The 57,497-nt window shown below is 73.6% G+C and carries 49 protein-coding genes (2 of these 49 cut by a window edge); 16 read left to right on the forward strand and 33 right to left on the reverse strand.

Going from position 1 to position 57,497, the window contains the following annotated elements:
- The 5 genes from ftsX to pruA all read right to left on the reverse strand — a co-directional run.
- A protein-coding gene (gene ftsX, locus GA0070558_RS24625; RefSeq protein WP_091284023.1) for a permease-like cell division protein FtsX crosses the window boundary here: on the reverse strand, positions 1-108 show its 5' end (the start). It extends 768 nt beyond the left edge of the window; only the first 108 of its 876 coding nucleotides appear in the window; the start codon lies at positions 106-108; its stop codon lies off the left edge, out of view.
- A 67-nt stretch (positions 109-175) separates the two neighbouring features.
- Positions 176-856 carry a cell division ATP-binding protein FtsE gene (gene ftsE / locus GA0070558_RS24630; RefSeq protein WP_043962078.1) on the reverse strand — a complete coding sequence of 227 codons (681 nt, stop codon included), beginning with the start codon at positions 854-856 and terminating at the stop codon, positions 176-178.
- A gap of 118 nt (positions 857-974) precedes the next feature.
- On the reverse strand, positions 975-2,096 hold the full coding sequence (gene prfB, locus GA0070558_RS24635; RefSeq protein ID WP_077936388.1) for a peptide chain release factor 2: 1,122 nt from the start codon (positions 2,094-2,096) through the stop codon (positions 975-977).
- 146 nt (positions 2,097-2,242) lie between these two features.
- Positions 2,243-2,758 (reverse strand): PadR family transcriptional regulator, encoded by a 516-nt coding sequence (locus tag GA0070558_RS24640; protein ID WP_091284107.1) that lies wholly within the window; start codon positions 2,756-2,758, stop codon positions 2,243-2,245.
- A gap of 220 nt (positions 2,759-2,978) precedes the next feature.
- On the reverse strand, positions 2,979-4,607 hold the full coding sequence (gene pruA / locus GA0070558_RS24645) for an L-glutamate gamma-semialdehyde dehydrogenase (protein WP_091284024.1): 1,629 nt from the start codon (positions 4,605-4,607) through the stop codon (positions 2,979-2,981).
- Between the two features lie 377 nt (positions 4,608-4,984).
- Between pruA and GA0070558_RS24650 the strand changes: the two genes are divergently transcribed.
- Entirely contained in the window at positions 4,985-6,043 is a 1,059-nt protein-coding gene (locus GA0070558_RS24650; protein WP_091284026.1) for a hypothetical protein, read from the forward strand.
- Positions 6,044-6,094: 51 nt separating this feature from the next.
- On the opposite strand, the gene GA0070558_RS24655 is transcribed toward GA0070558_RS24650, so the two are convergent.
- Positions 6,095-6,604: a DUF6912 family protein gene (locus GA0070558_RS24655; RefSeq protein WP_077936385.1), complete on the reverse strand. Its 510-nt coding sequence runs from the start codon at positions 6,602-6,604 to the stop codon at positions 6,095-6,097.
- A 203-nt stretch (positions 6,605-6,807) separates the two neighbouring features.
- Here GA0070558_RS24655 and GA0070558_RS24660 point away from each other — a divergent pair, with 203 nt between their 5' ends.
- The gene (locus GA0070558_RS24660; RefSeq protein WP_007074927.1) at positions 6,808-7,035 is read left to right on the forward strand and encodes a helix-turn-helix domain-containing protein; all 228 of its coding nucleotides are present in this window, start codon (positions 6,808-6,810) and stop codon (positions 7,033-7,035) included.
- A 98-nt stretch (positions 7,036-7,133) separates the two neighbouring features.
- Positions 7,134-7,736: an Rv3235 family protein gene (locus GA0070558_RS24665; RefSeq protein ID WP_091284028.1), complete on the forward strand. Its 603-nt coding sequence runs from the start codon at positions 7,134-7,136 to the stop codon at positions 7,734-7,736.
- 188 nt (positions 7,737-7,924) lie between these two features.
- Here the strand turns inward: GA0070558_RS24665 and secA are convergent, their stop codons facing one another.
- Entirely contained in the window at positions 7,925-10,843 is a 2,919-nt protein-coding gene (secA, locus tag GA0070558_RS24670; protein WP_077936384.1) for a preprotein translocase subunit SecA, read from the reverse strand.
- A 162-nt stretch (positions 10,844-11,005) separates the two neighbouring features.
- Here secA and GA0070558_RS24675 point away from each other — a divergent pair, with 162 nt between their 5' ends.
- Positions 11,006-12,202: a GNAT family N-acetyltransferase gene (locus tag GA0070558_RS24675; RefSeq protein ID WP_176734366.1), complete on the forward strand. Its 1,197-nt coding sequence runs from the start codon at positions 11,006-11,008 to the stop codon at positions 12,200-12,202.
- Positions 12,199-13,323, forward strand: a complete 1,125-nt coding sequence (locus GA0070558_RS24680) for a GNAT family N-acetyltransferase (RefSeq protein WP_091284031.1) — start codon at positions 12,199-12,201, stop codon at positions 13,321-13,323. Before GA0070558_RS24675 ends, GA0070558_RS24680 begins: the two co-directional genes overlap by 4 nt.
- Before the next feature lie 58 nt (positions 13,324-13,381).
- On the opposite strand, the gene hpf is transcribed toward GA0070558_RS24680, so the two are convergent.
- The 16 genes from hpf to nfi form a co-directional block, all read right to left on the reverse strand.
- Entirely contained in the window at positions 13,382-14,011 is a 630-nt protein-coding gene (gene hpf / locus GA0070558_RS24685; RefSeq protein ID WP_043962069.1) for a ribosome hibernation-promoting factor, HPF/YfiA family, read from the reverse strand.
- Between the two features lie 252 nt (positions 14,012-14,263).
- Complete coding sequence (locus GA0070558_RS24690) at positions 14,264-14,968, reverse strand: ComF family protein (RefSeq protein WP_091284033.1); 705 nt, start codon at positions 14,966-14,968, stop codon at positions 14,264-14,266.
- Positions 14,968-16,782 (reverse strand): LpqB family beta-propeller domain-containing protein, encoded by a 1,815-nt coding sequence (locus GA0070558_RS24695; RefSeq protein ID WP_091284035.1) that lies wholly within the window; start codon positions 16,780-16,782, stop codon positions 14,968-14,970. Before GA0070558_RS24695 ends, GA0070558_RS24690 begins: the two co-directional genes overlap by 1 nt.
- Positions 16,779-18,533 carry an MtrAB system histidine kinase MtrB gene (mtrB, locus tag GA0070558_RS24700; protein WP_077936377.1) on the reverse strand — a complete coding sequence of 585 codons (1,755 nt, stop codon included), beginning with the start codon at positions 18,531-18,533 and terminating at the stop codon, positions 16,779-16,781. The genes GA0070558_RS24695 and mtrB overlap by 4 nt, the downstream gene beginning before the upstream one ends.
- Before the next feature lie 13 nt (positions 18,534-18,546).
- Positions 18,547-19,236 (reverse strand): MtrAB system response regulator MtrA, encoded by a 690-nt coding sequence (gene mtrA, locus GA0070558_RS24705; protein ID WP_043962066.1) that lies wholly within the window; start codon positions 19,234-19,236, stop codon positions 18,547-18,549.
- 74 nt (positions 19,237-19,310) lie between these two features.
- The gene (gene efeB / locus GA0070558_RS24710; protein ID WP_091284037.1) at positions 19,311-20,591 is read right to left on the reverse strand and encodes an iron uptake transporter deferrochelatase/peroxidase subunit; all 1,281 of its coding nucleotides are present in this window, start codon (positions 20,589-20,591) and stop codon (positions 19,311-19,313) included.
- 46 nt (positions 20,592-20,637) lie between these two features.
- Positions 20,638-21,771 carry an iron uptake system protein EfeO gene (efeO, locus tag GA0070558_RS24715; RefSeq protein ID WP_077936375.1) on the reverse strand — a complete coding sequence of 378 codons (1,134 nt, stop codon included), beginning with the start codon at positions 21,769-21,771 and terminating at the stop codon, positions 20,638-20,640.
- 21 nt (positions 21,772-21,792) lie between these two features.
- Entirely contained in the window at positions 21,793-22,686 is an 894-nt protein-coding gene (efeU, locus tag GA0070558_RS24720) for an iron uptake transporter permease EfeU (RefSeq protein WP_091284039.1), read from the reverse strand.
- Positions 22,687-22,886: 200 nt separating this feature from the next.
- On the reverse strand, positions 22,887-24,386 hold the full coding sequence (gene ahcY / locus GA0070558_RS24725) for an adenosylhomocysteinase (protein WP_091284042.1): 1,500 nt from the start codon (positions 24,384-24,386) through the stop codon (positions 22,887-22,889).
- Positions 24,387-24,738: 352 nt separating this feature from the next.
- Positions 24,739-25,917 carry a mannose-6-phosphate isomerase, class I gene (gene manA / locus GA0070558_RS24730; RefSeq protein WP_091284044.1) on the reverse strand — a complete coding sequence of 393 codons (1,179 nt, stop codon included), beginning with the start codon at positions 25,915-25,917 and terminating at the stop codon, positions 24,739-24,741.
- 2 nt (positions 25,918-25,919) lie between these two features.
- Complete coding sequence (locus GA0070558_RS24735) at positions 25,920-26,945, reverse strand: cation diffusion facilitator family transporter (RefSeq protein ID WP_091284046.1); 1,026 nt, start codon at positions 26,943-26,945, stop codon at positions 25,920-25,922.
- A gap of 28 nt (positions 26,946-26,973) precedes the next feature.
- Entirely contained in the window at positions 26,974-28,170 is a 1,197-nt protein-coding gene (locus tag GA0070558_RS24740; RefSeq protein ID WP_043962059.1) for an SIS domain-containing protein, read from the reverse strand.
- A complete protein-coding gene (locus GA0070558_RS24745) occupies positions 28,167-28,352 on the reverse strand; it encodes a Trm112 family protein (RefSeq protein ID WP_043962058.1) in 186 nt (61 codons plus the stop codon). The genes GA0070558_RS24740 and GA0070558_RS24745 overlap by 4 nt, the downstream gene beginning before the upstream one ends.
- Before the next feature lie 62 nt (positions 28,353-28,414).
- Positions 28,415-29,800 carry a phosphomannomutase/phosphoglucomutase gene (locus GA0070558_RS24750; protein ID WP_091284048.1) on the reverse strand — a complete coding sequence of 462 codons (1,386 nt, stop codon included), beginning with the start codon at positions 29,798-29,800 and terminating at the stop codon, positions 28,415-28,417.
- Positions 29,801-29,868: 68 nt separating this feature from the next.
- Entirely contained in the window at positions 29,869-30,951 is a 1,083-nt protein-coding gene (locus GA0070558_RS24755; protein WP_256092113.1) for a hypothetical protein, read from the reverse strand.
- A 120-nt stretch (positions 30,952-31,071) separates the two neighbouring features.
- Positions 31,072-31,758, reverse strand: a complete 687-nt coding sequence (gene nfi, locus GA0070558_RS24760; protein WP_091284050.1) for a deoxyribonuclease V — start codon at positions 31,756-31,758, stop codon at positions 31,072-31,074.
- A 157-nt stretch (positions 31,759-31,915) separates the two neighbouring features.
- Here nfi and GA0070558_RS24765 point away from each other — a divergent pair, with 157 nt between their 5' ends.
- Positions 31,916-32,434, forward strand: coding sequence for a hypothetical protein (locus GA0070558_RS24765; RefSeq protein ID WP_091284052.1), 519 nt, complete (start codon positions 31,916-31,918; stop codon positions 32,432-32,434).
- Between the two features lie 50 nt (positions 32,435-32,484).
- Here the strand turns inward: GA0070558_RS24765 and GA0070558_RS24770 are convergent, their stop codons facing one another.
- The 3 genes from GA0070558_RS24770 to GA0070558_RS32990 are packed head-to-tail and all read right to left on the reverse strand — an operon-like array spanning position 32,485 to position 38,077.
- Positions 32,485-33,216 (reverse strand): Clp protease N-terminal domain-containing protein, encoded by a 732-nt coding sequence (locus tag GA0070558_RS24770; protein ID WP_091284054.1) that lies wholly within the window; start codon positions 33,214-33,216, stop codon positions 32,485-32,487.
- Between the two features lie 50 nt (positions 33,217-33,266).
- A complete protein-coding gene (gene eccCb / locus GA0070558_RS24775) occupies positions 33,267-37,610 on the reverse strand; it encodes a type VII secretion protein EccCb (protein WP_091284056.1) in 4,344 nt (1,447 codons plus the stop codon).
- 2 nt (positions 37,611-37,612) lie between these two features.
- Complete coding sequence (locus GA0070558_RS32990) at positions 37,613-38,077, reverse strand: hypothetical protein (RefSeq protein WP_141722312.1); 465 nt, start codon at positions 38,075-38,077, stop codon at positions 37,613-37,615.
- 116 nt (positions 38,078-38,193) lie between these two features.
- Between GA0070558_RS32990 and GA0070558_RS24785 the strand changes: the two genes are divergently transcribed.
- Positions 38,194-39,045, forward strand: a complete 852-nt coding sequence (locus GA0070558_RS24785; RefSeq protein WP_091284060.1) for a DUF72 domain-containing protein — start codon at positions 38,194-38,196, stop codon at positions 39,043-39,045.
- Between the two features lie 48 nt (positions 39,046-39,093).
- Here GA0070558_RS24785 and GA0070558_RS24790 read toward each other — a convergent pair whose 3' ends face one another.
- From GA0070558_RS24790 to GA0070558_RS24815, 6 genes are all read right to left on the reverse strand, one after another.
- Positions 39,094-40,911 carry a hypothetical protein gene (locus tag GA0070558_RS24790; RefSeq protein ID WP_256092111.1) on the reverse strand — a complete coding sequence of 606 codons (1,818 nt, stop codon included), beginning with the start codon at positions 40,909-40,911 and terminating at the stop codon, positions 39,094-39,096.
- A 401-nt stretch (positions 40,912-41,312) separates the two neighbouring features.
- Positions 41,313-42,548, reverse strand: coding sequence for an RCC1 domain-containing protein (locus GA0070558_RS24795; RefSeq protein WP_091284063.1), 1,236 nt, complete (start codon positions 42,546-42,548; stop codon positions 41,313-41,315).
- A 423-nt stretch (positions 42,549-42,971) separates the two neighbouring features.
- Positions 42,972-44,213, reverse strand: a complete 1,242-nt coding sequence (locus GA0070558_RS24800) for an AMP-binding protein (protein ID WP_091284064.1) — start codon at positions 44,211-44,213, stop codon at positions 42,972-42,974.
- 156 nt (positions 44,214-44,369) lie between these two features.
- Positions 44,370-45,053, reverse strand: coding sequence for a response regulator (locus GA0070558_RS24805; RefSeq protein WP_256092112.1), 684 nt, complete (start codon positions 45,051-45,053; stop codon positions 44,370-44,372).
- A complete protein-coding gene (locus GA0070558_RS34585; RefSeq protein ID WP_091284068.1) occupies positions 45,050-46,132 on the reverse strand; it encodes a sensor histidine kinase in 1,083 nt (360 codons plus the stop codon). Before GA0070558_RS34585 ends, GA0070558_RS24805 begins: the two co-directional genes overlap by 4 nt.
- A 128-nt stretch (positions 46,133-46,260) precedes the next feature.
- The gene (locus tag GA0070558_RS24815) at positions 46,261-47,211 is read right to left on the reverse strand and encodes a UbiA family prenyltransferase (RefSeq protein ID WP_091284072.1); all 951 of its coding nucleotides are present in this window, start codon (positions 47,209-47,211) and stop codon (positions 46,261-46,263) included.
- 201 nt (positions 47,212-47,412) lie between these two features.
- Between GA0070558_RS24815 and GA0070558_RS24820 the strand changes: the two genes are divergently transcribed.
- From GA0070558_RS24820 to GA0070558_RS24860, 9 genes are all read left to right on the forward strand, one after another.
- On the forward strand, positions 47,413-48,123 hold the full coding sequence (locus tag GA0070558_RS24820; RefSeq protein ID WP_091284074.1) for an AfsR/SARP family transcriptional regulator: 711 nt from the start codon (positions 47,413-47,415) through the stop codon (positions 48,121-48,123).
- 40 nt (positions 48,124-48,163) lie between these two features.
- Positions 48,164-48,391 carry a hypothetical protein gene (locus GA0070558_RS24825; protein ID WP_043962046.1) on the forward strand — a complete coding sequence of 76 codons (228 nt, stop codon included), beginning with the start codon at positions 48,164-48,166 and terminating at the stop codon, positions 48,389-48,391.
- A gap of 256 nt (positions 48,392-48,647) precedes the next feature.
- On the forward strand, positions 48,648-49,655 hold the full coding sequence (locus GA0070558_RS24830) for a glycosyltransferase family 2 protein (protein ID WP_091284076.1): 1,008 nt from the start codon (positions 48,648-48,650) through the stop codon (positions 49,653-49,655).
- On the forward strand, positions 49,655-50,638 hold the full coding sequence (locus GA0070558_RS24835; RefSeq protein ID WP_091284078.1) for a lysylphosphatidylglycerol synthase domain-containing protein: 984 nt from the start codon (positions 49,655-49,657) through the stop codon (positions 50,636-50,638). The genes GA0070558_RS24830 and GA0070558_RS24835 overlap by 1 nt, the downstream gene beginning before the upstream one ends.
- 203 nt (positions 50,639-50,841) lie before the next feature.
- Entirely contained in the window at positions 50,842-52,170 is a 1,329-nt protein-coding gene (locus GA0070558_RS24840) for an aspartate aminotransferase family protein (protein ID WP_198956460.1), read from the forward strand.
- A complete protein-coding gene (locus GA0070558_RS24845; protein WP_082106380.1) occupies positions 52,167-53,216 on the forward strand; it encodes an NAD-dependent epimerase/dehydratase family protein in 1,050 nt (349 codons plus the stop codon). The genes GA0070558_RS24840 and GA0070558_RS24845 overlap by 4 nt, the downstream gene beginning before the upstream one ends.
- An 18-nt stretch (positions 53,217-53,234) precedes the next feature.
- Complete coding sequence (locus tag GA0070558_RS24850) at positions 53,235-54,221, forward strand: UbiA prenyltransferase family protein (protein WP_218107085.1); 987 nt, start codon at positions 53,235-53,237, stop codon at positions 54,219-54,221.
- Positions 54,222-54,266: 45 nt separating this feature from the next.
- A complete protein-coding gene (locus tag GA0070558_RS24855; protein WP_091284080.1) occupies positions 54,267-55,325 on the forward strand; it encodes a glycosyltransferase family 2 protein in 1,059 nt (352 codons plus the stop codon).
- A complete protein-coding gene (locus GA0070558_RS24860; protein WP_091284082.1) occupies positions 55,322-56,503 on the forward strand; it encodes an endonuclease/exonuclease/phosphatase family protein in 1,182 nt (393 codons plus the stop codon). Before GA0070558_RS24855 ends, GA0070558_RS24860 begins: the two co-directional genes overlap by 4 nt.
- A gap of 126 nt (positions 56,504-56,629) precedes the next feature.
- On the opposite strand, the gene GA0070558_RS24865 is transcribed toward GA0070558_RS24860, so the two are convergent.
- A protein-coding gene (locus GA0070558_RS24865; RefSeq protein WP_091284084.1) for an aldo/keto reductase crosses the window boundary here: on the reverse strand, positions 56,630-57,497 show its 3' portion. Its footprint extends 86 nt past the window's final position; the window shows 868 of its 954 coding nt (coding positions 87-954); its start codon lies off the right edge, out of view — the gene reads right to left on this strand; the stop codon is at positions 56,630-56,632.

The following is a 57,497-nucleotide window of genomic DNA, read 5'->3' on the forward strand; positions in this document are numbered from 1 at the left end:
ACCGAGCATGGTCAACGACACGGCCAACGTGATGATCATCGCGATGGTCATGGTGACGTTGCGCCACAGTCCGACCAGTACCTCGGACAGGACGTATTTCACGCGCATCGGGAATTCCTCCGGGTCTCCGGCGTGAGGTGTTCGTCGTCAGGCTGCACAGGGGTGGAGCGCCGGCTCACCCGTAGACGCCGCGGGCCTGGTCACGCACGATGCGGCCGCTCTCGATCTCGACGACCCGGCGGCGCATCTGGTTCACGATGTTCGAGTCGTGCGTGACCATCACGACCGTCGTACCGGTGCGGTTGATCCGGTCCAGCAGGCGCATGATCTCGATGGACGTGTCCGGGTCGAGGTTTCCGGTCGGCTCGTCCGCGAGCAGGATCAGCGGGCGGTTCACGAACGCCCGCGCCACGGCCACCCGCTGCTGCTCACCACCGGAGAGCTCGTGCGGGTAGCGGTGCTCCTTGCCACCGAGCCCGACCAGCTCCAGCACCTCGGGCACGACCCGGCGGGCGACCGCCTTGGTCTTGCCGATCACCTCAAGGGCGAACGCCACGTTCTCGTACGCGGTGCGGTTCGGCAGCAGCCGGAAGTCCTGGAAGACGCAGCCGATGGAACGCCGGAAGTGGGGGCGCTTCCACGACCGCATCGAGGTCACGTCCTTGCTGTTCACGATGACGCGCCCCTTGTTCGGGGTCACCTCGTGCAGCAGCAGCTTGATGATGGTGGACTTGCCGGAGCCGGATGGGCCGATGAAGAAGACGAACTCGCCCTTCTCGATCGAGACGGACACGTTGTCGAGCGAAGGCCGGGACGCCTTCGGGTACGTCTTCGTCACTTGCTCAAGCTGAATCACGGGTGGTGAGTCTACGCGGTGTAATCGATGAGCCAAGCCCCGCGCCCCCGTGATGCGGGGCGCGTCGTCAAAACGCCCGGTTAGCAGGAGATCGACGACGCGCTCCGCCCACGGGTGATCACGCAGCGTCGCCGGCGAGCTGACGCTGCTTGCGCCAGCGGATGCCGGCCTCGATGAAGCTGTCCAGCTCACCGTCGAAGACCGCGCTCGGATTGCCCGTCTCCTGCTCGGTTCTGAGATCCTTCACCATCTGATACGGGTGCAGCACGTACGACCGCATCTGGTCGCCCCACGAGCCGGCGGCGTCGGTCTTCAGGCCGTCCAGCTTGGCCTGCTCCTCCTGCCGCTTGCGCTCCAGCAGCCGGGCCTGGAGCACCCGCAGCGCGGACGCCTTGTTCTGCAGCTGGGACTTCTCGTTCTGGCAGGTGACCACGATGCCGGTCGGGATGTGGGTGAGCCGCACGGCCGAGTCGGTGGTGTTGACGCTCTGCCCGCCCGGGCCGGAGGAGCGGTAGACGTCGACCCGCACCTCGTTCTCGGGGATGTCGATGTGGTCGGTCTGCTCGGTGACCGGCAGGACCTCCACGCCGGCGAAGCTGGTCTGCCGGCGGCCCTGGTTGTCGAACGGGCTGATCCGCACGAGGCGGTGGGTGCCCGACTCCACGCTGAGGGTGCCGTAGGCGTACGGGACCTTGACCGCGAACGTCGCGGACTTCAGGCCCGCCTCCTCGGCGTACGAGGTCTCGTAGACCTCGGTCGGGTAGCCGTGCCGCTCCGCCCAGCGCAGGTACATCCGCAGCAGCATCTCCGCGAAGTCGGCCGCGTCCACGCCGCCCGCGCCGGCCCGGATCGCCACCAGCGCCTCCCGCGAGTCGTACTCGCCGGAGAGCAGGGTGCGGACCTCCATGTCCTGGATGCTCTTGGTGAGCGCCCCGATCTCGGTCTCCACCTCGGCGAGCACGCCGGGGTCGTCCTCGGCCTCGGCCAGCTCCAGCAGCACCCGGGCGTCGTCGAGCCGGGAGCGCAGGCTGCCCAGCTTGTTGATCTCGCCGTTGACGTAGGACAGCTGGGAGGTCACCTGCTGTGCCTTGGCCTGGTCGTCCCACAGGTCCGGCGCGGAGGCCTGCTCCTCGAGCCTGGCCTTGTCCTCGTGCAGCCGGTCGATGTTGAGCACGGCCTCGATGTTGCGCAGGGTGGCGTCGAGTTCCTTGAGCTGTTCGGCGTAATCGGCAGCGGTCACGACTGACAAGCGTACTGCGGTGGCCCCGGGTGGGCTTGCCAGCCCCGCGGTCACGAGCCAAAACTGTCCCCGGTGCGGGCGGGGAGCAGCCTGGAGACCGACCGCGTGGCCCGGTGGCGGGGTGGCGGGCCGCGCGGTCGACGCCGTCAGCCGACCGGGGCGGTCTTCAGCCAGGACAGGGCGGCCTTGTGGTAGGCGACGGCGAACTCCAGCGCGCTGGCGTCGAAGTTGTCGCCCTCCTTCTTGGCGTTCTTCACCTGTTCCCGCACCCGGGCGAGGGCCTCGGTGTGATATTCGTTGGCGGAGGCCTGCAGGTTGCGCAGCTGGTTGGCCGAGTGCAGGCCGCCGAAGGCGATCCGCAGGGCGATCGGGTTGCGGATGGTGTCCCGCCCCGGGTCCTCGGCCAGCCACCGGGAGAACATCCGCTTCCCGGCCGCGGTGATCGCGTACGGCTGGCTGGAGCGGGGGCCGGGCTTACCCAGCCGCACCAGACCACGCTCGGCCAGCACCGGTAGCTCCCGGTAGACCTGGCTGCGGGTCATCGACCAGTACGGGGCGAGCTTGCGCTCGGCGGCGGCCATCAGCTGACCGCCTGTCATGGGACCCTCGTGGAGCAGCCCGAGGAGGGCCGCCGCCGTGGGGTTCACTCCGGAATCCGCCATGCCCATTACGCTGCCACTTTGCCGACCCGGCGTCCAGGATTTGCCACTTTCGCCACCCGGACGGCTTCCAATGTGCACTGTCGGCCGGCGACAGTCCGTTAAGGGACGGTGACCCGGCACGCGCCCGCCCCCGCCGCGGGCGCCCCGCTGGCGCGCGCCGGGGCGTTAGGAGGGGCCCCCTGTACAACAGAAAGCGTTAACAGGGGGCCCCTCCTTGCGCTCAGCCCATGTGGGGGTAGGTGTGGTCCGTCGGGGGGACGAAGGTTTCCTTGATCGTCCGGGGGGACATCCAGCGCACCAGGTTGTGCCAGGAGCCGGCCTTGTCGTTGGTGCCGCTGGCGCGGGCGCCGCCGAAGGGCTGCTGCCCGACCACCGCGCCGGTCGGCTTGTCGTTGATGTAGAAGTTGCCGGCCGCGTACCGCATCTTCTCGGCCACCGCGTCGACCACCCGGCGGTCGGTGGCGAAGATCGACCCGGTCAGCGCGTACGGGGCGATCGACTCGGCCTGCGCCACCACGTCGTCGAAGCGGGCGTCGTCGAAGACGTGCACGCCGAGGATCGGCCCGAAGTATTCGGTGGTGAACGTCTCGTGCGCGGCGTCGGAGCACTCGAACAGGGTCGGCCGGACGAACCACCCGACCGAGTCGTCGGCGGTGCCGCCGGCCAGCACGGTGCAGGAGGGGTCGCCGGAGATCAGCTCCAGCGCGGCGGTGTGCCGGTCGAACGCCCGCGCGTCGATCACCGCCCCGCCGAAGTTGGTGAAGTCGGTGACGTCGCCGTAGGTCAGCGAGTCGGCGGTGGCGGCCAGCCGGTCCCGCAGCCCGCCCTCCCACAGCGACCGGGGCACGTACGCCCGCGACGCGGCCGAGCACTTCTGGCCCTGGTATTCGTACGCGCCCCGGATCAGCGCGGTGTGCAGCGCGTCGACGTCGGCGCTGGCGTGCGCGACCACGAAGTCCTTGCCGCCGGTCTCGCCGACGAGGCGGGGGTAGCCCCGGTAGCGGTGGATGTTCTCGCCGACGGTGCGCCACAGGTGCTGGAAGACCTTCGTGGAGCCGGTGAAGTGGATGCCGGCCAGGTCCGGGTCGGCGAGCACCACGTCGGAGACCTCCTCGCCCCGCCCGGTGACCATGTTGATCACGCCGGGCGGCAGGCCGGCCGCCTCGAACAGCCGCATGGTGAAGTGCGCGGCGAACTGCTGGGTCGGGCCCGGCTTCCAGACCACCGTGTTGCCGAGCAGGGCCGGCGCGGAGGGCAGGTTGCCGGCGATGGCGGTGAAGTTGAACGGGGTGACCGCGTAGACGAAGCCCTCCAGGGGGCGGTGGTCGAACCGGTTCCACACCCCCGGCGAGGACATCGGCTGCTCCTCCAGCAGGCCCCGGGCGAAGAACACGTTGAACCGGAGGAAGTCGATCAGCTCGCACGCCGAGTCGATCTCGGCCTGGACGGCGGTCTTCGACTGGCCGAGCATCGTGGCGGCGTTGAGGGTGTCCCGCCAGGGGCCGGCGAGCAGCTCGGCGGCCCGCAGGAAGATCGCCGCGCGCTCGGCGAACGGCAGCGCCCGCCACATCGGGGCGGCGGCCTTCGCGGCGGCGACGGCGGCGCGGGCGTCGTCGTGGGTGGCGTGGCCGGTGACGCCGAGCACGTGCGCGTGCCGGTGCGGCTGGACGACGTCGATCGGGTCGCCGCCGGCCATTCGCTGCTCGCCGGCGATGGTCATCGGCAGGTCGATCCGCTCGGCGGCCAGCTCGGCCAGCCTCCGCTGGAGCCGTTCCCGGTCGACGCCGCCCGGCTCGTAGGTGCGGACCGGCTCGTTGTGCGGCTCGGGTACGGAGAACACGGCGTCCATCAGCGCTCCTGGCGATCTCGACAGCGGTGGCGAAACCGGACCCGCGGGCGGCCGGCCGGGTGACCGGACGCCGGGGCACCGCGCGGTGTACCGGTCGCGGCGGCGGGACCTGCGCCGATTCTTCCACGGGCCGGCTCCTGTCCCGCTCCGGCGGCCGGGCCGGCCTGCGCCGTCCGGCCTCTGCGCCGCATGATCGACTCCATGCCGGCGACATGGGGGCATCCCCGCCGCAGGACACCCCCATGTCGCCGACCTGGCGAGCCCGCCCGGCGGCGGGCCCGGCGGCGGGCCCGGCGCGTACCCTGGATGGCCGGTGACCAGCCCGCCGCGTCCCGGCAGCGCCGGCGCGGGCCCGGGCGCCCGTCGAAGGGGAGACGATGAGCAACCAGCCCGGCAGCTCCACGGCCGAGGAGCCGGACCAGCCGGTGGAGACCGACCCGGCCGCCGAGCGGGAGCCGGCGGCCGAGTCTCTCCAGGCCACCGGGGGCACGATCGCCCGCGCCCCGGGAGCGGCCGTGCTCGCGCTGCTGGCGGTCGGCTGGCTGGCGGCGATGCTCTGGTCGACCCGGGCGGCGATCACCTCCGCCCAGGCGGGCGTCACCGCGATCAGCCTCTCCGCGTTCGCGCTGCCCGGGGTGATCTCGGCCGCGCTGGTGGCCGGCGCGGCGGTCGCCCTGGCGGTGACGAACCTGCTGGCCCGGCGCGGCGTGGACCGGGCCACCCTGCGGTTCGTCGTCGCCACGGGCGTCGGCCTGCTCGTCGGGCTCGCCGCCGCCGTGGTGATCAACCTGACCTACTTCGACAACGCGACCACCAACGTCATCGCGGGCACCGCCGCGGCGGCGGCGACCATCGGCGGCGCGGTGGCCGGTGCCGGCAACGCCCGGGTGGCCGGGGCGGTGGTCGCCGCCGCGCTCGGGGCGCTGGTGTTCGTGGTGGCGTTCAGCCGGGCCCGGGATCCCCTGTTCGACCTGTTCGGGGCGGGCGACACCCAGGAGTCCCTGGTCACCGCCGCGAAGTGGGTGTCGCGGACGGAGTCGCTGCTCGCCGGCCTGCTGGCGGGGCTGCTCGCCTTCGCGTACCTGACCTGGGCCCGGCGCCGCGCCCGGCGGAGTGACCCGGCGGCGGGCGACGTCCGCTGGCCCGGCTACCTGCTGGCCGGGGCCGGTCCCGGCCTGCTCCTGCTGCTCGCCGAGGTCGTCATCCGGATCGGCGGGCGGTCCCTGCTCGACCTGGCCGGCGCGCTGAGCGAGGCGGACTCCGTCGCGCAGACCTCGCTGGGCACCTCCCGGATCGACAACGGCATCTGGGTGCTCTTCGTCGGCGCGCTCACCGCGCTGATCGCCTTCGGCCGCACCCTCGGCCCGACGCCCGACGACGAGGCCGCCGGGGAGGACGACGAGGCGGAGGCCGTGGAGGCGAGCGCCGACCGCTGAGGGGTGCGCCGGGCGGCAGCGGACCGGCGGGGCGGCCGGGCGCGACGCGGGTCAGGAGGCGGCGCGGAGGAGCTGCTCCAGCTCGGTGACGTCGTACCACTCCAGCTCGTGGTCCTCCGCGCCGTCGACGGTGAACTGGGCGTCCGGGTCGCCGGCCAGGGCCTCGGCGGCCACGGCGGCGGCGGCCGACACGTCGGCGACCGCGTCGTCGCCGTCCACGTGCAGGGCGGCGACGGCCGACACCGGCACCGGGCGCACCAGCCGCACGGCGCTGGAGCCGAGCACGTCGTCGGTGCGGCGCAGCGCGGCGGCCGGCACGTCGACCGAGATCACCACCCGGCGGCGGGGCGCGGCCGGGTCGTCGCGCAGCAGGAGCAGGGCGTCCTGGGCGGCGCGGGTGAAGGCGACGTACTCCAGCTCCTCCTCGTCGCCCTCGGCGTACCACTCGCGCAGGGCGGGGGTGACGGCGTGGGCGTCCGTCTCGGGCAGCCCCTGCTCGGGCAGGCGGGCGAGCATGGGCACGATCGCCGGCACGTACACCCGGACAAGCTCGTCGTTCACCGGTGGTCTCCCTCCGCCTCCGGGCCGACGTGCGTGGGCCCGGGCGCCGATCATGCCGTACGCCGTGACCGTCATACACCGCGCACCCGGCCGGCGGGAAGCTGCCGCGCGGACCGTCCCGGTGGCGCGTCGGCCGGCACGGGGCGGCGTTGTCGGCAGTGGGTGGCAAACTGAAGCAAACGATCCCAACCCCGGGAGATTCCGTGGAGCCGAGGTTCCTGCTGCTCTCCGACGTGGCCGCCGAGCTCAACGTGTCGGACTCGCAGGTCTACCACATGGTGCGCAGCGGCGAGCTGCCCGCGATCAAGATCGGCGGCCGGGGGCAGTGGCGCGTCGAGCGGGCCCGGCTGGAGGAGTACATCCAGCGCAAGTACGCCGAGACCGCCGAGTGGGTCCGGGGCAACCCGCTGACCGACCGCGACCCGGAGTAGCCTCCCCGCACCCCACGCCATTGACCGGGGCCGCTGCGTGGCCGAGAATCGAGGCTGTCGAAGGCAAACGAAGGCAAACGCAAACATCGGGGGTTGCGATGATCGAGTCCCGCCGGCCCGGTCCCGTCCGTCCCCCGGTGCGGGTGCGCCCCGCGCCGCCGCTCGACCCGCCCTTCCTGGAGGAGCCGGCCGAGGGCTTCCCCCGCCCGGTCGCCGCTCAGCTGGCCCTCGACCTGTTCGAGGCGCACCGGCTCGCCCCGCGCCGGCCCACCGGCCGGCCGCACGACCCGCGCCCCACCCCCGGCGGCCCCGGCCGGGCCACCCCGGCCGCCCCGCCGCCGTCCGCGCTGGTGACCGCCACCCCGGAGGCCACCCGGGCCGCCCAGCGATTCGTCGCCACCTGCCTGGAGATCGTCAACGGCTACCGGCCACCCGGGCAGATCCGCCCGCTGACCGAGCCTGGCCGGGCGGCCGACGTGGCGCAGGAGCTGGCCACGGCCGCCGCACACACCGGCCCGGTGCGCCGCCGCTCGACCCGCCCCACCGTGCGGCTGCGCCGGCTGCGGGTCTGCGAACCCCGCCCGGCCGCCGTGGAGGCCGCCGCCGTCCTGACCGCCGCCACCGGCCGCACCTGGGCGATGGCGCTGCGCCTGGAGCACCGCCGGGGGCGCTGGCTGTGCACCGCCCTCCAGGTCCTCTGAAGTCAGCGCCGGTGCTCCCACTCCCCGCCGGGGTGAAGCCCCATGATCGTCTGCGGTTTCCTGGCGAACCCGGGTCCGGCGTGTCGTCTCACACACCAGCAGGCGATCACGCTGGGCGGCGGAGCCCGCCGACGCGGACGCGGACGGGCCCCGGCGTTCTCGCCGGGGCCCGTCGGTGTCGCGGTGGGTCAGTTGCCGCCGTTGGCCGCGCCGTGGCAGCGCTTGTACTTACGGCCGGAGCCGCACGGGCAGGGCGCGTTGCGGGACGTGTTGCCGGACGAGTCCGCCTGCCCCGGGGTCGTGCGGCGGGTCGAGCTGGCCGCCGTCGCCTGCCCGCTGCCGCCGAACGCGGCCGGAGCGCGCTGGGGCTCCGGGGCCGGCGGCGGGACCGGCCGGGCCGGGCGCTCCGCGCGGGGCTTACGCACCGGCGGGGCCTGCTCCTCCGGCCGCTCCACGGCGACCGCGCCGGCGCCCGCCTCGCCGTCGATGGTCGGCGCGGAGTATTGCAGACCCTGCTGCTGGGGAGCGCGGCCCAGGCCCTTGGCCTTGATCTCCACCGGCTTCTCCAGCAGCTGCACCTCCTCGGCCTCGGGCTCGGCCTCCTGGACCTGCACCTCCAGGTTGTAGAGGAAGCCGACCGTCTCCTCCTTGATGCCGTCCATCATGGTGGCGAACATGTCGAAGCCCTCGCGCTGGTATTCCACCACCGGGTCGCGCTGGGCGTACGCCCGCAGGCTGATGCCCTCCTGGAGGTAGTCCATCTCGTAGAGGTGCTCGCGCCACTTGCGGTCGATGACCTGGAGCAGCACCATCCGCTCCAGCTCACGGGTGCCGTCGGTGCCGAGCTGCTCCTCGCGCCGGTCGTACGCGGCGTGCGCGTCGTCCTTGAGGCGGGCGAGCAGGAAGTCCTGGTCCATGCCGGCCCGGGAGCCGAGCTCCTCCTCCAGCTCGTCCAGGGTCACGCCCACCGGGTAGAGCTGCTTGAGGCTCGCCCAGAGCTGCTCCAGGTCCCAGTCCTCGGCGTACCCGTCGCTGGTGGCCCCGACGACGTACGCGCCGACGACGTCGTCGATCATGTTGCGCACCTGGTCGGAGAGGTCCTCGCCGTTGAGCACCCGCAGGCGCTCGGCGTAGATGACCTGGCGCTGCTTGTTGAGCACCTCGTCGTACTTGAGGACGTTCTTACGGATCTCGGCGTTCTGGCCCTCGATCTGGGCCTGGGCGCTCTTGATCTGGCGGGTGACCATCTTCGACTCGATGGGCACGTCCTCCGGGATGTTGAAGCGGTCCATCACCGCCTCGACCGCGCCGGCCCGGAACCGCTTCATCAGCTCGTCCTGCAGGGACAGGTAGAAGCGGGACTCGCCCGGGTCACCCTGCCGGCCGGCCCGGCCACGCAGCTGGTTGTCGATGCGCCGGGACTCGTGCCGCTCCGTGCCCAGCACGTAGAGCCCGCCGGCGGCGGCGACCTCCTCCGCCTCGGCGTCGCAGGCCTGCTTCCACTTGGGCAGGACCTCCTCCATCGCCTTGGCGTACTCCTCCTCGTTCTCCGCCGGGTCGAGGCCGCGCTGGCGCAGCTCGTTGGCGGCGAGGAACTCGGCGTTGCCGCCGAGCAGGATGTCGGTGCCCCGGCCGGCCATGTTGGTGGCCACCGTGACCGCGCCCTTGCGCCCGGCCTGGGCGACGATCTCGGCCTCGCGGGCGTGGAACTTGGCGTTCAGCACGGCGTGCGGGATGCCCCGGCGGCGCAGCAGCTGCGAGATGATCTCCGAGTTTTCCACCGAGACGGTGCCCACCAGCACCGGCTGGCCGGCCTGGTGACGCTCGGCGATGTCCTCGACGACGGCGTTGAACTTGGCCTTCTCGGTCTTGTAGATGACGTCGGCCCGGTCCTCCCGGACCATCGGCCGGTGGGTCGGGATGCTCACCACGCCGACCTTGTAGACCTTGTTGAACTCGCCCGCCTCGGTCTGGGCCGTGCCGGTCATGCCGGAGAGCTTCTCGTAGAGGCGGAAGTAGTTCTGGAGGGTGATCGTGGCCAGGGTCTGGTTCTCCTGCTTGATCTCCACCCCCTCCTTGGCCTCGATCGCCTGGTGCATGCCCTCGTTGTAGCGGCGGCCGTGCAGGATGCGGCCGGTGAACTCGTCGACGATCAGGACCTCGCCGTCGCTGACGATGTAGTCCTTGTCGCGCTTGTAGAGCTCCTTGGCCTTGATCGCGTTGTTGAGGTAGCCCACGAGGGGGGTGTTCACCGACTCGTAGAGGTTGTCGATGCCGAGGCGGTCCTCCACCTTGGCCACGCCGCGCTCGGTCACCGCGATGGTGCGTTTGGCGTAGTCGACCTCGTAGTCGCCCTCGCCGTCCTTGCCGGGCTGGAGGCGGGCCACCACGCCGGCGAACTCGCCGTACCAGCGGGCGGAGTGCTCGGCCGGGCCGGAGATGATCAACGGCGTGCGGGCCTCGTCGATCAGGATCGAGTCGACCTCGTCGACCACGGCGAAGTTGTGGCCGCGCTGCACCAGCTCGTCCTTCGACCAGGCCATGTTGTCGCGCAGGTAGTCGAAGCCGAACTCGTTGTTGGTGCCGTAGGTGATGTCGCACTCGTACGCGGCGCGGTGTTCGCTCGCCGGCCGGTTGGGCAGCACCACGCCGACGGTCAGGCCCAGGAACTCGTGCACCCGGCCCATCCAGGCGGCGTCGCGCTGGGCCAGGTAGTCGTTGACCGTGACCACGTGCACGCCCTTGCCGGACAGCGCGTTGAGGTAGACCGCCATGACCGAGGTCAGGGTCTTGCCCTCGCCGGTCTTCATCTCGGCGATGTTGCCGAAGTGCAGCGCCGCGCCGCCCATCACCTGCACGTCGTACGGCCGCTGGCCGAGCACCCGGGCCGCCGCCTCGCGCACCGTGGCGAACGCCTCCGGCAGCAGGTCGTCGAGGGTCTCACCGTCGGCGAGCCGCTCCCGGTACTGGTCCGTGAGACCCCGCAGCTCGTCGTCGGTGAGGTTGACGTAGTCGTCCTCGATCGAGTTGACGGCGGCGGCGATGGCCTTCAGCCGGCGCACCATGCGGCCCTCGCCCGCGCGTAGGACCTTTTCCAGAATCGACACGGATCAACGCTCCCCTAGACAGTCTCGACCCATCGTAGGCGCTTCGTCGGCCCGATGGTCACTGGTGGCGGCGGTCTGATCGGCGAGAAACCGACATAACACTCCGACCGCCGGCCGGGCGGCGGGATATCCGGTTACGCCCAGCGCGAAAGATCCGGCACGATGGCTCGGGTGGAACCCGTGGAGCTCACCGAGGACGGCCTGCTGCTGCGACCCTGGCGGGCGGCCGATGCGGACGCCGTGCACCGGGCCTGCCAGGATCCGGACATCCAGCGCTGGACCACCGTACCGCGCCCGTACCTGCCGGACCACGCCCGCGCCTTCGTCGGCGAGATCAGCGCCGGGGACTGGCGGGCCGGGACCCGCGCGCCGTTCGCCGTCTGCGACGCCGCCACCGGCGAGCTGCTCGCCTCCTGCGGGCTGGTCTCGGTGGACCGGACGACGGACACCGGCGAGGTCGGCTACTGGGTCGCGCCGTGGGCCCGGGGCCGGGGCGTCGCCACCCGGGCCACCCGGGCCCTCGCCCGCTGGGCGTTCGACGCGCTCGGGCTGCGCCGGCTGATCTGGCAGGCCGAGATCGGCAACCACGCCTCCCGGCTGGCCGCGCTGCGCGCCGGCTTCCGGATCGAGGGCGAACTGCGGCTGGCCGACCCGTCGCCGGGCGGGCGGCGGGAGGGCTGGATCGGCTCCCTGTTCCCCGAAGAGCTGCCCGCGCCGGGCGCGCCCGGGCCGGCCGGGCCGGACACCCTCGACGCCCGCCGGGCCGGCGTCTTCGGCCGGGGGCAGCCCACCCTGTTCGCCACCGTCGCCGGGCGGGAGCTGCGGCTGCGGCCGATCGAGGAGGGCGACCTCGACGCGATCACCGAGACCTGCCGGGACCCGCACACGGTCGAGTGGACCACGGTGCCGGCCCCGTACGAGCGGGCGGACGCCGAGGGGTTCAGGCGCGACGTCGCCGACGCGGCCTGGGCGCGCGGCACCGGCGCGTACTTCACCGTCGCCGACGACGAAGACCGGTACGTCGCCTCGGTCGACCTGCGGCTCGCCGCCGCCGACCCGGTGCAGGGCATGGTCGGCTTCATGACCGCGCCGCACGCCCGGGGCCGGGGGTACATGCCGGCCGCCACCGCCGCCCTGGCCGCCTGGGGCTTCACCACCCTCGGCCTGGCCCGCGTCGAGTGGCGCGCGCTCGTCGGCAACACCGCCTCCCGCCGGGTCGCCGAGAAGGCGGGGTTCACCATGGAGGGCACCGCCCGGGGCTTCCTGCCCACCCGCGCCGGCACCCGGGCCGACGCCTGGGTCGCGTCGCTGCTGCCCGGGGACCTGGCCGCGCCCACGCCGCCCGGGGGCGGGCGGTGAGCGCGCCCCGGCTGCCCGGCACCGTGGAGGGCGACGGGGTGCGACTGCGGCCGTACCGCGTCGGGGACGTGCCGGACGTCGCGGCGGCCTGCGCCGACCCGCTCACCCAGCGGTTCATCTCCGGCATGCCCAGCCCGTACACGGAGGCCGACGCCCGGTGGTGGGTGACCGAGGGCGCCCCGGCGGCCCGGGCCGCCGGCGGGGCCTCGTACGCGATCGGGGACCCGGCCACCGACCGGCTGCTCGGCGGCGCGGGCCTGGGCAACCTGGTGCCGGTGCGGGGTCAGGCGGAGCTGGGCTACTGGGTCGCGCCGTGGGCGCGGGGTCGCGGCGTGGCCACGGCCGCGACCCGGGCGCTCGCGGCGGCGGCCTTCGCGCACGGCACGGCCCGCCTGGAGCTGCTCACCCACCCGGAGAACACGGCCAGCCAGCGGGTCGCGCTCGCCGCCGGGTTCCGGCACGAGGGGGTACGCCGGGCGGCGAACCTGGCGCGCGGCGGCGGCCGGCAGGACCTGGTCTGCTGGGTACGCCTGGTCGACGACCCGCCCGGCCCGGTGCCCCGCCTCCTGCCGGACCTGCCCGGCGGCCGGCTCACCGACGGGGTGGTGACCGTGCGCCCGGTCGGGCCCGACGACGCGGAGGCGCTGTTCGCGCTGCACAGCCTGCCCGAGGTCGTCGCGAACCGGGTGCCCCCGCGCGCCCCGACGCCCGCCGACGTCGAGCGGCGCTGCCGGCTGGCCGGCACCCGCTGGCTGGCCGGGGAGGCGGCCGACCTGGCCATCGTGGACGCGCACACCGGCGAGCTGGCCGGCGGGTGCATGCTCTACCACGACGAGCAGGCGACCGGGCAGGCGATGGTCGGCTTCAGCCTGCTGCCCGCCGGGCGGGGGCGGGGGCTGGCCACCCGGGCGGTGCGCCTGGTCACGGGGTGGGCGTTCGACGGGGTGGGGCTGGCCCGGGTCTGGGCGGGCACCCGGCCGGAGAACGCGGCCTCGCAGCGGGTCCTGGAGCGGGCCGGCTTCACCCGGGAGGGCCTCCTGCGCGGCCGGCTGCCCGGCCCCGACGGCACCCGCGTCGACTCGGTCCAGTACGCCCGGCTCGCCACTGACGAGCCCCGCTGAACGGATCCGCCCCGCTGGCCCGTGGACGGGTCAGCGGGGCGGCCGTCGGATCAGGTGGTCAGGTGTCGAGGGAGATGATGCCGTAGTCGTAGGCGTGTCGCCGGTAGACGACGCTGGGGCGGCCGGACTCCTTGTCGTGGAACAGGTAGAAGTCGTGCCCGACCAGTTCCATCTGGAACAACGCGTCGTCGACCGTCATCGGCTCGGCGGGGTGGACCTTCGCCCGGGCGATGTGCCACGGCTGGTCGTCGGGTTCCTCCTCGAACCGCTCGGCGACGGCCGTGGCCGTGCCGGCGCCGTCGAGGGCCGCGACGGGTGCCCCGAGGCCGGCGACCGGCAGGTCGGCCGTGGCCGCCGCCACGGAGATCGGCGCGTGCCGCCCCCGGTGGACCCGGCGGCGGTCCGCCGCGCGGCGCAGCCGGTTGTCCAGCTTGGCGATCGCGGCGTCGAGCGCGCTGTAGAAATCGTCGGTGCAGGCCTCGGCCCGAATCACCGGACCACGGGAAACGCACGTTATCTCGACCCGCTGGCAATGGTCGGACTGGCGCGGATTGCGCTCGTGGAACAACTCGACATCGACGCGAATAAGCTTGTGATCGTAACGTTCGATCTTTGCGAGCTTCTCGGCTACGTGCACCCGGTAATGATCCGGGACCTCGACGTTGCGGCCCTTGACCACGATGTCCACGTGACCTCCCTTGTTCGGACGGTCTTCGATCCGGAAATCCCGGCCGGCTCGCCTTCTGGGAGACCCCACGCTCGGCGTCGACCGGGTCAGTGCGGCTACGCCTCCTCTCACCGCCGGGAGCGGGTGGGAATGCCTTCCTACCCCCGACACGAAAACGCTAACCCCTGTTCGCCCGGCAGTCACCCCCCAACGCGCAAAGCCTCAGAATTTTCACAGCTGACACACGGTCGGGTGAATCAGAAACACGTTGAGTCACGGAAGCCGACGTTTCTCCGTGGCCGCGAGAACGGCGGCGACCGATGGTGACAGGCCGGTCGCGGTGAGCACCCGCGCGGCGGCGGCCAGCGTGACGCCGGTGGTGACGATGTCGTCGAGCAGTACGACCACCGGCGGCGGCGAGCCGGCGCGGACCGGGGGCGCGGCCACTCCCGGCCGGGCCCGGAACGCCGACTCCGCCGCCCGGGCCCGGCCCGCGCTGTCCAGGGTCGCCGAGTCCGGCCGGGGCAGCGCCCGCAGCGGCCGGACCACCCGGGCGGGCCAGCCGGCCCCGGTGAGCCGGGCCGCCGCGTGCCGGGCCAGCCGGCCGAGGTGGTCGCCGTAGCGGGCGCGGGCCGCCGCCGCGGTGTCCGGCACCGGGACCAGCAGCACCGGCCGCGCCGCGCCGACCGCGCCGGCCACCACCTCGGCGAGCAGCCCACCCAGCGGCCGGGCCAGCCCGTGCCGGCCCCGTTCCTTGTACGCCAGCAGCGCCTCCCGCAGCGCCCCGCCGTACGGGCCCAGCGCCACGCATGGGGGCAGCCCCGGCGGGGCGGGGGTGGGGCGTACCGGCCGGGGGCGCAGCGCCGCCAGGGTGGCCACGCAGCCGGGGCAGAACCCCTGCCGGGCCGCCCGGTGCTCGCGGCAACCGGCGCACTCCACGGGCAGCACCAGGTCGGTCAGGTCCGCCCAGAGGCGCATCAGTAGAGGAAGAACGGGGCCGTCGGGTTGCCGGCCTGCGCCCCGGCCGGCGGCGGGGTCACGTCCCGCACCTCGTCCCGCTTGATCGTGTCGAACGGGCTGTTGCGGTAGGCCACCCCGTTCGCCTCGTACATCAGGTTGCCGTTGGGGAACGGCGCCACCGCGTTCAACGGGTACGACGACAGGTGGGTGACCCGGGCGCCGACGTCGCGGCGCAGCGGCGTCTCCAGGGCCCCGTCCACGCTGATGTCGTAGATCGCCGGCCGGCCGGCCGAGCCCGCCAGGTGCAGGGTGTTCTCCCCCGCCCAGTCGACGGCGGAGAGGTCGGTCAGCGAGGTGGCCAGCCGGCGGGCCGGGCCCACGGAGACCACGCCGCCGTTGAGGTTGACCGCCGCGACATACAGCGCGCCGCCGACGATGACGGCGATCCGGTGCCCGTCCAGCGACGTCGCCACCGCCGTCACCCGGCCCTCGGCGGTCAGCGGTACGGCCCGCAACTGGGCGCCGGAGTCGAAACGGTAGAGCGCGCCGTCGGCCACCACCAGGCCCTGCGGCCGGTCGGGGGCGGGCGAGCGCAGCCACACCGGCTGGCCCATCGCGGTGAACGTGCGGGTGCCACGCTGGACGATCGACACCGGCGCCGCGCCGACGCCGACCACCAGCCGCTGCCGCTTGTCCGCCCCGGCGGTCACCAGCGCGGCGCGGATCTCGTCGTGGGAGCGGCTGAACCCGGCGGCGACGACGCCCTTGTTGACGGCCTCGGTGACCGGTGCGACGCCGAGCAGCTCACCGCCGCCGAAGTCGAGCGGGTGCACCGCGCCGTCGTAGACGCAGAACCGCTGCGGGTTGCCGTCGAGCGGGTACGCCGGCCGGTCCCGCCGGCGCTGGCCGAGGTCGGGCACGGTCACCCGGGTCTGGTTGTGGATCCGCAGTTCGAGCTGGCCGTCCAGCTCCGGCAGCGACCAGGCGAGCTGGTCGACGAACTCCTCCACCCGCCGGTCGTCCGCGTCCACGGGCATGTCGAGGTTGACCTCCCACCGCCCGTCGGCCCCGGTCGCGTTGTTGATCAGCCGGGTGCCGTCGGGCAGCCGGCTCGTGCCCGGCCCCAGCCACTCCGACGGCCCGGCGGTCAGCCACTTGACCACCTCGGTGACCCGCCGCTCGTCGGGCACGGCCAGCGGCAGGTAGCGCTGGTCGGGCACCAGTTGGGTGCGGCCGGTGTTCCAGAAGTAGACGATGTGGGTCTGGTAGTACTGGCGCAGCGCCTGGTCGCTGAGCAGCAGCACGTTCGGCGGCGGGTCGGCGACGTACCAGCCGGTGTCCGGCTTGTCCTCCTGCGAGGCCGCGCGCAGCTCGAAGCGGTATTCCGTCTCGGTGGCCACCGGCGGCATGAGGGTGCCGTCGGCGCGCAGCAGGCCGATCTGCTGCACCCGCAGCGTGACCCGGGTGCCGTCGGTGCTGTCGGTGATCACCGGTGTCTCGCGCAGCCGCACCACGGTGAGGGCCACCTCGCTGGGCTGCTTCTCCTGGATCCGGCTGCGCCCCTCGGGGGCGACGAACTGCTTGACCCGGTAGTAGGCGCGGTCGGCCTCCCCGGCCGCGGCGGAGAGGAAGTTGGTGACGAAGGCCGCGCGGTCGGTGCCGCTGGCGAGGCGGTTCGGCGGCTCGTCCCGGCGGAAGCTCGACGAGCCGGACTTCGCGGCGGTGACCTGTCCGTCGACCCGGACCTCGGACCGCTCGGGGATGCCGCAGCCGGCCGCCCCGGTGAGCAGGAGCACCCCGGCGAGCAGCCCGGCGAGCCGGCGGCGGGTCACGAACCCACCTCGGCCCGGTCCTCGGCCCCCGCCGCCGGCCCGATGGCCAGGGCGCCGCCGGGGCCCGGGCCGATGGCGAGCAGCCCGCCGGCCCGGGGGCCGCCGAAGGGCAGGGTCGCGTCGGCGGGCACGAGCCGCAGCGGCGACGTGGTCAGCCGGTCGCCGGCCCGGGCCGGCAGGGTGAGCCGGAACTGGGCGCCCTGGCCGGGCGAGCCCCACGCCTCCAGCCAGCCGCCGTGCAGCCGGGCGTCCTCCAGGCTGATGGACAGGCCGAGGCCCGTGCCGCCGGTCTGCCGCGCCCGGGACGGGTCGGCCCGCCAGAACCGGTTGAAGACCAGCTTCTCCTCGCCCGGTTTGAGGCCGACCCCGTGGTCGCGGACGGTGACCGCGACGGCCGCCCGGTCCTGGCCGAGGGTGATCCGGACGGGCTTGCCCTCGCCGTGCTCGACGGCGTTGCCGACCAGGTTGCGCAGCACCCGCTCGACGCGGCGCGGGTCCACCTCGGCGATCACCGGGGCGTCCGGCAGGTCGAGGTCGATGGTGACGCCGACCCGCTCGGCCAGCCCGGCCAGCCGGTCGGCGACCCGGTGCACGACCGGGACCAGGTCGGTCGGCTCGGCGTCCAGCATGGCGAACCCGGCGTCGAACCGGCTGATCTCCAGCAGGTCGGTGAGCAGCTCCTCGAAGCGGTCCAGCTCGGCCTGGAGCAGCTCGGCGCTGCGGGCCACGGCCGGCTCGAACTCCTCCCGCTCGGCGAAGATCAGGTCGGCGGCCATCCGGACGGTGGTCAGCGGGGTGCGCAGCTCGTGCGAGACGTCGGAGGTGAACCGGCGCTGCAACCGGGACATCTCCTCCAGCCGGAGGATCTGCCGTTGCAGGTTGGTCGCCATCTGGTTGAACGAGGCGGCCAGCAGCGCCAGGTCGTCCTCGCCGTTGACCACCATCCGCTGGTCGAGCAGGCCGGCGGAGAGCCGCTGGGCGGTGCGGGCGGCCACCCGCACGGGCGTCACCACCAGCCGGGTCACCAGGGCGGCGAGCAGGCCGAGCAGCAGCACCAGGGCCGCCCCGGTGGCCACCACGGTGGCCCGGGCGTCGGTCGCCGTGGCGTCCTGCCGGGTCAGCGGGACGAGGTAGTAGAGCTCCACCTGGCCGAACCGGGTCGGCACCGGGGAGCCGTACACCAGGTATTTCGTGGTGTCGCCGGTGAGCCGGCCGGTGCGGATCTGGCTGGCGATGTTGCCGTCGGCGACGGTGGCCCGCAGCTCCCGGCTGATCAGCGGGCGGACGTCGACGTCGGGCGAGAAGCGCGGCTCGATGATCCCGGTGTAGTTGTCGGCGGTGATCGCCACCACCACCCCGCTGGTCTGCTGCGGGTCGCCGCCGGCCAGGTAGTTGACCGTGCCGTCGATGGTGTCCTGGAGCTGGGCCTCCTGCGCCTGGCTGAACAGGCTGAACTGCTTGGCCGCGTAGTCGCTGCCGCTGCTGAGCCGCAGCCGGACGTCGGTCTCGGCGTTCTCCAGCAGGATGTTGGTGATCTTGTCGGCGATGAGGTAGGCGAAACCGCCCACGAGCAGGCTGGACGTGACCAGTGTGATGGTCACCACCCGGAGCTGGAGCGAGCGGCGCCACGTCTGGTGCGCGCCCGCCAGCAGCCGCGCCACCCGCCCGGACAGCGCGCGCCACAGCTCCCGCGCGGCGGGTGGCCGGCGGGTGACGGTGGGTGCGGGACCGGGAGGCGGGGAGGTGGTCACAGTGCGACCAAGGCTATCCCGTGCCCGCCTTGTAGCCCACGCCCCGCACCGTCAGGATGATTTCCGGCCGCTCCGGATCCGGCTCGATCTTGGCCCGCAGCCGCTGCACGTGCACGTTGACCAGCCGGGTGTCGGCGGCGTGCCGATAGCCCCAGACCTGCTCCAGCAGCACCTCGCGGGTGAAGACCTGGCGCGGCTTGCGGGCGAGCGCGACCAGCAGGTCGAACTCCAGCGGCGTCAGCTTCACCTCCTCGCCGTTGCGGCTCACCGTGTGCGCCGGCACGTCGATGCTGATCTGGTTGCCGGGCGGACCGATGGTCAGCAGCTCAGGGGCCACGTCCTCGCCCCGGCGCAGCCGGGCCCGCATCCGGGCCACCAGCTCCTTGGGCTTGAACGGCTTGACCACGTAGTCGTCCGCGCCGGACTCCAGGCCGAGCACCACGTCCACCGTGTCGCTCTTGGCCGTCAGCATCACGATCGGCACGCCCGACTCGCCCCGGATCGCCCGGGCCACGTCGATGCCGCTCATCCCGGGCAGCATCAGGTCGAGCAGGACGATGTCGGGCCGGTTCTCCCGGAACGCGGCCAGCGCCCGTTCCCCGTCGGCGACGAACGAGGGCAGGAAACCCTCGCTGCGCAGGACGATGCCGAGCATCTCGGCGAGCGCGGGGTCGTCATCGACCACCAGTACCCGGGCTCTCATGAGATCTATACTTCCATCCCCGTTCCGGTCGGTGGGACCGGCACCGTCCCGGGAGTCGCCGGCGGGCCCCCTCGTCAGCCGAACAGAGCCCGCCCCCAGTGGTCGCCGCCGTCGCGTACGCCCGGCGGGCAGGCGAAGATGCCGCTGGAGACGTGCCGCAGATATTCGTTCATCGCGTCGTTACGGGCCAGCCGGGTCTGGATGGGCACGAACTGCTTGCGCGGGTCCCGCTGGTAGGCGATGAAGAACAGCCCGGCGTCGAGCCGGCCCAGCCCGTCGGAGCCGTCCACGAAGTTGTAGCCCCGCCGCAGCAGCCGCGCCCCGTCGTTGGCGTCGGGGTGGGCCAGCCGCACGTGCGACGTCGCGGCGATCACCGGCTGGCCGTCGTCGCCCTTCGCGGCGAAGTCGGGCTCGTCGAACTCGTCGCCCTTGCCCAGCGGCGCGCCGCTGCCCTTGGTCCGGCCGACGATCTGCTCCTGCTCGACCAGCGAGCTGCGGTCCCAGGTCTCGACGATCATCCGGATCTTCCGGGTGACCAGGTACGACCCGCCCGTCATCCAGTCCGGGCCGTCGCCGGGCTGCACCCACAGGTGCTCGCGCAGCAGCCCGCCGTCCTCGGCCTTGAGGTTGGCCGTGCCGTCCTTGAAGCCGAACAGGTTGCGCGGGGTCGCCTGCCCCGTCGAGGTCGACGAGGTGCGCCCGAACCCGAGCTGCGACCAGCGGACGCTGACCACGCCCATGCCGATGCGGGCCAGGTTGCGGATGGCGTGCACCGCCACCTGGGGGTCGTTGGCGCAGGCCTGCACGCAGAGGTCGCCGCCGGAGATCTCCGGCCGCAGCGCGTCCCCGGCGAAGTGCGGCAGGTCGACCAGCGCGGCGGGCCGGCGACCGGCGAGGCCGAACCGGTCCCGCCCCTGGGCGTCGCGGAACAGCGTCGGCCCGAAGCCGACGGTGAGGGTGAGCTGGGACGGGGGTAGCCCGAGCGCCTCGCCGGTGTCGTCCGGCGGGGCCTCCGGCACACCGCCGACCGCGCCGATCACCCCGGCGTCCTTCCCGGCGGTCATCCGGGCGGCGGCGGCCGTCCACTCGCCGAGCAGCTCGACCAGGCGGGCCCGGTCCTTGGTGACCACGTCGAAGGCGACGAAGTGCAGCCGGTCCTGGGCCGGGGTGGTGATGCCGGCCTGGTGCTCGCCGTGGAAGGGCACCGCGCCGGCCGCCGCGCCCTGGTCGGCCGAGGCGCGCTCCGCCCCGCCGCGGGCCAGCGCGCCGGCCCCGGCGGCGACGCCCGCCACCCCGGCGACCCCCGCGCCGGCGAGCGTGATCGCCCGCCGCCGGGACAGTCTGCTCGCGCTCATCGCTGCACCCCTTCCTGCTCGTCGGCGCGTGCGCCGGGGACGTACGTCACCGGGCGACGACCGCGGCGACCTTGCTGATCGGCTCGGCCAGCGCGTTGATGCTGTCGGACAGCTCCTTCAGCTCGGCCTTGCTCAGCGCGGTGTGCAGCTTCCAGCCGTCGCCGTCGCGGTGCTTGCCGAGCGCCGTCTCCACGTTGGCGAACTCGGCGTCGAGCTGGGTGACCAGCTCGGGGGCGCGCTGCTCCAGCGCCGGGCGCAGCGCCGCGATGGCGGCCTTCGAGCCCTCCAGGTTGGCGTTGAAGTCCCACAGGTCGGTGTGCGAGTACCGCTCCTCCTCGCCGGTGATCTTGCCGCTGGCGACCTCGTCGAGCAGCGCCTTCGCGCCGTTGGCGAGCTGGAGCGGGGTGAGCTTCTCGGCGTTGGCCTTGGCGACGATCGCCTTGACGTCGGTGAGCAGCTGGTCGGCGATCGGGCCGTCGGCGCTGATGTCGCCGGTGGTCCAGAGGTCCTTCTCGATCCGGTGGAAGCCGGTGAACTCCATGCCCTCCTCGACGACCTCCTCGCGGCCGTCGATCTTCGGGTCGAGGTCGCCGAAGCTCTCCGCGACCGGCTCGATCCGCTCCCAGTAGGTGCGGGCCACCGGGTACAGCGCCTTGGCCTTGGCCACGTCGCCGGCCTTGACGGCGGCGACGAACTCCTCGGTCTTCGTCAGCAGCGCGGCGGTCTGGCTGGCCACGTACCGCTGGTAGCTCGCGGTGGCCTCGGCCAGCGCGGCGTCGGGGGCGACGGTCGCGGCGGTGCCGCTGACCTTCAGCGCCCCCCGGATCCCCTTGCCGCTCATCCCGGGCTTGCAGGCCGTCTCGTACGTCCCGGCGGGCAGCTCCACGCGCAGCTCGCGCTTGAGCCCGGGGGCGATGTTCTCGACCTCGCCCATCACCCGGTCCCCGGCGGCGTAGACGTAGAACTCGGTCACCTTCGCGCCGGAGTTCGTCACCTCGAAGACGGTCTGGCCGGCGGCCAGCTCGGTCCGGCCGACCTCGCAGGCGGTGTCGCTCGCCTTGACGGCGATCGGGCCGCCGTCGGCCGTGCCGGCGTCCTTCTCCTGCCCGCCGCAGGCGGCGAGGCCGGTGGTGGCGAGCGCGCCGGCGGCGGCGAGCACCAGGAAGCGGGTGGTACGCATCGGGGTTTCTCCTCGGGATGGTCAGGCGCGCGGCGACGCGGGCGCCGTTCCGGTGGGCTCGGTGACGCCGGCGGCACCCGCCGACGGGGCGGGCGCGCTCGCGCCGGCGGGAGGGGCGGGGCGGCGCAGGAAGAGCACCAGCACCGGCACCGCGTACGCGACCCAGGCGACCGTCTCCAGCACGCTCGGGGCGGGGGTCACGTTGAACATCCCGGCGAGCAGGGCGGCATACCAGGTGCTCGGGTCGAGGGTCGCGCTGATGTCGAAGGCCAGGTCGTTGAGGCCCGGCAGGACCCCGGCCTCCTGGAAGTCGTGCACGCCGTACTTGAGGATGCCGGCGGCGACCAGGATCAGCAGCGCGCCGGTCCAGGTGAAGAACGTCGACAGGTTGATCCGCAGGGCGCTGAAGTAGAGGCCCACGCCGATCGCCACGGCGCTGGCGATGCCGGCGAGCAGGGCCAGCAGCGGGCCGCTGTCGCCGGCCGCGCCCTGGGCGGCGGAGTAGAAGATGAGCGCGGTCTCCAGCCCCTCGCGGATCACGGCGAGGAAGGCCATCCCGGCGACCGCGAGGGAGCCGACCGCGAGCGCCTCGCCGAGCCGACCGCGCAGCTCGCCGGCCATCGTGCGGGCCGCCCGGCGCATCCAGAAGATCATCCAGGTGACGAAGACGACGGCCGCCACCGAGGTGACCGCCTCGAACAGCTCCCGGTCCTCCGAGCGGGCCAGCAGCGAGGTCGAGGTGTATTCGATCAGCCAGCCGAAGAGCACCGACAGCGCCACCGCGAGCCCGACGCCGCCCCACACCTGCGGCAGCCGGTCCCGGCGCTGCGACTTCACGAGGAAGGCGACCAGGATGCTGACCACGAGGGTCGCTTCCAGGCCCTCGCGCAGGCCGATCAGGTAGGTGGCGAACATCGGTGCTCCGTGATCGATCAGGTTGCCTCGGTTAACTTAGGGCAGCCATACCTTCCTCCCGTCGGCCCGGCTCCGTCAAGTTGTTCTTCGCCACGTCACCCGCCCGGCCACGGCGCACCGCGGGGCCGCCGCCGCAGCCCCCGTACGCGAAGGGACCGGGCCCGCCGCCGTGCGGCCGACCCGGTCCCTGTAGTGCTGGCTCAGTACCGGTAGTGCTCCGGCTTGAACGGACCCTCCTGGGACACGCCCAGGTAGGCGGCCTGCTCCTTGGTCAGCGTGGTCAGCTTGGCGCCGAGCGCGTCCAGGTGCAGCCGGGCGACCTTCTCGTCCAGGTGCTTGGGGAGCACGTAGACGCCGATCGGGTATTCCTCGGTCTTGGTGAACAGCTCGATCTGGGCGATGGTCTGGTTGGCGAACGAGTTCGACATCACGAAGCTCGGGTGGCCGGTGGCGTTGCCCAGGTTCAGCAGGCGACCCTCGGAGAGCACGATGATCGCGTGCCCGTCGGCGAACCGCCACAGGTCGACCTGCGGCTTGATGGTGATCCGCTCGACGTCGGAGCGCTTGGCCAGGCCGGCCATGTCGATCTCGTTGTCGAAGTGCCCGATGTTGCCGACGATGGCCTGGTGCTTCATCCGGGCCATGTGCTCGTTGGTGATGACGTCGAAGCAGCCGGTGGCGGTGATGAAGATGTCGGCCTGCTCGACGACGTCGTCCAGGGTGGCGACCTGGTAGCCGTCCATCGCCGCCTGGAGGGCGCAGATCGGGTCGACCTCGGTCACCACGACCCGGGCGCCCTGGCCGCGCAGCGACTCGGCGCAGCCCTTGCCCACGTCGCCGTAGCCGAGCACGACGGCCATCTTGCCGCCGATCAGCACGTCGGTGGCCCGGTTGATGCCGTCGATCAGCGAGTGGCGGCAGCCGTACTTGTTGTCGAACTTGCTCTTGGTGACCGAGTCGTTGACGTTGATGGCCGGGAAGAGCAGCGTGCCGGCGCGGTGCATCTCGTAGAGCCGGTGCACGCCGGTGGTGGTCTCCTCGGTCACGCCCTTGATGCCGGCGGCGATCCGGGTCCACCGCTGCCCGTCGGAGGCGAGGGAGCGGTGCAGCACCTCCAGGATGACCGCGTACTCCTCGGAGTCGGCCGACTCCACCGGCGGCACGACACCGGACTTCTCGAACTCGACGCCCTTGTGGACGAGCAGGGTCGCGTCGCCGCCGTCGTCGAGGATCATGTTGGGGCCCTGACCGTCGGGCCAGTCGAGCACCCGCTCGGTGCACCACCAGTATTCCTGGAGGCTCTCGCCCTTCCAGGCGTAGACCGGGACGCCGGCCGGCGCGTCGGGGGTGCCGTCCGGGCCGACGACGATCGCGGCGGCGGCGTGGTCCTGGGTGGAGAAGATGTTGCACGACGCCCAGCGGACCTGCGCGCCGAGCGCGACCAGGGTCTCGATCAGCACGGCGGTCTGGATCGTCATGTGCAGGGAGCCGGTGATGCGCGCCCCGGCGAGGGGCTGCGCCTGCGCGAACTCGCGGCGGATCGCCATCAGGCCCGGCATCTCGTGCTCGGCGAGCTGGATCTCCTTGCGCCCGAACTCGGCGAGCGACAGATCCGCCACCTTGTAGTCGCCCTCGGCGAGGGTGCTCGGCCGGGCCTCGGACGGCGTGCCGTGGTGGGCCGCCGGGAGGGTGCTGGTCATGGAAGCTCCTGTCGAACGAACGAAGTGCTGCGCGACCCTCCACCTTACGCGCGGAGACGGACAGCGCACGGGGCGGTCGGTCGCGAGCGGACTGTCCGCCCACGGTCCGGCCGCCCCGTGCATCCCCCCGGTTTGGTTCCCCGCGCGCCGCCGGACCTTCGTCGCGGTGACGCTGCGCACCTAAGAAGTTACCCGGAGGCAGTGCGACGTCAAGTCATTTCGGGAATATCCGATTTGTGTCGCCGGGATCCGCCAGGCCGACCCCGGCTCACCCGCCGCTGTCGGCCGCCCCGCCGCAGGCAGGCCGGACGAGCCGGAGACGCACCAGGCCGAGCCGGACCCAAGCCCGGCTTTAGCCGGCCCCGAGGGCGCCTCGGTCCAACCCGCTGGTCGCCACGTACGCCTCGCCCTCGCCGTCGAGGACGAGCGGCCCCGCGTCGGCGGGGCCGATCGCGGCCTGCCCCGGGGCGAGGATCACCGCGCCCGTCCCGTCGTCGGCCGAGACCTTCCCGGCGCGGCAGAGCACCACGCGGGGCCCCGGCGCCGCGAGCCGCACCGGCGCACCGGCCACGACCGCGCGGCACAGCGCGAAGTCGTCGACCGGCACCGGCCAGCGCACCACGCCCGGCGCCACCTGCTCCGGGGCCACCAGCGGGTCGCCGAGCACCTCGAAGCGCAGCACCCGCAGCAGCTCGTCGACGTCGACCCGCTTCGGGGTCAGGCCGCCCCGCAGCACGTTGTCGCTGGCCGCCATGATCTCCACGCCGGTGCCGCGCAGGTAGGCGTGCAGGTTGCCGGCCGGCATCCAGATCGCCTCCCCCGGCGCGAGCCGCACGTGGTGCAGCAGCAGCGCCACCAGCACCCCGGGGTCGCCGGGGTAGTGGGCGGCCAGCGCGTGCGCCAGCGCCGCGTCCGGCCCGGCGGCCCCCGCGGCGAGCACGGCCTGCACCAGCCCCGCCCGCTCGGCCTCCGGCCAGCTCAGCAGCAGCCGGACGGCCTCCCGCAGCCCCGCCGGGCCCTCGTGCAGCGCCGCCACCACCGGCTCCAGCGCCCGGACGCCGAAGGCGGCCAGCGCCGCGGCCGACACCGCCGGGTCGCGAAAGCCGCACAGCGCCGAGAACGGCGTGAGCGCGACCAGCAGCTCCGGCTTGTGGTGGGGGTCGACGTAGTTGCGCTCCCCCACCGGACGCGCCGCGTCGGCCGCGTACCCGGCGCGGGCCTGCTCCGCGTCGGGGTGCGCCTGCAGGCTCAGCGGGGTCTCGGCGGCGAGCACCTTGAGCAGGAACGGCAGCCGGGGGCCGAACCGGCGCACCGACCGCTCGCCGAGCCAGCGCCCCGGCTCGGCCGCCAGCACGTCGAGCAGGCTCACCGGCTCACCGTCGCGCTGCAGGCTGGCCGGGGCACCCGGGTGCGCGCCCAGCCACAGCTCCGCCTCCGGCCCGGGGCTCGGCACCGACCGCCCCTGCAACCCGGCGATCGCCGAGCGCGAACCCCAGGCGTAGTCCCGGATCGGGCCGTGCAGCGGTTCCATGGTCAGCCCCCGGCGTGCGACTCGTCCGCGCCGGCCACCGCCGCCTGCGGCGCGGCGGCCTCCGGCGTGGCGACGGCGGTGTGCGCGGCGGCGCCGGTGCCGGCCCGCTGCGCCGTGGCGGACCAGATGTCCGGTTCCAGGTAGATCACCCGGGCGACCGGGACGGCCGCCCGGATCCGCGCCTCGACGGCGTTGATCCCCCGGGCCAGTTCCTCGGCGCTCTCGCACGCCGGCACCGCGATCTTCGCGGCCACCAGCAGCTCCTCCGGGCCCAGGTAGAGCGTCTTCATGTGGATGATCCGCTCCACCTCCGGGCCGTCGGTGACGGCCCGCTCGATGGTCGCCACGTCGGTCGCCTCGGCGCCCTCGCCGAGCAGCAGGCTCTTGGTCTCGATCGCCAGGGTGACCGCGATGACCACCAACAGGACGCCGATCATCGCCGTGCCGGCCGCGTCCCACATGCCGTTGCCGGTGATCAGGGTCATCCCGACGCCGAACAGGGCGAAGACCAGACCGACCAGCGCGCCGAAGTCCTCCAGCAGCACCACCGGTAGCTCGGGGGCCTTGGACCGGCGGATGAACCGCACCCAGGACTGGTTGCCCCGGATGAGGTTCGACTCCACGATCGCCGTACGGAAGGAGAAGCTCTCCATCACGATCGCCGCCACCAGCACGACGACCGGCACCCACTGCCAGCTCTCGATCGGGTGCGGGTCGGCCGCCTTGTGCCACGCCTCGTAGAGCGCGAACAGGCCGCCGAGGCTGAACAGCACGATGGCCACGATGAACGCGTAGACGTAGCGCTCCCGGCCGTACCCGAAGGGGTGCTGCGGGGTGGCCTCGCGCCGGGCCCGCTTGCCACCGAGCAGCAGCAGGCCCTGGTTGCCCGAGTCGGCCACCGAGTGGATCGACTCGGCGAGCATCGACGAGGAGCCCGTCAACAGGAACGCGATGAACTTCGTGACCGCGATGCCGACGTTGGCCAGCAGGGCCGCGACGATCGCCTTCGTGCCGCCGTTGGCGCTCACCGCTGTCCCCGTTCGATGCCGCACGTGCTCACTGGTTTGCCAGCTCCTTCATCTCGGTGATGGCCGGAACCGCCATCGGGTCCAGCCCGTGTGCCAGGGCGAGGTAGACGGAGGCGAAGTCGGGCACCGCCACCAGCGAGGCGAGCCGCTCCAGCGCGGAGCCGCCCTCGGCCGTCACCACGTCGCAGCGGACCCCGCGCCGCTCGGCGAGCGTCTGCACGGCGTCAGCCCGGCGCTCCTCGACCGCCAGCGGCTCGTCGGCGTCGTCCTCGGCGTTGAGCCCGCCGTCGCGCAGCAGCACCAGCCGCAGCCGGGTGCCGTCGCCGTCGGACTCGCCCGGGTCGGCGAAGATGTCCCGCTCCCCCTCGGCCAGCCCACCGAACACGCCGTCGAGCAGGCCGACGCGGCCCCGGCCGGCCTCGCCGAGCGCCCCGCTGACCACCGGGTAGCGGGCGTTGGCCGACAGGGTGTCGCCGAACCGGCGGGCCGCGACGGTCGCCAGCGGCGACGAGCCCCAGACGATCGGCACCGAGCCGGCCAGCCCCAGGGCCAGCGACTTCGCCGGGTTGACGAACGACTCGGCCGTGGGACGGCAGCGGTCGGCGTCGGCGTCGAGCCGCGCCGCCGTCTCCGCGAGATCCGCCTCGTTGACCTTCACGAGCCCGAGCGTACGGGCGGCGAGCAGAACCGGCACGGTGAGCGCCCACAGGCTGGCCCGGGCCGGGGCGCGGCGGGGCACCGGGATGAACGGCGCCCGGGCCCGCTCGGCCACCGACTGCAACTGCGAGTCGGGCGCGCCGACGGCGACCAGGCGGGCCCCCCGACGGTGGGCGGCCTCGGCCGCGCCGAGCGCCTCGGGGCTGCGGCCGGAGGCGCTGACCGCGATCACCACGTCGGCCGCGCCCACCCAGCCGGGCACACCGGCGCTGCGGTGCGGGATGACCGGCACCGGGCAGCGCGGCCCGGCGACCGTGGCCAGCACGTCCCCGGTACGCCCGGCGGTGCCGATGCCGGCGATGACGACCGCCCGGGGGCGGCCCTCGTCGGCGAGCACGGTGAGGTTGGCCTCGGCCGCCAGAGCGGCGGACTCCCGCACCTGCGCCCCGGCCGAGGCCATGAACCGCAGCATGCCGCCCGGGTCGTGCTCGGCGAGGGCGTCCGGGTTGTCCAGCAGGGCCTCGTCGGCGTGCCGGTGCCCGCTGACACCGGCCGTCCCCTCCATCACGACTGCTGCGCGGGTCCGCCGCGCGCCTCGTCGAGCAGCAGCACCGGCACGTCGTCGCGCACCTCGAAGATCCGCCCGCACTCGGTGCAGGTCAGCGTCTGTGCCCCCGCGTCGTAGTCGAGGGGGGCGTGGTGTGTGTCCGGACAGGCGAGGATCTCGAGCAACTGCGGGTCCAGGGCCATGGTGCGGCTCCTTCCACGGGTGCGTAGGCGGCGGTCGGCGGTGCCGGCCGGCGCAGGGGATCTTATCGGCGAACCCGGTCGAGCACCTCGTCGCGGAGGGAGATCATCCGTTCCTCGGTCGGTGCCTCGACGTTCAGCCGCAGCAGCGGCTCGGTGTTGCTGGCGCGCAGGTTGAACCAGGCGCCGTCGGGGAAGCTCAGGGTCAGCCCGTCCAGCTCGTCGACCGCCGCCTGCGGGTACGCGGCCCGCACCTGCGCGATGCTCGCCGCCTGGTCGGCCACCGTGGAGTTGATCTCGCCGGAGGCGACGTAGCGCTCGTACTCGCGGGCCAGCTCGGACAGGGGCAGGGCCTGCCCGCCGAGCGCCGCGAGCGCGTGCATGGCGGCCAGCATGCCGGTGTCGGCGAACCAGAACTCGCGGAAGTAGTAGTGGGCGGAGTGCTCGCCGCCGAAGACGGCGTTGGTGCGGGCCATCTCGGCCTTGATGAAGGAGTGGCCGACCCGGGTCACCACCGGCTCGCCGCCGTGCTCGCGGATGATCTCCGGCACCGCGCGCGAGGTGATCGGGTTGTGGATCACCGTGGAGCCGGGGTGCTTGGCCAGCTCGCGGACCGCCACCAGGGCGGTGATCGCCGACGGGGAGACCGGCTCGCCGCGCTCGTCGACCACGAAGCAGCGGTCGGCGTCACCGTCGAACGCCAGCCCCAGGTCGGCGTCGTGCTCGCGGACGGCCCGCTGGAGGTCGACCAGGTTGGCCGGGTCCAGCGGGTTGGCCTCGTGGTTGGGGAAGGTGCCGTCCAGCTCGAAGTAGAGCGGCACGATCTCCAGCGGCAGCGCGGGCAGCACGGCGTCGCCGAGCACGCTCGGCACCGTCCAGCCGCCCATCCCGTTGCCCGCGTCGACCACGACCTTCAGCGGCCGGATGCCGGACAGGTCGACCAGCTTGCGCAGGTGGGCCGCGTACTCCGGGCGCAGGTCGCGCCGCTGCGTCGGCCGCGTCGGCGCGCCGGCCGGACGGACGGCCCCGGAGTCGAGCAGGGCCTGCGCCCGGTCCCGGATCTCGGCCAGCCCGCTGTCCTGGCCGATCGGGCGGGCGCCGGCCCGGCACATCTTGATGCCGTTGTACTGCGCCGGGTTGTGGCTGGCGGTGAACATCGCCCCGGGCAGGCCGAGGGTGCCGGAGGCGTAGTAGAGCATGTCGGTGGAGGCGAGCCCCAGCTCGATCACCGAGCGCCCCTCGGCCCGGACGCCCGCGGCGAACGCCTCCGCCAGGCCCGGCCCGCTGGCCCGCATGTCATGCGCGATCACGACCGCGTCGCCGGGCTCACCGGCGGCGGCGAGCACCTGCCCGAAGGCGGCTCCCAGGGCCTCGGCGACCCGTTCGTCCCATTGGTCCGGCACCGTCCCACGGACGTCGTACGCCTTCACGATCCGGGACAGATCAGACACGCGCTTCGCTCCTTCGCCGCAGGTCGCCAACGGCCTGAGCGTATCGGAGCACCGGGGGGCCGCCGGCCTCAGCCGGGCAGGCGCGGCATGATCGTCGTCGCGTCGCCCCCACCGGCGGGCGCGGGCGGCTCGCCGGGCCCCGACCCGCCACCGCCGCCGGGCTGCGTCGCGCCGCCGCCGTAGACCCCGCCGCTGGGCGGCGGAGCGGCCGACGGACCGGGGCGGGCGCCGTAGATCCCGCCGGACGGTGGCGCGGCCGGCCGGCCGTACACCCCGGGGGTCGGCGGCGTCCGGCCCGGCGCGGGCGTCGCGGGCGTCGCCGACCGGTAGGTGGTGCCGCCGGGGTTGCGCGGCAGCGGGACGCCGGGGACGGCGTCGGCGGCCGACTCCCGGTCGGCCCGCGACCGGCGCACCAGCAGCACGATCAGGCCGACGCCCAGCACGACCAGGCCGACGCCGAAGAGCATGATCCAGGACAGCCCGCCGGAGCCCTCCTCGGCCGCGGCCACGGTGCCGGCCCCGGCGGCCCCGGCGGCGACGGCGGCCAGGGTCGGCTCCCCGGCGGTCGGCGCGTTGGTCGTGGGCTCCGCCGTCGGGCTCGGGCTCGGCGACCGCGACGGGCTGCGGCTCGGGGTGGGCGACGGCTTCACCGCCTGCGGCCCGACCACCCGGGACGCGACGGCCCCCCGGCCGATGGCCCGGCCCCGCCCGTCGACCGCCTCGCCGACCACCGTGAGCCGGCCGCCCGGCGCCCCCGCCGCGAAGGTCAGCCGGTAGCGCATGGTGACGCCCTTGCCCTTGCACAGGGTCGGGTTCGTCGGGGCGGACCGGCCCGTGGCGACCGTTCCCCCACCGCCGGAGACCGGCACCGGGACCCAGCGGCCCCCGAGGCTCACCTGCGCGGTGACCTGGTTGGCGGCGAGGCCGGCGAGGCTCAGGCCCAGCCCGGTGCGCAGCACCACGCAGCCCTCGGTGCGCTTGCGCACCTCGACGTTGACCGCGCCGGGCGAGCCGCCCGGCCGGAAGCTGTCGGTGGCGCGCACCCGCACCGAGTCACCCTCGGCCAGGGCCGGCGACGCCCCGGCGGACACCAGGCCGCCCAGCATCACGCAGACCGCCGCGAGCCGCGTCGCGTGCCGACGTAGCGCCATGATCACCGCCGTTTCTCCCTTCCGGGTCCGCGGGTCAGGTTACTACCGGTCGCCGATCGCGGCTCGGCGCGGAAAGGAGGGGCCCCTTGTTAACGCCTGCGGTAGAGAAGGGTCCCCTTCTCACACCCCGCTGCGGCCCGCGAGCGCGGCGCGGCAGAGCCGGTCGGCGGTGCGGGTGGTCTCCGGCAGCCGGTAGCTCGGCGTCAGCGCGAGCACCCGGGCGCACGCGTTCTCCAGTCCCATCCGGTGCCCGACGCTCACGAAGACCGGCTTCACGCCGTCCCGTGTGCGCAGCACCCGGCCCACCACCTCCCCGCCGTCGCACAGCGGAGACCAGGCGCCCCGCGCCCCGGCCGGCGGCTCCCACCGGCCCACCAGCGGCGTCTTACCGACCCCGATCGCCGGCAGGCCGGTCACCACGCCCAGGTGGCAGGCGAGCCCGAACCGGCGCGGATGGGCCAGCCCGTGCCCGTCGCAGACCAGCAGCTCCGGGCGGACGGTCAGCAGTTCCAACGCCGCCAGCAGGGCGGGCAGCTCCCGGAAGGCGAACAGCCCGGGGACGTACGGGAAGGCCGGCCGGCCCACACTCACCGCCTGGTCCACCACGGCCAGCGTCCGGGCGTCCAGCACGGTGACGGCCGCCGCGAGCCGGTCGCCGCTCTCGGCGTACGCGACGTCGAGGCCGGCCACCGTCGCGGGCGCGGCGGGCCCCGGCCCGGTCAGGTCCACGAGCGGGCGCAGCCGGTCCTGCACGGCGAGCGCCTCGGCCTCGGTCCGGGGCGGCGGGGCGGCGACCGGGGTGTCCACCCGGTGATCGTAGGCGGCGCCCCACGCCCCCGGCGCGTCGTGCCGCCGGGGCGCCGCCGCGGCGACACACCCGTCCGGTCCAGACCGCTGTTTCGCACACCTGTCGGGTAATTTCTTCTGGTCCGACAACCGGTCACCGACAGGAGAAGCTCCGCGCATGGGCAAGAAGACGATCCACGTCTCCGACTTCAGCGGCACCGTTCTGCAGCCGGACGACGAGGTGGTCCGCGTCGTGGTGCTGGAGCACCCCGACCTGGTCGCGGGGCCCGTGCAGCTGGACGCCACCGCGACGGAGGTGGAGAGCATCGACGACGCGGCCCTGGACGTCGCGGTGGTCGAGATCCACGACCGGCACGGCGGCGGCGAGCCCCGCCGGGTGGTGCTGACGGCCAGCGAGTTCGACGCGCTGGCCACCGACGTGCCGATGGCCCAGTTGCTGAAAACCGCCGAGCGGGTGCGCCCGCCGAAGGCCCGCAAGGGTGCCGAGAAGATCGACTACGGCACGATCGAGCACGCCGGCAAGCCGCACCGGGGGCGGGTCACCGAGGAGGAGGCCCGGCTGGTCCGGGAGCAGCTCGACGAGGTGAACAAGCGGCTCGCCGACGCCGGCATCCGGCAGGTCGACCCGGCCGACCCGGAGCACGCGGCCCGCTACGGCTTCCCCGCCGAAGACTGACCCCCGCCGCACGTCGGGCACGCACCCCCGTGGCGCGTGCCCGACGCGGCTCAGGCCCGCTTGCGGGTGAGCTCGGCCAGCGCGCCCTCCACGGCGGACTCCATGGCGTCCTTCTCCAGACCGAGCCCGCCGAGCACGCCGTCGCCGCCCTCCTCCTCCAGCAGGGCGAGCAGGATGTGCTCCGTGCCGACGTAGTTGTGCCCCATGCGCAGCGCCTCCCGAAACGTCAGTTCCAGGACCTTCTTGGCCCGCGCGTCGAAGGGGACCAGCTCCGGGACCGGGTCGGCCTGCGCCGGCAGGGTCGCGGTGACGGCCTCCCGGACCCGTTCCAGGGGTACGCCCCGGGCCGCGATCAACGCGGCCGCCAGTCCCTCCGGCTCGGCGAGCAGGCCGAGCGCGACGTGTCCCGGGGTGATCTCGGCGTTGCCGGCGGCGCGCGCCTCCTCCTGCGAGGCCAGCACCACGTTGCGGGCGCGCGGGGTGAACCGGCCGAACCCGGCGCTCGGGTCGAGCGTGGCGGCGGTCTCCGCCTTGGCGGCGGAACGCTTCTGGGCGGCCTGCTTGCTGACCCCCATGCTGCGGCCGATCTCCGTCCAGGACGCGCCGGAGCGGCGGGCCTGGTCGACGAAGTGGCCGATGAGGTGATCGGCGATGTCGCCGAGGTGGTCGGCGGCCACGACCGCGTCGGCGAGCTGGTCGAGCACGTCGGGGCGGGCCTTCTTGATCCCCGCGATGAGGTCGTCGAGCCGGACCGAACTGGGAAGCTGGGCGTATTCCGTCATGCGTCAACCATAGGTTGACGCACCTCGGATCGTCAACCCGAAGTTGACGATCACGCCTCCGCGAGCGCGGTCTGGATCAACTGCTGCCCCTCCCGGCGGCGGACCAGCACCCCCCGGCCCGGCGGCAGCGGACGCGGGCGCAGGCTCCCGAGGATCGCCCCCTCCCCCCGGTCGCCCGACATCAGCAGCCCGGCCGAGCCCAGCTCCCGCAGGGTCTGCAGCACCGGCTCGTAGATCGCGCGCCCCGCCCCGCCGCTCCGCCGGGCCAGCACCACGTGCAGGCCGACCTCCCCCGCCACCGGCAGCAACTCCCGCAGGGCGTGCAGCGGGTTGGTCCCACCCGCCGCCATGAGGTCGTAGTCGTCCACCAGGACGAACAGCTCCGGGCCCCGCCACCAGCTCCGTTCGCGCAGCTGCTGCGGGGTGACGTCCGGGCCCGGGAGCCGTTCGTGCAGGACGGCACGGATCTCCGCGACCGTCTGGGCGAAGGACTGCTCGGAGGGGGCGTAGTCGAGCAGGTGCTCCCCCTCGACGGCGCCGAGCAGGCCCCGCCGGTAGTCGGCGAGCACCAGCCGCGCCTCGGCCGGGGAGTGACGCGCGACGACCTGCCGGGCGACGAGCCGGAGCAGGTTCGTCTTGCCGCACTCGGCGTCGCCGAAGACGACCAGGTGCGGGTCGACCGCCGGGTCGAGCACCACCGGGCCCAGCGTCGCCTCGTCCAGCCCGATCGGCAGGCCCCGCTCCCCGGCGGGGCACGCGCGGTCCAGCTCGGCGACCGTCAGCCGCAGCGGCAGCAGCCGCACCGGCGGCGCCGCCTCCCCCGGCCACGCCGCGGCCACCCCCGCCACCAGCTCGGCCGTCGCCTCCGCCAGATCGGCGACGCCGTCGCGGCCGTCGACGCGCGGCAGGGCGGCCAGGAAGTGCGCCCGGTCGCCCGCGAGGCCGCGCCCGGGGGACCGCTCCGGGACGTTCGCCGCCGCCCGCCGACCCATCTCCGACTCGTACGGGTCGGCGAGGCGCAGCTCCAGCCGGGTTTCGAGGCGGTCCCGCAGGCCGGGCCGGAAGTCGCCCCAGCGGCCGGAGGTGACCAGCAGGTGCACCCCGTAGGACAGCCCACGGACGGCGACGTCGGCGACGGCCTCCTCCAACTCCTCGTGCTCCCGCCGCAGCGTCGGCCAGCCGTCGACCACGAGGAACACGTCGCCGAACGGGTCGTCGGGATACGCGCCCTCGGCACGCAGCCGGCGGTAGGCCGCCATGGACTCGATCCCCAGCTCCGCGAACCGGTCCTCGCGCCGGTCGAGGATCCCCACCACCTCGGCGACGGTCCGGCCCACCGCCTCGACGTCACGCCGCCCGGCCACCCCGGACACGTGCGGCAACCCGGCGAGGACGCCCAGCCGCCCGCCGCCGAAGTCGAGGCAGAAGAACTGCACCTCCCGGGGGCTGTGCGTCAGCGCCAGCGCGGCCACCACCGTCAGCACCAGCGTGCTCTTGCCGGTCAGCGGCGCGCCCACCACGGCGACGTGCCCGCCCGCGCCGGCCAGCTCCACCGTCAGCGGGTCGCGGCGCTGCTCGTAGGGGCGGTCGACGACCCCGACGGGCACGGCGAGGAACCCCGGCAGGTGGGCCGGCGGCCCGGGGGCGGTCGGGTCGACCGGCGGCAGCAGCCCACCCAGGGTGGGCGAGGCGTCCAGCGGCGGCAACCAGACCTGCCGGGCACGGGGTCCAGCGCCGCGCAGCCGGCCCACCACGATGTCCGCGAGGCTGTGCCCGGCCAGGTCGGGCGGCGGCGGCTCCGCGTAGCCGGTGCGCAGGCCCACCGGCCCCGAGACGTACGCCGCCCGGAACCGGACCGGATCACCCGACCCGGTGCGCAGGTAGCCGCTCCCGGGGAGCGACGGCAACCCGTACGCGTCGGGCACCCCGATCACCAGCCGGCTCTCCTGCGCCGTGAACGTCCGCAGGGCGATCCGGTACGACAGGTAGGTGTCCAGCCCGCGCAGCCGGCTCTCCTCGACCCGCTGGCCGGCCAGCAGCAGGTGCACGCCCAGCGCCCGGCCGACCCGGCCGATCCGGGCGAACAGCTCGCCCAGGTCCGGCTGGACGGTGAGCAGGTCGGCGAACTCGTCGCAGACGACCAGCAGCACCGGCAGCTCCACCAGCTCCGCACCGGCCGCCCTGGCCTGCTCGTACGCCCACCAGTTCGGCAGCGTGCCGGCGGACCGCAGCAGCTCCTGCCGGCGGGCCAGCTCGCCGCCGAGCGCGTCCCGCAGCCGGTCGACCAGGGCCGGGTCCTCGGCGAGGTTGGCGACGTGCCCGGCGACGTGCGGCAGCCCGTCCAGCCCGGCGAAGGCCGCGCCGCCCTTGAAGTCCATCAGCAGCACGTTGAACCGGGCGACGGAGTGCCGGGCCGCGAGCCCGAGCACGAGCGCCCGCAGGAGCTCGCCCTTGCCCGACGCGGGCGCGCCGACCAGCACCCCGTGCGGGCCCATCCCGTCCCGGGCGGACTCCTTCAGGTCCAGCAGCACCGGCCGGCCGTCCTCCGCCACGCCGATCGGCAGCCGCAGGAAGTCCGGGCCGAGCGGCTCGTCGGCGCCCGCGAAGTCGACCAGCGCCGCGTGGTCCGCCACCCCGATCAGGGCCAGCGCCTCGTCGGTGTGCCCGGAGAACGGCGCCCGCACCCGCCGGCCGGCGACGGCCTCCTCGGGCTCCCGCGCGCTCGACCACGCCTGCGCGATCAGCGACACCATGAGCCCGGCCTCGTCCACCGCGCCGGGAGCCTCGGTCTCCGGATCGGCGTCGCTGACCGTCAGATCCGGCAGGGCGATGCGGAAGGTGCGCCGGCCGTGGATCGCCCAGCCCGGCAGGTTCGCCGGCAGCCGCCCCGCCAGGTCGGGGCTGACCCGCGACTCCTGCGGCTGGGACAGCCGGGTCTCGATCCTGGCCTGCGGCAGCTCCAGCAGCTCCTCCGGGATCGCCCGCCAGCTGCGCTCGACGACGGCCACGTGCACGCCGTACCCCAGGCCCTTGTTGGCCAGGTCGACCACCCGGGCGGTGAAGTCCGGCAGCAGGGCGGCGAAGTCCTGCCAGCGGTCGACCACCAGGAACACGTCCGGGTACGGCCCGCCGTCCAGGGTGGCGCGCCGGGCGCGCAGGCTCGTCGGCGACTCCATCTCGTAGCGGCGGAACAGCTTCTTGCGGGCGAGGACGTCCCGCTCCAGCCGGTCCAGCAGCGCGCCGACCTCGGCGACCTCGTCGTCGCCGACGACCTCGCGCACGTGCGGCAGGCGGCGCATCGGGCCCAGCCAGTTCCCGCCGGACTCCAGGCAGTGGAAGGCCACCTCCTGGTCGGAGTGGGTCAGCGCCAGCCCGCCGACGATGGTGCGCAGCAGCGTGGTCTTGCCGGTCCCGGCCCGCCCCACCACCAGCAGGTGCCCCTCGGACGAGGCGAGGTCGAGCCAGAGCGGCTCGCCGGCCGGCTGGTCGAGCCGGTGGGCCTGGCCGACCGGCACCTTGAGCAGCCCGCGCCGCCGCCAGTCGACCGCGCAGAGCCGCACGTCGTCGGTCGGCTCCAGCGGCCCGAGCAGGTCGCCGAGGCGCAGGTCCCGGTGGTCGCGCCGCTGCCGCTGGCGGTGGTGGCCCTCCCGCGACAGCGCGATGTGGATCTCGTCGCTGACCTGCCCGAACTGCGACGGCGACTGCGACGTCGTGCGCCTCGGCAGCTCCATCCGCACATACCGCCACAGGTCGTCCGGGGTGATCCGGCCCTGGCCCGTGAGGTCGGCGGCACCGGTGCTGAGGCCCTGGATGACAGTCTCGGTGAACGCCGAGCGCAGCCGGGGCGCGGCCCCCGACGCGGGGCGGCCGTCGTCGGCGCGCTCCACCGAGTTGGTGGCGGTGATCACGTACCGGCCGTACCCGGTCTTCAGCTCACCGTCGATGGCCAGGTCGTCGGTGGTCTTGAGGCCCTGCCCCTCGAAAGCGCCGCTGTAGCAGCAGTCGAGCAGGAGCACGAAGCTCGCCGCGTCCGACTCGTCGAGCAGCTCGCGGACGAACGACGCCGACACCGCCGTGGAGGAGAGCCGGTCGACCTCCGTGTTCGACACCGCCAGGTGCAGCCGGCCCCGCTTGCTGCTGCGCACCCCGTGACCGGAGAAGTAGAGCAGGACCAGGTCCTCCGGGCCGGCCGCGCGCAGCATCGACTCCATGGCCCGCTCGATCGAGCTCTTCGACTCGTTCTCCAGCAGCACGGTCTGGTCGAATGCGCCGATGTCCGCGTCGGCGAGCAGGCTCAGCAGGTCCCGCGCCTCCTCCCGGGGCGCGTACAGGTCGCTCAGCGCCTCGTCGACGTACCGGTCGTTGGCGATCAGCAGGGCGCGGCGCTGTCCCACGGTCAGCCCCCGGCGGCGGCACCGCCGCTCGTCCCCGCCGGCGGCAGCGCGCCCGGCTCGGCGGGCGGAGGCGGCAGCGCGCCCGGCTCGGCGGGCGGGGGCGGGTCGGCCAGCAGCGCGACGAGCTGGGCGACGAGCGCGTCGTCGACCTTCGTCGCCCCGGTGATCACCAGCTCCCGGTCACCCCGGCGCAGCCGGACCGACCGGGCCTTGATCCGGTCGGCGTAGGCCACCGCGATCAGCGCGATCGTGCGCATGGTGGCGGCCGAGAAGAGGCCGCCGACGGCCAGCATCCCCAACTCCCAGGCCTGCTGCGACTTGCCGTGGGTGGTCGCGGGCGACTGGGCGTACGCGACGCGTAGCCCCCGCACGGACCGCAGGTCGTCGGCGAGCCCGCCGGTGAGCTGGTCGACCCGTTCGGCGGAGACCGCCGCGGAAGGCTCCACGAGCAGCTGAAGCTCCGACATGCGCACCTCCGTCAGACGGGCGGGATGTCCACATTCAACACCACCGACGCCAGTCCGGTGGGCCCGTGCCACCCGGGGAGGACACCGGCCCGGCGCGCCCGGATAGGGTCTGGCCCATGCGGCTGCACGTGGGATGCGCGATGTGGGCGCACCGGTCGTGGCAGGGGCGCTTCCTGGCGCACCCGCTGCCCGCCCAGGAGCGCCTGCGGCACTACGCCGGCTGGTGCGACGCGGTCGAGGGGAACACGACGTTCTACGCGACCCCGAGCCGGGACGCCGTGGCGTCGTGGGCGCGGCAGACCGGGCCCGACTTCCGGTTCGTGGTCAAGCTGCCCAAGCTCGTCACCCACGAGCGCCGCCTCGCCGACGCCGACGCCGAGCTGGGCGCCTTCCTCGACGCGATCGAGCCGCTCGGGCCCCGGGCCCACGCGCTCTGGGTCCAGTTGCCGGGATCGTTCGCCCCGGCCGACGTGCCCGCGCTGGCCCGGTTCCTGCGCCGGCTCCCCGCCTCCCACCGGCAGGCCGTGGAGGTGCGCCATCCCGCGTTCTTCGCCGACGCCCACGCGGCGCGGCTGCTCGAGGAGACGCTCGCCGTCACCGACGCCGAGTGGATCCCGTTCGACACCACCGCGTTCTTCGCGAGCCCGCCGACCAGCGACGCGGAGCGGGAGGCGTGGACGAGGAAGCCGCGCCTGCCGCTGCGGACCCGCGCGCTGACCGACCGGCCGATCGTGCGGTACCTCGGCCGCGACGACCCCGAGCGGACCGCCGACGGCTGGCGGCACTGGGTCGACGTGGTCGCCGGCTGGCTGCGCGAGGGCCGCTCGCCCACCGTGTTCGTCCACACCCCGGACAATGCCGACGCGCCCGCGCTCGCCCGCCGCTTCCACGACGAGGTGCGCGGGCGCGTGCCCGGCGTCGAGGCGCTGCCCGAGCCGGTGCCGGCCGGGCCCCTCACCCTCTTCTGAGTGCCCCGGGGGGCCGCCCGGTGCCGCCGGGCAGCCCCCCGGGATCGGTCAGCGCCCGGTGGGGGTGAGCCTGATCAGCTCCCAGCCGCCCTCCGGCACGTCGTCCGTCGGGTCGGTACGCAGGTTCATCGGGTTGGCCATCCCGAGGTACAGGGTCGAGCCGTCGGCGACCATGGTGCGGAAGCCGTAGTTGAGGTAGTTGCCCAGCCCCTTCGTGTCCACGGCGGTGGCCCCCCGCAGGCTGGACTCGAACACGTACAGGTCGCCGCCGTAGAGCTCGGGGTCGATCTCGATCGGGTCCAGGTCGTCGCTCAGCCCGCGCGCCGCGTTGGCGAAGCCCATCTGCCGCGCGGCCTCGGGCAGCAGGTCCTTCGCGAGGTAGCTCCAGTCCATCGTGCCGACGAAGAGCCGGCCGCCGGCGACGGCCATGGTCCAGGTGTAGTTGGTGTAGACGTTACCGAAACCGCTGTGGCCGTACTTCGGCTTGTAGCCGGTGGGGGTCCACTTCCAGGCGCCCGCGCCCTCGTTCGCCGTCGGGTCGTACGCCGGTAGCACCCGCTCCCCGTAGAGCAGCTCCACCTTCTCCCGGTCGGTGTCGAACCGCTTGCCCCGGAAGATGCTCACCGGGCGCTGGGTGTTCTCCAGCATCGTCCGCGCCGCGGTCTCGTCGGCCGGCGGGTACAGGTCGGCGACCACGCTCGTCGACTTCATCGGGACGTGCATCGTCCCCCAGTAGAGGTAGCCCTGGTAGGACATCAACGCACCGAGGCCGTACGTGCCGGCGATGACCGGGTCCGGCTCGTAGGACGCCGCGCTCCAGACCTGCTTCCAGCCGACGGTGTCCTCCTCCGTCAGGCCGGGCGCGCCGTCGGCCAGCGGCGGGCTCATCCAGACGCCGGCGACGGCGGGGTTGGGCTCGTCGGCCGGCGTGACACCGGGACGGCCCCAGCCGGTGCGGGCCGCCGAGCGCGCGGCGAGCGACCCGCCGGTCGCCGCCGACCAGGTGCTGACGAAGACCCGACCGTCGTGCTCCGTCAGGTCGGCGATCTGGGCGGGCAGCTTGCCGACCTCGACGAAGTTGAACGGGTTGGTCCGGTCGCCGGCCCAGCGCAGCATGTACCCGCCGTCCCGGCCGTTGGCGCCGACCCCGACGCCCGCGTAGAGGACGTCGCCGGCCACCAGGAAGTGGCGGATGTTGCCGTACTTGGTGAAGTTGGCCGAGCCGAGGTAGTCGCCGGTCGCCGTGTCGAACGCGAACATGTTGACCGTCTGGCCGAGGGCCGGCCCGGCGAGCAGGACGACGCCCTGGTGCGTCCCGCCGGCCCGCAGGCCCAGCGTCCTCTTCAGCCGGGACGCGTCGTCGGCCGACGCGTTCATGATGACGCCGGTCTTCTCCGTCTGCACTTTGGAGGCCAGGTCGTAGACGTACACCCGGGGCTGCCGGTGGTCGCCCACGTTTGTCGGCATGGTCGGGTTCTGTACGACAATCTGACTGCTCGCGAACTCGCAGACATAGTCGTCGTTCAGCCGCGGGTTCGGCAGGGAAAGAGTCGAACCCGTTACGATGCAGTTAACATTTGCTCCGGTGCCGAACCACAGGCGATTGTTGGCCTGGGCGAGCGACCACACGTACGCCTGGTTGACCTTGGCCTGCCCCTGCGCACACGGCGGGCCGGCCGGATAGGGCTGCCCGATCCCGGTGAAACATTCGTCGGGAAGCGCCTTTCCGAGCAACTCGTGCTCGAATGTCGTCGACGCCCGCGGCAGCAGCCCCGACTCCCCGGGAACCGCCGCCGTGGACGGCGCGGCGGCGAGAACCGGCAGGACGCCGAGTGCGACGGCGGAGAACAGCCGCCATCTAGACATTCTGGGCCGATGCATCAATGCCCTCTCTCTCGACACAATCTCTTCGCCGCGATGCATTGACGATTACCGGACACGACGAAAGCGACACTCACCGTAATCGGAGGATCGCCAACTCGGGCGCGGCAAAACGTCTACGGCATCACTGCCGGGAGTCCGGCAGAAATCCGGCTGAATGACAAAAATGGATATCCGGCTCGGATTCCGAGCGCCCACAGCGTACCGCCGAGGACTGCTCCTGTCAGCCGGTCCCCGGTGGGCGCGAATGGCGCCGGCGAATGCCCGGCCACTCCGGGAGAACAGAAGGAGGCCCTGGCCTGGTGATTCGCACCCAGGCCAGGGCCTTACCGTCGGTACGCCGCCCGGACCGGGGTCCGCGCGGCGGAGAAGAACGGGACGTCCGGTCAGGCCGACACGACCACCTGTGCGGGGGTCGACCGGCTGGTGGTGGTGCCGTCGCCAAGCTGCCCGGAGATGTTGTTGCCCCAGCACCACAGGCCACCGTCGGTGCGGATCGCGCAGCCGTGGTAGGTCACGGCGAAGCCGTCGGTCCAGGTGGTGGCGGTGCCGATCCGGGTCGGGGTGTTCCGGTGGGTGGTGGTGCCGTCGCCCAACTGCCCGGAGTTGTTGTTACCCCAGCACCACAGGCTGCCGTCGGTGCGGACCGCGCACGACGAGTCGACGCCGGCGTCGACCCGGGCCCACGTGGTGGCGGTGCCGACCTGGACCGGCGTGGTCTGGAAACCGGTGCCGCCACCGAGCTGGCCGTACCCGTTCTCGCCCCAGCACCACAGGGTCCCGTCGGTGCGGACCGCGCAGGTGTGCGCGTAGCCGGTCGTCACGCCGGCCCAACTGGTCGCGGTCCCCACCTGCGTCGGCGTCGACCGGTAGCTCAGGATGCCGAGGCCGAGCTGGCCGTCCGTGCTGTCACCCCAGCACCACAGGGTCCGGTCGGTGCGGACGGCGCAGGTGTGCGCGTATCCGGTCGAGACGCTCGCCCAGGTGGTCGCCGTGCCGACCTGCAGCGGGGTGGTCGTCCAGTAGGGAGACGAACCGGTGCCCAGTTGCGTGTTGCGGTTCAGGCCCCAGCACCACAGGGTGCCGTTGGTCCGGACGCCGCAGGTGTGGTTGGCGGCGACGCTGACGCTGGCCCAGTTGGTGGCGTCACCGACCTGCACCGGGGCGGTGCGCCTCGTGGAGGTCCCGTCACCGAGCTGCCCGTTGGAGTTGCCGCCCCAGCACCACAGCGTCCCGTCCGTGCGCACCCCGCACGTGCTGCTGGTGCCGGCGTCGATGCGCGCCCAGGTGGTGGCCGCACCGGCCTGGACCGGGGTGGTGCGGTTGGTGGTGGTCCCGTCGCCGAGCTGGCCGCTGAGGTTGTCGCCCCAGCACCACAGCGTTCCGTCGGCGGGAATCGCGCAGGTGTGCGCGTTACCCGCGGCCACCCGGGCGACCGGCACGGCGGCGAGCGAGGCGTTCAGCGACCCGCGCGCGGCGGAGCCCGTGCCCGCGGTGGCCGGGCCCGCCGTGACTCCGACGGCGAGCGCCGCGATCCCGATGGCTGCCGTCGCCGCGGCGACGGCTGTTCTCGCCGCCCGCCCCCAGCGCGCCCACCGACTGCCGTCCTGATGTTCGTTCATGTGCTGTTCTCCCCACAAAACGTCGTTTCCTGCACGGCGGAGGCGGCGTTGCCCCGGCAGGCCGCCAGCGGCCCGCCACGTTGATAAGTTGACCTTATGCATCGACTAGCGTCAATCTATGGCGCTCCCGTGCCGCCGCTCCTGATGGCGCACACCGCTGGGGAGACACCGGGAGAGGCGCACGACGTGCCCGCGGTGCCCGGCTCCGCTTCCGCAGGCTCCATCTCCGGTCTCACTGCCCATGCAGGACCGGATGGTCTTCGAATCGTCGACGGCATCCGTACCGCACGGAGCCGGACGCAGCCCGGACCGTCCGCTGGCGTCGAACCGATTCGGCAAGACCCTAGAAGCATCGAGTGAGATATGTCAATGCCATGTCCGGCAGGTTGCGGCCCCGACAACCCCGTACGCTCAGTCCTCCCCCTAGACGAGCGCGAACCCGTGCCCCGGCAGACACCGCGCCCGGCACCCGGTCCGGAACATCCGGCTGCCTTCGGGCGCGCCCAGCGGATCGGGCAGGAAACGGGCCAGGGTCAGCTCCGGCCGGTCGAGGTACCCGACGGCCAGCATCGGGCCGGCCAGAAACAGCTCCCCGACCTCCCCCGCCGGCACGGGCCCGAAGCCGGCGTCGAGAACGTGCCACCGGTGCTGCGGCAACGGCGTCAGCACCTCGCCCCCCGGCACCACCGCCGCCATCATCGAGGTCTCGGCGAAGCCGAACAGTTCCATCTCGTCGGCCCGGCCGGCGTTCCGGTCGATCCGCATCGACCACCGTGCCGGCCCCGCCGTCTCGTCGTCCCGGGCACCCGCGCCCGGCGCGTGCGCCGCCGGCAGGAGCAGTTCCGCGCCGGTGAGCAGCGCGCGCGTCGCCGCCACCACACCCACCAGCGGGCCCGCCGACGCCGGCACGCTCACCCGGTCCCCGTGGCCCGACGGCGGCAGACCACAGTCGCCGGCCAGCCAGCTCAGCTGCGAACCACGCCACACCACACCCACCGCGCCGTCGGCCAGCGGCACCACCAGGGACGGCCCGGGCTCGTCCCCCGCCGGCACGGCCAGCGACTCCTCGGTGCGGCCGTTGGCCTGCCAGAACGCCCCGGTCACGCTCCGCCAGCGCTGCCGGACCACCGGCCACCCGCCGGGCGTCGCCGCCCCCGCCGGGGTCAGCACCAGCTCCGGCTGCGCCTCCCGCACCGCCGCGTCCGGGCGACTGCCGACACACAGGACACAACTGGCTCCGGTGGCCAGCACCGCGAGGGCCGCCGCGACCAGGTCCTCGGCGCGTTCGCCGACGACGGCGACCCGCCGGCCGGGGCCCGCCCCGACCGCGACCAGCCGGTCGGCGACGTCGTCGATCGACTCCCACAGTCGTCGGTAGGACAGCCGCAGGTCGCCGACGCACAGCGCCGGCGCGTCGGGCTGCTCCCCCGCGGCCTTGCGGAGCAGACCGACGAGGCTGATGTCGGTCGCGAGGGAGCGGGTCGGGTCGTTGGCCCGCGCCACGCCGGTCAGCTCCGCCACCTGTCGGCCACAGGCCTGGATGGTGCCGGCGAACGGCATGGCCCGCCACCCCGCGGGCGGCCGTCGACCGATGGGCCAGACCGCGAAATCCCGGGCCTGGCTGACCACCAGTTGAAAGTAGCGGGACTCCCTCCACCCAGACATGCGGCGCTCCCAGTTCCGGAGACTGGCCCGGCATACATCCCGCCGGCGCGAGGCCGGGAGAACACCGGGCGAAACCTCGACGACATCCGACCGAACCAACCTAGGCGACGCCGGTCACGGCCCGGTCATGCCTCACGGTGCGCGCCGCGTGGGTCGTCAGCGGGCGCTGGGCCGGTCGTCCATCGGCTTGATCAGCCGGGCGGCGGTCGCCTTGCGGATCGCGTCCACCCGGGACACCGCCTGCAGCTTGGCGTAGATGTTGGTGAGGTGCCGCTTGACCGTGGCCTCGGTGATGAAGAGCCGGCTGGCGATCTGCGCGTTGCTCATCGCCTCCGCGGTGAGCCGGAGGACCTCCAGCTCCCGCGAGGTCAACGGCGTGCCGTTCGTCCGCGGCTTCTGCCGGTCCAGCCGCTCCACCGTCTCGCGGGAGACCGCCAGCAGGACGCTCTGCGTGGGCCGGCGGACCACCGAGCGCACCGCGGCGACCAGGTCGTCCCGCAGGATCGTCTTGAGCAGGTATGCCACGGCGCCGGCCTCCAGCAGATCGTGCACCATGTCCGGGTCGTCGTGCATGGTCAACACGATCACCCGGGTCTCCGGTGCCGCCCGTCGGGCCTGTCGGATCACCGCCGCCGCGCCCGGTCCCGGCATCTCCACGTCGAGCAGCAGCACGTCCGGGCGCAGGCGCATCACGAGGGCCAGCGCCTCCGGGCCGGAGGACGCCTCACCGACCACCGCGAACTCCGGCTCGGTGGAGAGCATCTCCTTGATGCCGTCGCGCAGCAGGGTGTGGTCGTCGGCCAGGCACACCCTGATCTGGGACCGGTCCGTGTCGGTCACAGGCCCGCCTCGGCGAACGGGATCCGCACCTCGACCCGGGTGCCCTGACCCGGCGCGCTGATCAGCTCGACCTGCCCGTGCAGCAACTGGGCCCGCTCGAACATCGACGGCAGGCCGCCCCGGGCACGGTCCGGATCTGTCGTGTCGAAGCCGCACCCGTCATCGACGACCGTGGCGGCCACCGCGTTGTCTCCCACGTCCACCGCGATGTCCACCCGGCTCGGTGCGGCGTGCCGCAACGCGTTGCGGGCGGCCTCCCGCAGGATCAGGTAGAGCTCCTCCAGCACGTCCGGCGGGAGCACCTTGAGATCGCCGTTGGTCACCAGCGAGAACTGCATCGGAGGCGGCACGTTGGCCTCCAGATAGCCGCGCAGGGTGCGTTCCAGGCCGTATTCGCCCACCGAGCGGCGGAGCTCGGCGGAGAGGCCGCGCACCGTGCGGACCGCCTCGTCGAGCGACTCGATGGCCGAGTCGATCTTCGCGCGGGCCTGTTCCGGGTCACGGTCGGCGTAGTGCCGGTGCAGGTCGAGCCGGTGCAGGGTGAGCCCCATCTCGTGCAGGACCCGGTCGTGCAGCTCGCGGGCGATCCGGGTGCGCTCCTCCTGCCGGGACGCCTGCAGCTTCTCCATGAGGAAGCCCACGTACGACAGCGAGGCCAGTGCGACCCGGGCCATGATCGCCTCGTGCAGCGCGCGGCTGAGTCGCAGCGCCCCGGCGCTGTCCGTGGCCGGCAGACCACGCGTGATGATCGGCAGCATCACCTCGAAGAGGGTGGTCGCGGCGCGGAGCGACTGGACCGGGTGGATCCCGCGCCGGGCCCGGTCGGCTCCGATGTCGACGGCGAACAACCGAGCCTCGCCGACCAGGTCCATCGGTGGCGCGTCCGTCATGGACACCCGGGCCGCGACATCACTGAGCACCGCCTGCACCTGGGCCGCGAGCTGCGCCAGGACGTCGGGACCATTGGCCAGGTCACTCTCCTGCTGACGCAGTGAGTGTTGAAACGCTTCGACAATCTCGCGCGCCATCGAGGACAGTTCGGCCTCGGCCACGGGCTGCATCGCGTACGGATTCGCCACGGACCCCCCCGCTGTCTCGCCAGAGGCTACCACGGTAGCGCGCCTGTCGCGGAGCGTAGACCCTCGGCTGACAGTGACGAAGATAACCGTCCACTGGCGACACTGGCGGCCCGTCGCCCGGCCCGTCGTCAGCCGGGGAACAGCCCCAGCACGCTCAGGTGCACGGCGTACTGGCTGACCATGAAGAGCCGGTACGGGCGGCGCTGGAGCCACCGTCCGGTGGCGCCGGCCCCGGTGAGCAGGCAACCGACCACCCCCGTCGCGCCGATGGCCAGCACCACCGCCGGCAGGAGCAGCACCGGAGTCAGCACCAGGGCACCCGTCAGCAGCACGCCGCCGGCCACCACCACCAGGACGGCCATCAACCGGCGGGCGGGCCGGTCGCCCAGCAGCACCGGCAGGGTGCGCCGGCCGGCCGCCCGGTCACCGGCCACATCGGAGAGGTCCTTGGTGGTGCCGCCCAGCGCCATCCACAGCGACATCGCCACCGACAGCACCACCAGCTCGGGACCCACCGGGCCGCCAGACGCGGCGGCCCCGGCCAGGTAGGTGACGATCCCACCGGAGGCGACCACCAGCACGAAGCCGAACATGTTGCCCTTCTGCGGCCGGGGACCGGCCGAGTAGAGCCAGCCGAGGACCAGCATCAGCGCCACCAGCCCGGCCAGGCGCGCCGAGACCGCCGCCGCCGAGACCAGGGCGAGCCCGGCCAGGGCCACCACGATCCGCCGGGCGACGCCGACGGGGAGCGCGCCGGTGGCGAGCGGACGCGGCGAGCCGTTGCGCCGGTCCTCGACCTGGTCGGAGAGCCCGTTCAGCAGGTAGACGAACCAGGTCGCGCAGAGCCAGGCGAACGCGCCGACCAGCAGCGACCCGGGCCGGGTCAGCACCGCCTGCGGGGCGGCCACGGCCGCGCCCGCGAGGAAGCGCAACTGGAAGACGACCTGAACGACGGGGCGGGCCTCCCGCCAGCTCGCCGCCACGTGCCGGCAGCCTTCCGCGACCGCCACCGACGACGGCCGTACGACACCGACGGACCGGGAGTACCGGTCGAACCGAATAACCGAGTGGTAGGTCATGTGAATATGGTGGGCGGGAAACGCGTTACCCGGTTCACCCGAGTCACTCACTTACGCCTACGACGTAGGTAGCAGGGCACCTACCACCTAACGCTACTTCCGTCGCCACATTGATTACGCCACCTTGGCCACCACCGCGCAGGCAATTTACGGTCGGCAGGGCACCCACAGCCCGTGAACGACAGAGCGTGGTGGAACACTATGTCAGACATCGCAGTCACGTCGAGCGCCGAACTGCTCGGCGGATTCCGGATCACCATCGACGGTCACACCGTCACCAACTGGCGGGCCGGCAAGTCCCAGGCGCTCGTGCAATACCTGCTGCTGCACCGGGGCCGACCGGTCAGCCGGGACACCCTCCGCTCGACGCTGTGGCCGCACCTGCCCCCGTCGGCCGGCGCCACCTCGGTGAAGGCCGCGGTGCACGGCGCCCGGCGCGCCCTCTGCGCGACGGGCGAGCGGCACGCCGCGGTGCGGATCGCCTCGGTGGACGGCGGCTACCTGCTCGAGGCCGACCAGCTCCGGATCGACGTGGCCACCTTCGAACGCCGGATCGCCGCCGCCACCGCCGCGGTCGCCGCCGGCGACCGGGTGCTGGCCGCCGGGCACCTGCGGCGCGCGGTGGAGGTCTACCGGGGCGACCTGCTGCCCGCGCAGGACGCGGAGTGGGCGGTGGCCGAGCGGGAGTGGTGCCGCGTCCGCGCCCTGCACGCCCTGCGGCTCCTCAGCGACCTGGCCCTGGAGTCCGGGGACTGGTGGGCCGCGATCCGCTGGAACCGCCGGGCGTTGGAGGTGGACCCGTACGACCCGGCGGCCTTCACCGTCCTGGCCGACTGCCACCGCCAGCTCGGCATCACGGCGGCGGCGCTGCGCTGGGACGAGCTCGCCCAGAGCCGGCTGGCGCAGGTGTGACCCCTGCAAGGACCGACCGCACACCCATGGAGGGAGCAGCATGACCATCACGATCCCGCTGGAGCACCCGGCCCCGATCCCGTCCGCACCGCCCCGGGCCGCCGGTGACCGGCTCTCGGCCGGCCCGCCGGTGACGGACCCGGCGCCGCCCGCCCGCAGCTCGCTGGGCAGCCGGTTCCGGCAGGCCCTGCACCGCGTCCGGCGAAACCTGCTGGCGGTGGCCGACGACTGCCCCCCGATCCTGCTGTACACCGCGCACCGCAACTGAGACCAGCCACACCGTCCCTGTCCGAGGGCGCTCCGCACGTCGTGCCAGACGTGCGGGGCGCCCTTTTTCTCTGCCGATTTCCCACTGCCGAGAAAGCCCATGCGCTGATGGTCGTAGATACACCTTCCACCTTCGAGGAAATCCCGCCCGAATGAGGATGCGCCACCTTGGCCGGAGGAATCGACGTCCCTAACGTCGTTGGCACCGGTATTCATCGACGTCGACCACGGCGTCGGGAGTGAGGGGGAGAGGCCGAATGGCCGCTGATGGGCAGAGAGTTTCGGTCGTCATACCGAACTACAACTACGAGAAGACGCTCGGTGCGTGCCTGGACGCCGTGTTCGCGCAGACCCACCGGCCGTACGAGGTCATCGTCGTCGACGACGGTTCCACCGACCGGTCCCGCGACATCGCGGCCCGGTACCCGTGCCGGGTGGTCGACGGCGGAGGCAACCGGGGCGTGTCGGCGGCCCGCAACATCGGCGCACGGGCGGCCACCGGCGACATCCTCTTCTTCGTCGACTCCGACGTGGCGCTGCGCGCCGACGCGATCGCCAACGCCCTGGCGGTGCTCGCCGCCGACCCCACCTGCGGCTGCGTGCACGGCACCTACGACACCCAGCCGCTCTACGACGACGGGCCGATCGAGCACTACAAGGTGCTGCACGCGCACTGGTGGCGGCGGCGCAGCGTGGGCCGGGTCAACACGGCGATCTTCGCGCTGGCCGCGGTGCGGCGGTCCGCGTTCCTCGCCGCCGGCCCGTTCCACGAGGAGTTGCGCGACGCCGAGGACGTCGAGTACAGCGAACGGCTCGCCCGGGTCACCGGCATCAGGCTCACCGACACGGTGGTCGGCCGGCACGACGACTGCGCCCGGTTCGGGGACATGCTGCGCGAGCAGTACCGCCGGTCGCTGCCGCTGGCGGCGTTCGCCGGGGCGCACCGCATGCGCGCCGGCAGCGTCGCGGTCAATCCCGCCCTCGGCGTGCTGGCCGCCCCGCTGGTGCTGGCCACCCTGCCGCTGGGGTTGCTGCACCCGGCGCTGCTCGCCGCGCCGCTGGCCTGCTTCGGGCTCTTCCTGCTCGCCGACCCGGGGCTGCTGCCGTTCGTCCGGCGCGAGCGCGGCACGGCCTTCCTGGCCTGGTTCGTCGGCGTACACCTGGTGGCCCAGCTCGCCATCGTGGTCGGCGCGGCGGCCGGCCTGGTCGCCCGGCTGCGCGGCACCGGCAGCCCTCGCCCCCTGCCCCTCGCGGCGGGTCGGTGATGGGCCGGCGGCGGTTGTGGCGCACGGCGCTCACGGCGGTCTTCGTGGTCGCGGTGCTCGGCGGCGTCGCAGTGGCCCTGCGCGGGCAGGACTGGTCGACGCTGGGCCGGCTGCTGCGGCCGGACACCGCCGGATGGCTGCTGGCCGCGCTGCTGGTCACCGGGGCCGGCCTGCTCTGCGGCATGCGGGCCTGGACGCTGACGCTGGCGTCGGTGGGTGCGGAGGTGCCGTCCCGCACCGGCGTACGGATGTTCTTCGTCGGGTTCCTCGGCAAGTTCGTCCCGGGCCGGCTGTGGGGCCTGCTGGCCCAGCTCCGGCTCGGCGACGCCGCCGGGGTCAGCCGGGGCCGGATGGCCGGCACCTACCTGGTGAACCTGGTCGTGGTGCTGCTGACCGGCGGCGCGGTGGGGCTCCTGGTGGCCCCGGCCGTGCTCGGCACCGGCGCCGGGCTGGCCTGGCTGCTCCTGCCGGTGGCCCTGCTGGTGGTGCTGGCCGTCCGGCCCGGGCTGCTCGACACCCTGGTCCGGCTGGCCGCCCGGGTCGCCCGCCGGCCCCAGCCGGCACCGCTGCACCGGCCAGCCGAGGTCCGACGCTCGATCGGGTGGCAGACCCTGTCCTGGGTGCTCTCGGGGGTGCACCTGTGGGTCGTCGCGGTGCTGCTCGGCGCGGACGCTCGCGCCGCCCTGGCGGCGGCGGTCGGCGCGTTCGCCCTGGCCACCACCGCCGGCACGTTCGCCATCTTCGTGCCGGACGGCGCCGGCGTGCGGGAGGTGCTGGTGGTCGCGGCCCTGTCCACCGTCCTGCCCCTGCCGGCGGCGGTCACCGCGGCGGTGGCCAGCCGGGTGCTCAGCACCCTCGCCGAGGTGCTCACGGCGGGCCTGGCGCTGCTCACGGTCGCGGTCTCGGACCGGCTCGCCGCCAGGGGCCGCGCCGCCACCCCACCCGCCGGGGCGGACGCCCGGCTCACCCCGACCCCCGGCTGACCCCCGCCGGGCGCAACCACCCCGACTCCACCACCACCCCCGCTCCACCACCACCTCCGCTCCACCACCACCTCCGTGAAACCCCGCTGAGGAAAGGACCCCTCATGACCGAGCTACTGACCATCGACGACGCGGAGCAGCTCTCCGTCGCCGAGGTGCAGGACCTCTACCGCAAGCACGTCAACAAGAGCCAGGTCAGCCTGATGACCTCGTTCGGCTTCGGCCGGGAGCTGGTCGACCACGCCGAGGGCCCCTGGATCCACACCCGGGACGGCCGGCGGATCCTCGACTTCACCGGCGGCGTCGGGGTGCTCAACCACGGGCACAACCACCCCCGGATCCTGGCCGCACGGCAGCGCTTCCAGCAGCAGCGGCGGATGGAGGTGCACAAGACCTACTTCTCGCCGTACCTGGCCGCCCTGTCGCACAACCTGGCCGCCGTGTTCCCCGGCGACCTCGACATGTCCTTCCTGCCCAACTCCGGTGCCGAGGCGGTGGAGGGCGCGGTCAAGCTCGCCTACAAGTACCACGGCGGCAAGCGCAACACGATCATGCGCAGCGACATCAGCTTCCACGGCAAGCTGCTCGGTTCGGGCAGCCTCACCGGCAGCTCGCAGAACCACTTCACCTTCCCCGGCATCCCGGGGGTGGTGAGCTTCCCGTACGACGACCTGGCCGCGGTCCAGGCGGCCGTCGACGCGACCCGGGACCGTCGGGGCAAGTGCGACGTGTACGCGATCCTCATCGAACCCTTCAGCGCCTCGACCATGCGCTGGTGCTCGGAGGAGTTCCTGCGCGGGCTGCGCGAGCTGTGCACCCGCGAGGACATCGTGCTCATCTTCGACGAGATCTACACCGGCTGGGGCAAGACCGGCACGATGTTCTACTTCATGCGCTACCCGGGGCTGATCCCGGACGTGGTGACCACGTCGAAGTCCTTCGGCGGCGGCAAGTCCTCGATCTCCGCGTACGTGGCCCGGCGGCCCATCTTCCACAAGGCGTACGAGAGCTTCAACGACGCGCTGCTGCAGAGCACCAGCACCACCTACTACGGCTTCGGCGAGGAGACCGCCACCGCGATCGAGGCGATCAACGTGGCGGTGGAGGAGGACTTCCCCGCCCGGGCCCGCGACATCGAGCGGATCCTGGGCCCCGGGTTGGCCCGGATCGCCAAGGAGCACCCGGACGCGGTCGCCGAGGTCCGCGGCGCTGGCGCCCTGTGGGGGGTGTTCCTCGACGCGCCGCGCGTGCTGGACCTGGTCACCAAGCTGGCGCCCAGCGGCCTGGCCAAGGACCCGCAGTTCGGCACGAAGCTCGTCACCTGCGCGGTCATCAGCGCCCTCTACCGGGACCACGACATCTACACGTACTACACGCTCAACGGCAAGAACCCACTGGTGGTCGGCCCGTCGCTGGTGACCGGCACGGCCGAGGTGGAGCACTTCCTCGACCGCCTGGACCAGACCCTCGCCCAGGGCCTGCCCCGGCTGGTCACCCGTTTCGTCAAGGAGAAGGTGTCGTCGCTGTGGTGAATCAGAACGCAAAGACGGTGGTGGTGACCGGCGGCAGCGGAATGCTGGGCGGGCACCTGGTGCGGGCGCTGGCCGCCGACGGCTGGCGGGTGCGCGGCCTGGACGTGCGCGACCCGATCGAGCCGGTGCGGGGCGTCGAGTACACGGTCGCCGACGTGCGGGACCGGGCCAGGGTCGGTGCCGCCCTGGCCGGCGCGGACGCCCTGGTGCACACCGCCGCCGCCCTGCCCAGCTACCCCGAGGACGAGATCCGCTCGATCATCGTGGGCGGCACGGAGACGGTGCTCGACGCCGCCGCCCGCGCCGGCACGGCCCGGGTGGTGCACGTCTCCTCGACCGCCGTGTACGGCCTGCCGAACGTGGTGCCCACCACCGAGGAGTACCCGCGCGAGCCGGTCGACCCGTACAGCCGGGCCAAGGCCGGCGCGGAGGAGGTCGCCGAGCGGTACCGCGCGGCCGGCATGGTGCTGCCGATGCTGCGGCCCAAGACGTTCCTCGGGCCGGGCCGGATGGGGCTGTTCTCGATGCTCTTCGAGTGGGCCGAGGAGGGCCGCAACTTCCCGGTGCTCGGCAAGGGCGACGTGCGGATCCAGATGCTGGCGATCGACGACCTGGTCGACGCGGTACGCACCGTGCTGCACGCACCGGACGACGTCGCCAACGACACGTTCAACATCGCCGCCGACCAGTTCGCCACCCTGCGGGAGGACTTCCAGGCGGTGCTGGACGCCGCCGGCCACGGCAAGCGCGTCGTCTCGGTGCCGGTGCGCCCCGCCGTCGCCGCGCTGGAGCTGCTGCAGCGGCTGAAGCTCTCCCCGGTCTACGGACGCCTCATCCACAAGCTGCGGGCCGATTCCTACGTCAGCGTCGACAAGGCCCGCGACGTGCTCGGCTGGACGCCCCGACTGTCCAACCGCGATGCCATCCTGCGCACCTACGACTGGTGGCGGGCCAACAACCGCACCGCCGCACCGACCTCGTCCGGCCGGACCAGCCGGGACCCCTGGAAGCAGGGCGCCCTCGGCCTGGCCAAGGCCATCTTCTGATCGGCACCGGAGGTAACCGTGACTGTCCTCGTCGACCCGCCGACCCTCGACCGGCCCGCTCCGGTCGCCCCCACGGCCGCCCTGTCCACCGGCTCCCGCGCCACCGACCGCAACCTGGTGCGTGACCTGACCACCCTGATCCGGCCGCACCAGTGGGCGAAGAACCTGCTGGTGGTGCCGCTGGTGCTGATCGACACCCCCCGGCTCGGCCTGGGTGTCCTCGGCCGGGTGAGCTGGGCGGTGCTGCTGTTCACCCTGGTCTCCGCGCTGGTCTACGTCTGGAACGACGTCTACGACCGGCACCGCGACCGGGCGCATCCCACCAAACGCAACCGACCGATCGCCTCCGGCCGGGTGAGCGTGCCCACCGCGTACGCCTTCGGTGCCCTGCTCGCCACCGCGCTGGTCGCGGCGGTGGCGTTCGGACCGGCGTTCCCGTGGTGGCCGCTGGCGGCCTACCTGACGCTGAACGTCGCCTACAGCAGGGGGCTCAAGCACCTGCCGCTGCTGGACGTGCTCGTGGTGGCCGGTGGCTTCCTGCTCCGGGTGGTGCAGGGCTACCTGGCCGCCGGGGTCGCCGTGTCGAGCTGGCTGCTGATCGCCGTCTTCTCCCTCTGCCTGCTGCTCATCCTCGGCAAGCGGCGGCACGAGATGGCCGTCGGTGGCAGCGCCCACCGGCCCTCGCTGGCCGGCTACTCGGTCCAGTACCTGGACCTGCTGATCGTGCTCTGCGCCGCGGTCGCGATCAGCGGGTTCCTCGGCCACGTGCAGGCCACCATCCCCACCCCGTACCAGGCGCTGGCGCTGGTCGGCTCGACCCCGTTCGCGCTCTTCGCGGTGGCCCGCTACCTCCAGGTGGTGGTCGTCGACGGCGACGGCGGCGAACCCACCCGGGTGCTGCTGAAGGACCGGGCGATGCTGGTCAACGCCCTGCTGTGGGGCGTGCTGATCGGCGGCGTCCTGCTCGCCACCCAACACCCGGCCCTGCTCGCCCTCGCCCGCTGACGATCCCGACCCACCTCACCCACCCCCTCCTGAGGAGACAGCCCCATGACGACCCCGACCGCGAACCCGCTGGTCTCGGTGATCATCCCGAACTACAACTACGGCAACTCCATCGGCAGGTGCATCGACGCCGCGCTGGGGCAGACCTACCAGCCGATCGAGGTGATCGTGGTCGACGACCACAGCACCGACGACTCGCTCGCCAAGGCCCGCCAGCGGCCGGTGACGGTGCTCCAGACCCCGCGCAACAGCGGGGTGGCCGTCGCCCGCAACACCGGCGCCGCGGCGGCCCGCGGCGAGATCCTCTTCTTCGTCGACTCCGACGTGGCGCTGCGCCCGGACGCGGTGCAGCTGGCGGTCGCCGAGCTGGCCGCCCACCCCGATTACGGCGCGGTCTGCGGCATCTACGAGGAGGACCCGCTGATCCGCGACAGCATCGTCGAGGAGTGCCGGGTGCTCCAGGCGTACTCCTGGCGGATGGCGTCCCTCGGCGAGGTCAGCTTCCTGTTCTCGTCGCTGACCGCGATCCCCCGCCGGGTCTTCGAGGAGGTCGGCCCGTTCAATCCCCGGCTGCGACAAACCGAGGAGGTCGACTACGGCGAGCGGATGTCGGCCCGTTACCAGATCATGGTCACCGACCGGGTCCGCGGCTGGCACGACGACGACGACGAGCTGTGGCCGCTGCTGCACAAGCTCTACCGCCGGGCCCGGCTGCGGGTGCCGCTGTTCGCCCGGCGGCGGCGCTTCGCCAAGGGCTTCGAGAGCCCGGCCCGCTCGTTCGGCACCGTGGCCGCCCTCGGCGTGCTCGCCAGCCTGCCGCTGGCCGTGCTGCACCCCGCCTGGCTGCTGCTCACCGCCACCCTGTTCGGCATCTCGCTGTCGGCGGACGCGGAGATGTACCGGCACGTGCGCCGCCGCAAGGGCCTGCCGTTCCTGGCCGTGTTCACCGCCGTCGCCTTCGGCACCAACGTGGCGATCGCCGCCGGCATCGCGGTCGGCGCCCTGCAGTGGCTGGTGTCCCGCGACTTCCGCCGGCTGTACGACGCCGACTGGTCGGCCGCCCGCACCCCGTCGTCCCCGACGATGGTCGGGACCACGGCATGAGCCTCCTGCTCGACCCCGTCCCCGGCGCGGCCACCGCCGCGCCGGGGACCCCCGGGGTCACCACCCCCGCCGCACCACAACGCCACGCCCCGGTCAAGCGGGGGTGGCCGCGCCGGGCCCGCTGGCTCGCCGCGCTCACCGCCGGCTGGGCGGTGTTCCTCCTGACGTTCCTGCTCCTCACCGGTGGGCACTGGTGGTGGCGGCCCGTCGAGCTGATGCCGCCGCTGGTCTTCGTCGCGGTGCCGCTGCTGCTGCTGGCCCTCGCCCCGCTGGCCCGGCCGGCGCGCGCTCGGCTCGCCGTCGCCGCGGTGTGCTGCCTGGTCATCGGGTTCGACGTGTCCGGCGTGAACCCGGCCGCGCTGTCCGGCGGGGCCACCCCGGCCCCGCCCGGCGCGGTCCGGGTCTTCTCCTGGAACACCGAGTACTGGTACGACGGCTCCGACCCGCAGCGCTTCCACGACTACCTGGCCGCCCAGCAGGCCGACGTCTACCTCCTCCAGGAGTACGTCGGCTGGGACCTGGACCGGCACCGGCCGGTCCGGGTGGACCACGTCGCCGAGCTGCGCCAACGTTTCCCGGACTACCAGGTGGTGGCCGTCGGGGAGCTGCTCACCATGTCCCGCTACCCGATCGTGGCCTCGCGGGCCCTGGACGGGCTGCCGTACCTGGGCGACCCGGTGCGGCACGGGGTGCCCGCGGACTCGGACTTCGGCGACTACTACCGGCATAAGGTGCTCCGCACCGACCTGCTCGTCGACGGCCGGGTGCTCTCCGTCTACAACGTGCACGTGCCGGTGCAGCTCGACATCTCGATGGACCCCACCGACCCCGAGTTCACCGAGTTCATGCGGGCCCAGGAGGACCGCCGGCAGGCCCACTACCGGGCGCTGCGGGCCGACCTGGCGGGCAACCGGAACGGGCAGCTCGTCGCCGGTGACTTCAACGCCACCTCGGCGATGGGCGAACTGCACGACCTCGCCGGTGGGATGACCGACGTGGCCGAGGCCAGCGGCCTTCCCTACCCGGCGTCCTGGCCGGACAGCAAGCCGTGGTGGCGGCTGGACTGGGCGTTCGTGTCCGGCCCGATGCAGTCCCACGACTACCGGATGGTCGGTCCGCAGGGCCTCTCCGACCACCTCGGACAGCGCTTCACCGTCTCCCTCACCGGCACCGGCTGACCGGCACGCGCGGCCACCGGCCGGCCCCGTCCCGCTCCCCGTCCGGGGAGCGGGACGGGGTTTCCGCGTGGACACACGGCGACCGGGCAGGGGAGTCCCCTGCCCGGTCGCCGACGCGGGTCCGGTTCAGCAGGCCTCGTCGAGGCGCTTGCGCAGCTCGGTCGGGAGGTCCAGGTCGACCGCGGCGAGGGCCTCGTCGAGCTGGGCCACCGAGCTGACCCCGACGATGGGTACGATCGCCGGCTCCCCGCCGATCAGCCAGCTCAGCACCACCTGGTTGACGGTGACGCCCAGCTCGTCCGCCACCTCGCGCAGCGCCTGGAGCCGCCGCTCGGTGCCCGGGTGCTGGTAGTGCTCCGGCAGCGGCTTGTCCGGCCGGGTGTACGAGCCCCACAGCAGGGTGCTGTACGCGAACATGGTCAGCCCCCGGCTGCGGACGAGGTCCAGCAGCTCGTCGCTGGCGTGCACGTGCCCGCCCTCGGGCAGCGCCGTCGCCGGGCGGGGCAGCAGGTACGAGTAGCGCTGCTGCACCGCCGTGTACGGCGTCCAGCCCTTCGCCTCGGCCAGCGCCCGGGTCTCGGCCAGCCGCCAGGCGGCGTGGTTACTGGCTCCCAGCGTCCGCACCTTCCCCTCGGTCACCGCCTCGTGGAAGGTCGCCAGGGTCTGCTCGTCGGGGGTGTCGCGGTCCTCCCGGTGCGAGTAGTACAGGTCCAGGTGGTCCACGCCGAGCCGCTGGAGCGAGCCGGCGAGCTGGGTGCGGATCACCTCCGGGGCGAGCCCCTCGGCCCCGCCGTGCGCGCCGGGCCCGGAGCCCACCTTCGACGCCAGCACCAGGCCGTCCCGGCCGCCCCGGCGGGACAGCCACCGGCCGAGCACCGTCTCGCTCTCGCCGCCGACCCCGTTGGGGACCCAGAACGAGTAGCAGTTGGCGGTGTCGATGGTGGTGCCGCCCGCCTCGACGAAGCGGTCCAGGATCGCGAACGAGGTCTCCTCG

This window comes from Micromonospora haikouensis, from assembly GCF_900091595.1.
In the GTDB taxonomy this organism is placed as follows: domain Bacteria; phylum Actinomycetota; class Actinomycetes; order Mycobacteriales; family Micromonosporaceae; genus Micromonospora; species Micromonospora haikouensis.

What these genes read in the sequence shown, in the direction of transcription:
- GA0070558_RS24860 (WP_091284082.1), top strand. Translation starts at nt 55,322, where the DNA reads ATGAGCCTCCTGCTCGACCCCGTCCCCGGCGCGGCCACCGCCGCGCCG.
- GA0070558_RS24770 (WP_091284054.1), bottom strand. Translation starts at nt 33,216, where the DNA reads ATGACGGAATACGCCCAGCTTCCCAGTTCGGTCCGGCTCGACGACCTC.
- efeO (WP_077936375.1), bottom strand. Translation starts at nt 21,771, where the DNA reads ATGCGTACCACCCGCTTCCTGGTGCTCGCCGCCGCCGGCGCGCTCGCC.
- GA0070558_RS24690 (WP_091284033.1), bottom strand. Translation starts at nt 14,968, where the DNA reads ATGCGCCTCTGGGCGGACCTGACCGACCTGGTGCTGCCCGTGGAGTGC.
- GA0070558_RS24765 (WP_091284052.1), top strand. Translation starts at nt 31,916, where the DNA reads ATGGGCAAGAAGACGATCCACGTCTCCGACTTCAGCGGCACCGTTCTG.
- GA0070558_RS24785 (WP_091284060.1), top strand. Translation starts at nt 38,194, where the DNA reads ATGCGGCTGCACGTGGGATGCGCGATGTGGGCGCACCGGTCGTGGCAG.
- ahcY (WP_091284042.1), bottom strand. Translation starts at nt 24,386, where the DNA reads ATGACCAGCACCCTCCCGGCGGCCCACCACGGCACGCCGTCCGAGGCC.
- efeU (WP_091284039.1), bottom strand. Translation starts at nt 22,686, where the DNA reads ATGTTCGCCACCTACCTGATCGGCCTGCGCGAGGGCCTGGAAGCGACC.
- manA (WP_091284044.1), bottom strand. Translation starts at nt 25,917, where the DNA reads ATGGAACCGCTGCACGGCCCGATCCGGGACTACGCCTGGGGTTCGCGC.
- GA0070558_RS24820 (WP_091284074.1), top strand. Translation starts at nt 47,413, where the DNA reads ATGTCAGACATCGCAGTCACGTCGAGCGCCGAACTGCTCGGCGGATTC.
- GA0070558_RS24830 (WP_091284076.1), top strand. Translation starts at nt 48,648, where the DNA reads ATGGCCGCTGATGGGCAGAGAGTTTCGGTCGTCATACCGAACTACAAC.
- GA0070558_RS24795 (WP_091284063.1), bottom strand. Translation starts at nt 42,548, where the DNA reads ATGAACGAACATCAGGACGGCAGTCGGTGGGCGCGCTGGGGGCGGGCG.
- GA0070558_RS24790 (WP_256092111.1), bottom strand. Translation starts at nt 40,911, where the DNA reads ATGTCTAGATGGCGGCTGTTCTCCGCCGTCGCACTCGGCGTCCTGCCG.
- GA0070558_RS24755 (WP_256092113.1), bottom strand. Translation starts at nt 30,951, where the DNA reads ATGGCGCTACGTCGGCACGCGACGCGGCTCGCGGCGGTCTGCGTGATG.
- GA0070558_RS24840 (WP_198956460.1), top strand. Translation starts at nt 50,842, where the DNA reads ATGACCTCGTTCGGCTTCGGCCGGGAGCTGGTCGACCACGCCGAGGGC.
- GA0070558_RS24825 (WP_043962046.1), top strand. Translation starts at nt 48,164, where the DNA reads ATGACCATCACGATCCCGCTGGAGCACCCGGCCCCGATCCCGTCCGCA.
- efeB (WP_091284037.1), bottom strand. Translation starts at nt 20,591, where the DNA reads ATGAGCGCGAGCAGACTGTCCCGGCGGCGGGCGATCACGCTCGCCGGC.
- GA0070558_RS24650 (WP_091284026.1), top strand. Translation starts at nt 4,985, where the DNA reads ATGAGCAACCAGCCCGGCAGCTCCACGGCCGAGGAGCCGGACCAGCCG.
- GA0070558_RS24835 (WP_091284078.1), top strand. Translation starts at nt 49,655, where the DNA reads ATGGGCCGGCGGCGGTTGTGGCGCACGGCGCTCACGGCGGTCTTCGTG.
- GA0070558_RS24800 (WP_091284064.1), bottom strand. Translation starts at nt 44,213, where the DNA reads ATGTCTGGGTGGAGGGAGTCCCGCTACTTTCAACTGGTGGTCAGCCAG.
- GA0070558_RS32990 (WP_141722312.1), bottom strand. Translation starts at nt 38,077, where the DNA reads ATGTCGGAGCTTCAGCTGCTCGTGGAGCCTTCCGCGGCGGTCTCCGCC.
- GA0070558_RS24675 (WP_176734366.1), top strand. Translation starts at nt 11,006, where the DNA reads ATGGCTCGGGTGGAACCCGTGGAGCTCACCGAGGACGGCCTGCTGCTG.
- GA0070558_RS24815 (WP_091284072.1), bottom strand. Translation starts at nt 47,211, where the DNA reads ATGACCTACCACTCGGTTATTCGGTTCGACCGGTACTCCCGGTCCGTC.
- mtrA (WP_043962066.1), bottom strand. Translation starts at nt 19,236, where the DNA reads ATGAGAGCCCGGGTACTGGTGGTCGATGACGACCCCGCGCTCGCCGAG.
- GA0070558_RS24665 (WP_091284028.1), top strand. Translation starts at nt 7,134, where the DNA reads ATGATCGAGTCCCGCCGGCCCGGTCCCGTCCGTCCCCCGGTGCGGGTG.
- pruA (WP_091284024.1), bottom strand. Translation starts at nt 4,607, where the DNA reads ATGGACGCCGTGTTCTCCGTACCCGAGCCGCACAACGAGCCGGTCCGC.
- GA0070558_RS24640 (WP_091284107.1), bottom strand. Translation starts at nt 2,758, where the DNA reads ATGGCGGATTCCGGAGTGAACCCCACGGCGGCGGCCCTCCTCGGGCTG.
- GA0070558_RS24745 (WP_043962058.1), bottom strand. Translation starts at nt 28,352, where the DNA reads ATGGCCCTGGACCCGCAGTTGCTCGAGATCCTCGCCTGTCCGGACACA.
- GA0070558_RS24855 (WP_091284080.1), top strand. Translation starts at nt 54,267, where the DNA reads ATGACGACCCCGACCGCGAACCCGCTGGTCTCGGTGATCATCCCGAAC.